The sequence below is a fragment of the Streptomyces spororaveus genome (genome assembly GCF_016755875.1).
Lineage (GTDB): Bacteria > Actinomycetota > Actinomycetes > Streptomycetales > Streptomycetaceae > Streptomyces > Streptomyces spororaveus.
Window position 1 is genome coordinate 2,502,683 of sequence record NZ_BNED01000005.1, and the last position, 57,671, is coordinate 2,560,353.

General features: G+C 71.7%; 27 protein-coding genes and 2 pseudogenes (2 of these 29 running past the window's edge). 8 read left to right on the forward strand and 21 right to left on the reverse strand.

From position 1 onward, the window contains the following. From Sspor_RS13515 to Sspor_RS13525, 3 genes are all read right to left on the reverse strand, one after another. Positions 1-9,701 carry the 5' portion of a type I polyketide synthase gene (locus Sspor_RS13515; RefSeq protein ID WP_202199367.1) on the reverse strand. It extends 5,875 nt beyond the left edge of the window, so only the first 9,701 of its 15,576 coding nucleotides appear in the window; its start codon is at positions 9,699-9,701; its stop codon lies off the left edge, out of view. A 320-nt stretch (positions 9,702-10,021) separates the two neighbouring features. After that, positions 10,022-14,989 (reverse strand): type I polyketide synthase, encoded by a 4,968-nt coding sequence (locus tag Sspor_RS13520; RefSeq protein WP_202199368.1) that lies wholly within the window; start codon positions 14,987-14,989, stop codon positions 10,022-10,024. A 129-nt stretch (positions 14,990-15,118) separates the two neighbouring features. Further along, a complete protein-coding gene (locus Sspor_RS13525; protein ID WP_444546261.1) occupies positions 15,119-25,816 on the reverse strand; it encodes a type I polyketide synthase in 10,698 nt (3,565 codons plus the stop codon). A 238-nt stretch (positions 25,817-26,054) separates the two neighbouring features. Between Sspor_RS13525 and Sspor_RS13530 the strand changes: the two genes are divergently transcribed. Further along, complete coding sequence (locus tag Sspor_RS13530; protein ID WP_202199370.1) at positions 26,055-27,176, forward strand: nucleotide disphospho-sugar-binding domain-containing protein; 1,122 nt, start codon at positions 26,055-26,057, stop codon at positions 27,174-27,176. A 146-nt stretch (positions 27,177-27,322) separates the two neighbouring features. Here Sspor_RS13530 and Sspor_RS13535 read toward each other — a convergent pair whose 3' ends face one another. The 3 genes from Sspor_RS13535 to Sspor_RS13545 all read right to left on the reverse strand — a co-directional run bounded on the left by Sspor_RS13535 (position 27,323) and on the right by Sspor_RS13545 (position 30,053). After that, the gene (locus Sspor_RS13535; protein ID WP_202199371.1) at positions 27,323-28,867 is read right to left on the reverse strand and encodes a PH domain-containing protein; all 1,545 of its coding nucleotides are present in this window, start codon (positions 28,865-28,867) and stop codon (positions 27,323-27,325) included. Beyond that, a complete protein-coding gene (locus Sspor_RS13540) occupies positions 28,864-29,355 on the reverse strand; it encodes a PH domain-containing protein (RefSeq protein WP_202199372.1) in 492 nt (163 codons plus the stop codon). The genes Sspor_RS13535 and Sspor_RS13540 overlap by 4 nt, the downstream gene beginning before the upstream one ends. Positions 29,356-29,423: 68 nt before the next feature. Continuing rightward, positions 29,424-30,053 carry a hypothetical protein gene (locus Sspor_RS13545; protein WP_237403854.1) on the reverse strand — a complete coding sequence of 210 codons (630 nt, stop codon included), beginning with the start codon at positions 30,051-30,053 and terminating at the stop codon, positions 29,424-29,426. A gap of 136 nt (positions 30,054-30,189) precedes the next feature. Here Sspor_RS13545 and Sspor_RS13550 point away from each other — a divergent pair, with 136 nt between their 5' ends. Together Sspor_RS13550 and Sspor_RS13555 are read left to right on the forward strand one after the other, a co-directional pair. Next, complete coding sequence (locus tag Sspor_RS13550; RefSeq protein ID WP_237403855.1) at positions 30,190-31,440, forward strand: sensor histidine kinase; 1,251 nt, start codon at positions 30,190-30,192, stop codon at positions 31,438-31,440. Further along, positions 31,430-32,062 carry a response regulator gene (locus Sspor_RS13555; protein WP_202199373.1) on the forward strand — a complete coding sequence of 211 codons (633 nt, stop codon included), beginning with the start codon at positions 31,430-31,432 and terminating at the stop codon, positions 32,060-32,062. The genes Sspor_RS13550 and Sspor_RS13555 overlap by 11 nt, the downstream gene beginning before the upstream one ends. Positions 32,063-32,110: 48 nt before the next feature. Here the strand turns inward: Sspor_RS13555 and Sspor_RS13560 are convergent, their stop codons facing one another. The 3 genes from Sspor_RS13560 to Sspor_RS13570 all read right to left on the reverse strand — a co-directional run bounded on the left by Sspor_RS13560 (position 32,111) and on the right by Sspor_RS13570 (position 38,635). Next, on the reverse strand, positions 32,111-34,981 hold the full coding sequence (locus Sspor_RS13560; RefSeq protein WP_237403856.1) for a helix-turn-helix transcriptional regulator: 2,871 nt from the start codon (positions 34,979-34,981) through the stop codon (positions 32,111-32,113). A gap of 257 nt (positions 34,982-35,238) precedes the next feature. Continuing rightward, a complete protein-coding gene (locus tag Sspor_RS13565; RefSeq protein WP_202199374.1) occupies positions 35,239-35,991 on the reverse strand; it encodes a thioesterase II family protein in 753 nt (250 codons plus the stop codon). Positions 35,992-36,475: 484 nt separating this feature from the next. Next, positions 36,476-38,635 carry a RecQ family ATP-dependent DNA helicase gene (locus Sspor_RS13570; protein WP_202199375.1) on the reverse strand — a complete coding sequence of 720 codons (2,160 nt, stop codon included), beginning with the start codon at positions 38,633-38,635 and terminating at the stop codon, positions 36,476-36,478. Between the two features lie 474 nt (positions 38,636-39,109). Between Sspor_RS13570 and Sspor_RS13575 the strand changes: the two genes are divergently transcribed. Then, entirely contained in the window at positions 39,110-39,739 is a 630-nt protein-coding gene (locus Sspor_RS13575; protein WP_202199376.1) for a hypothetical protein, read from the forward strand. Between the two features lie 221 nt (positions 39,740-39,960). On the opposite strand, the gene Sspor_RS13580 is transcribed toward Sspor_RS13575, so the two are convergent. The 3 genes from Sspor_RS13580 to Sspor_RS13590 form a co-directional block, all read right to left on the reverse strand. Beyond that, complete coding sequence (locus Sspor_RS13580) at positions 39,961-40,593, reverse strand: hypothetical protein (RefSeq protein ID WP_202199377.1); 633 nt, start codon at positions 40,591-40,593, stop codon at positions 39,961-39,963. Positions 40,594-40,652: 59 nt separating this feature from the next. Then, entirely contained in the window at positions 40,653-41,363 is a 711-nt protein-coding gene (rnhB, locus tag Sspor_RS13585) for a ribonuclease HII (RefSeq protein WP_202199378.1), read from the reverse strand. A gap of 115 nt (positions 41,364-41,478) precedes the next feature. Further along, complete coding sequence (locus tag Sspor_RS13590) at positions 41,479-42,102, reverse strand: TetR/AcrR family transcriptional regulator (RefSeq protein ID WP_373318902.1); 624 nt, start codon at positions 42,100-42,102, stop codon at positions 41,479-41,481. A 121-nt stretch (positions 42,103-42,223) separates the two neighbouring features. On the opposite strand from Sspor_RS13590, the gene Sspor_RS13595 reads away from it, so the two are divergent. After that, on the forward strand, positions 42,224-43,777 hold the full coding sequence (locus tag Sspor_RS13595) for an MFS transporter (protein ID WP_202199380.1): 1,554 nt from the start codon (positions 42,224-42,226) through the stop codon (positions 43,775-43,777). Between the two features lie 78 nt (positions 43,778-43,855). Here Sspor_RS13595 and Sspor_RS13600 read toward each other — a convergent pair whose 3' ends face one another. The 5 genes from Sspor_RS13600 to Sspor_RS13620 all read right to left on the reverse strand — a co-directional run bounded on the left by Sspor_RS13600 (position 43,856) and on the right by Sspor_RS13620 (position 48,950). Then, on the reverse strand, positions 43,856-45,532 hold the full coding sequence (locus tag Sspor_RS13600) for a DUF4153 domain-containing protein (protein ID WP_202199381.1): 1,677 nt from the start codon (positions 45,530-45,532) through the stop codon (positions 43,856-43,858). A gap of 277 nt (positions 45,533-45,809) precedes the next feature. Continuing rightward, positions 45,810-46,727 carry an ADP-ribosylglycohydrolase family protein gene (locus Sspor_RS13605; protein WP_202199382.1) on the reverse strand — a complete coding sequence of 306 codons (918 nt, stop codon included), beginning with the start codon at positions 46,725-46,727 and terminating at the stop codon, positions 45,810-45,812. Positions 46,728-46,738: 11 nt separating this feature from the next. Next, positions 46,739-47,398: a histidine phosphatase family protein gene (locus tag Sspor_RS13610; RefSeq protein ID WP_202199383.1), complete on the reverse strand. Its 660-nt coding sequence runs from the start codon at positions 47,396-47,398 to the stop codon at positions 46,739-46,741. A 74-nt stretch (positions 47,399-47,472) separates the two neighbouring features. Next, positions 47,473-48,078 carry a YdbC family protein gene (locus tag Sspor_RS13615; RefSeq protein WP_030008846.1) on the reverse strand — a complete coding sequence of 202 codons (606 nt, stop codon included), beginning with the start codon at positions 48,076-48,078 and terminating at the stop codon, positions 47,473-47,475. Between the two features lie 32 nt (positions 48,079-48,110). Next, a complete protein-coding gene (locus Sspor_RS13620; protein WP_202199384.1) occupies positions 48,111-48,950 on the reverse strand; it encodes an arylamine N-acetyltransferase family protein in 840 nt (279 codons plus the stop codon). A 152-nt stretch (positions 48,951-49,102) separates the two neighbouring features. Between Sspor_RS13620 and Sspor_RS13625 the strand changes: the two are divergent. Further along, a pseudogene (locus tag Sspor_RS13625) lies at positions 49,103-49,726 on the forward strand (DUF1152 domain-containing protein); the annotation flags it as partial. 135 nt (positions 49,727-49,861) lie between these two features. On the opposite strand, the pseudogene Sspor_RS13630 reads toward Sspor_RS13625, so the two are convergent. Then, positions 49,862-50,422: pseudogene (locus tag Sspor_RS13630) on the reverse strand (nitroreductase family protein); the annotation flags it as partial. 67 nt (positions 50,423-50,489) lie between these two features. Here Sspor_RS13630 and Sspor_RS13635 point away from each other — a divergent pair. Then, entirely contained in the window at positions 50,490-50,885 is a 396-nt protein-coding gene (locus Sspor_RS13635; RefSeq protein ID WP_202199385.1) for a winged helix-turn-helix transcriptional regulator, read from the forward strand. 102 nt (positions 50,886-50,987) lie between these two features. On the opposite strand, the gene Sspor_RS13640 is transcribed toward Sspor_RS13635, so the two are convergent. Next, on the reverse strand, positions 50,988-53,876 hold the full coding sequence (locus tag Sspor_RS13640) for a vitamin B12-dependent ribonucleotide reductase (protein WP_202199386.1): 2,889 nt from the start codon (positions 53,874-53,876) through the stop codon (positions 50,988-50,990). A 144-nt stretch (positions 53,877-54,020) separates the two neighbouring features. Further along, positions 54,021-54,533: a transcriptional regulator NrdR gene (gene nrdR, locus Sspor_RS13645; protein ID WP_202199387.1), complete on the reverse strand. Its 513-nt coding sequence runs from the start codon at positions 54,531-54,533 to the stop codon at positions 54,021-54,023. A 469-nt stretch (positions 54,534-55,002) separates the two neighbouring features. Here nrdR and lexA point away from each other — a divergent pair, with 469 nt between their 5' ends. Beyond that, positions 55,003-55,797, forward strand: a complete 795-nt coding sequence (lexA, locus tag Sspor_RS13650) for a transcriptional repressor LexA (RefSeq protein WP_202199388.1) — start codon at positions 55,003-55,005, stop codon at positions 55,795-55,797. 92 nt (positions 55,798-55,889) lie between these two features. Here the strand turns inward: lexA and Sspor_RS13655 are convergent, their stop codons facing one another. Further along, a protein-coding gene (locus Sspor_RS13655; RefSeq protein WP_202199389.1) for an ATP-dependent DNA helicase crosses the window boundary here: on the reverse strand, positions 55,890-57,671 show its 3' portion. 189 nt of this gene lie beyond the right edge of the window; only the last 1,782 of its 1,971 coding nucleotides appear in the window; its start codon lies beyond the right edge, outside the window; it ends in the stop codon at positions 55,890-55,892.

A 57,671-nucleotide genomic window follows, 5' to 3' on the forward strand; every position in this document is an offset into this window, starting at 1 on the left:
CCGGCACCGGCCGACGCGTCGACCGACCGGCGGGCCACGCCCCGTACGAGACCGCGCAGCAGCGGCGCGACGGTGCCGGCCGCGGCCTGGGTGCGCAGGGCTTCGGTGTCCACCCGCATGAGGGCCACGCAGGCGTCGTCGAGGGAGACCGCCGTGTCGAACAGGCCGAGGCCGTCGGCGGCCGTCAGCGGCGGCAGTCCGGCCCGGCGCATGCGGTTGACGTCGGCCGCGTCCAGGGCGCCGGCCATGCCGTCGGCGACGGACCACAGGCCCCAGGCCGTCGAGGTCGCGGGGAGCCCGTGGGCGCGGCGGTGCTGGGCGAGGGCGTCCAGGAAGGAGTTCGCGGCTGCGTAGTTGCCCTGCCCGGGGCCGCCGAAGAGGCCGGAGGTGGAGGAGAAGAGTACGAACGCGGAGAGATCGAGGCCGCGGGTCAGCTCGTGCAGGTTCCAGGCCGCGTCCACCTTGGGCCGCAGCACGGCCGACAGCCGGTCGGGCGTCAGCGAGGTGATGACACCGTCGTCGAGGACTCCGGCCGTGTGGACGACCGCGGTCAGCGGGTGCTCGGCGGGAACGTCGGCGAGCAGCGCCGCGAGCGCGTCCCGGTCGGCGACATCGCACGCCGCCCAGGTGGCCCGGGTACCCGACTCGGCCAGTTCGGCGACGAGTTCGGCCGCACCGGGGGCGTCGGCCCCGCGCCTGCCGACGAGGAGGAGCCGCTCCACACCGTGCTCGGCGGCGAGGTGCCGGGCGACGAGACCGCCCAGCGCTCCGGTGGCTCCGGTGATCAGCACCGTGCCGCCGGGCACGAAGGCCGGTGTCCGGGCGGAGTCGTCCTGCTGGGCCTCGACCCGGGCGAGCCGGGGCACGAGGACCGTTCCGGCGCGCAGCGCGAACCGCTCCTCGTCGGAGGTGAGCGCTGCCCGCAAGGCCTGGTCGCTCCGGTCGTGGCCGTCGGTGTCGGCGAGGGCGATCCTGCCGGGGTTCTCCGTCTGCGCGGACCGCAGCAGGCCCCACACGGTGGCGGCGGCGAGGTCGGTCACGTCGTCGGCCGGGTCGGCGGCCACCGCGCCACGGGTGACGAACACCAGGCGTGCGGCGGCGAACCGCTCGTCCGAGAGCCAGCTCTGGGCGAGTGCCAGAGCGTCGTGGGCGGCGCTGTGCACGGCCGGGGCCGAAAGGGCCCCGGGCGCGGGTGCGAGTTCGACGACCACCTCGTCCGGTACGGGCCCTCCGGCGTCGACCGCGGCGGCGAGCGCCGCCAGGTCCTGGTAGCGGTCCGCGGTGGCTACGCCGTCGCCGCCGAGGAAGGCGTACCGGACGGCGGTCGCCGCGGCCGGAGCGCCGAGACCCGGCAGCTCGCTCCACTGCTGACGGAACACGGACTCGTGGTACGTGGCACGAGCGGCACGGAGCTGATCGGCCGTCACCGGACGCAGCCCGAGCGACTCGACGGCCGCGACCGGTGCGCCCGAGGCGTCCGCGATCTCCAGCCGGACGCCCTCGGCACCCGCCGGAGCGAGGTGGACCCGCAGGGCGGCAGCCCCGCCCGCGTGCAGCGACACCCCGGTCCAGGCGAAGGGAAGCCGCCCCTGGCCGTCGTCGGCGCCGAGGCCGCCCAGCCCGATGGCGTGCAGTGCCGCATCGAGCAGTGCCGGGTGCAGGCCGAACCGGCCCGCCACGTCCTCGGCGCCCTCGGGCAGCCTGACCTCGGCGTAGATCTCACCGTCGAGCTGCCAGGCCGTACGCAGGCCACGGAAGGTGGGGCCGTAGGCGAAACCGATGCCGTCGAGCTCGTCGTAGCGCCCGTCGAGCTCCACCTCGACGGCACCGGCCGGGGGCCAGGCCGAAAGGTCGAAGGAGGCCGGGGGCCGCCCGCCTTCGGCGAGTACACCGCCGGCGTGCCGCGTCCACGGCTCCTCCACCGGCAGGCCTTCGGCCCGGGAGTGCAGGGCGAAGGGCCGTCGGCCCGCCTCGTCGGCGGCGCCGACCCATACGCGCAGCTGGACGCCGCCGTGTTCGGGCAGGACGAGGGGCGCTTCGAGGGTCAGTTCTTCCAGGTAGTCGCAGCCGACCTGGTCGCCGGCGCGGGTGGCGAGCTCGACGAAGGCCGTACCGGGCAGCAGGACGCTGCCGAGGATGGTGTGGTCGGCGAGCCAGGGGTGGGTGGAGAGCGCGAGTCGCCCGGCGAACACCATGCCGCCGGACTCGGGCAGGGCGACACCCGCGCTGAGCAGCGGGTGCGCGGTGTCGTCGAGCCCGATCGCCTCGACGTCGCCGAGGTAGAGGGAGGAGACGGCCGGCCAGTAGCGCTGGCGCTGGAAGGCGTAGGTGGGCAGGTCCACGCGCTGGGCGCCGGTACCGGCGAAGAAGGCCTGCCAGTCGACCGGGACGCCGTGGGCATGGGCCGTCGCGAGAGCCGTGGTGACCGTCTCGGGCTCGGGGCGGGCCTTGCGGAGGACGGGGACGAAGACGGAGTCCTCGCCGGTCACGCACTCCTGCGCGAGAGCCGACAGGACGCCGTCGGGGCCGAGCTCGACGTACGTGGTGACACCCGCAGCCTCCAGGGCCCGGATCCCGTCCAGGAAGCGGACGGCCTCACGGACGTGCCGGACCCAGAAGTCCGCCGAGCCCATCTCGTCGGTGACGAGGGCGCCGGTGAGGTTCGAGACGACCGGGATGCGCGGAGCCTCGTAGGACAGACCTTCGACGATCTCGCGGAAGGCGTCGAGCATGCCGTCCATGTGAGGCGAGTGGAAGGCGTGACTGACCGTGAGTCGCTTGGACTTCCGGTCGGTGAAGGACTCGGCGATCGCCACCGCGTCCGACTCGTCACCCGCGATCACGACCGACTGGGGGCCATTGATCGCGGCGATACTCGCGCGCTCGGTCAGCAGCGGAAGAACCTCGTCCTCCGACGCCTGCACCGCGATCATCACGCCACCGCCCGGCAGCGCCTGCATCAAACGCCCACGAGCCGCCACCAGAGCACAGGCGTCCTCCAGCGAGAAGACACCCGCCACATGCGCGGCAGCGATCTCGCCGATGGAATGACCGGCCAGGAAGTCCGGCTTCACACCCCACGACTCGACCAGCCGGAACAGCGCCACCTCAACCGCGAAGAGAGCCGGCTGCGTCAGCGCCGTCTCATCCAGCGCCGCAGCATCCGCACCGAACAGCACATCCTTCAGCGGAACTTCGAGGTGCGCGTCCACATGCGCGCAGACCGCGTCGAGCGCGTCCGCGAACGCCGGGTACGTGTCGTACAGCTCACGGCCCATCCCCAGCCGCTGACTCCCCTGCCCCGTGAACAGGAACGCCAGCTTCCCGGCGACCGGTGAGCCCGCCACCAGCCCTGCGGCCGAGCCGCCGTCCGCCAGCGTCGCGAGGCCGGCCAGCAGCCCCTCGCGGTCGGCGGCGACCACAGCCGCGCGCCGCTCGAACGCCGAGCGGCCGACCGCCAGGGAGAGTCCGAGGTCGGCGGGGCTCAGTTCGGGGTGCAGGTCCACGTGCGCGTGCAGGCGGCGCGCCTGGTCGTGCAGTGCGTCCTGGCTCTTCGCCGAGAGGAGCCACGGCAGCGGGCCGTCGGCCCGTGCAGGCGTGGCCGGTACGGGCGGAACGGACGCCGCGGTGTCCGGTGCCTGTTCGATGATGGTGTGGGCGTTGGTGCCGCTGATGCCGAACGACGAGACGCCCGCCCGGCGCGGACGCCCGGTCTCGGGCCACTCCATGGCATCGGCCAGCAGGGCGACATCGCCCGCCGACCAGTCCACGTGCGGGGTCGGCTCGTCCACGTGCAGGGTCTGCGGCAGCACTCCGTGCTGCATGGCGAGGACCATCTTCATGATGCCCGCGACACCGGCGGCGGCCTGCGTGTGGCCGAGGTTCGACTTGATCGAGCCGAGGAGCAGCGGCCGGTCGGCCGGGCGGTCCTGGCCGTACGTGGCGAGGAGTGCCTGCGCCTCGATCGGGTCGCCGAGCTTCGTACCGGTGCCGTGCGCCTCGACCGCGTCCACGTCGGCGGCGGAGAGGCCCGCGCTCGCCAGCGCCGCACGGATGACGCGCTGCTGCGAGGGGCCGTTCGGCGCGGTCAGGCCGTTGCTGGCGCCGTCCTGGTTGATCGCCGAACCCCGCACGATCGCCAGGACCGGGTGACCGTTCCTGCGGGCGTCCGAGAGCCGCTCCACGAGGAGCATGCCGACGCCCTCACCCCAGCCGGTACCGTCCGCGGCCGCCGCGAACGCCTTGATACGGCCGTCCTCCGCCAGCCCACGCTGACGGCTGAAGTCGACGAAGGAGGCAGGTGTGGACATGACGGTCACACCGCCCGCCAGGGCCATGCTGCACTCGCCCTGGCGCAGGGCCTGGATCGCCCAGTGCAGGGCGACCAGCGACGACGAGCACGCCGTGTCGACCGTGACCGCCGGGCCCTCCAGGCCGAGGACGTAGGAGATGCGGCCGGAGACCACGCTCGCCGCGTTGCCCGTACCGAGGAAGCCCTCGACACCGTCGGGTGCGGCCAGGATGACGTTGAGGTAGTCCTGTCCGTTGGTGCCGGTGAAGACGCCGATCTGTTCGCCGCGCACGGTGGCGGGGTCGATTCCGGCACGCTCGAAGGCCTCCCACGAGGTTTCGAGCAGCAGGCGCTGCTGCGGGTCCATGGCGAGGGCCTCGCGCGGCGAGATCCCGAAGAATCCGGGGTCGAAGTCGGTGGCACCGGCGAGGAACCCGCCCTCGCGGACGTAGCTGGTGTTCTCGGCGGCGGACTCGGGGTCGTACAGCCCGTCGAGGTCCCAGCCGCGGTCGCCGGGGAAGCCCGAGATCGCGTCACGGCCCGTGGCGAGGAGCTGCCAGAGGTCTTCCGGGGTCTGTACGCCGCCGGGGAAGCGGCAGCTCATCGCGACGATCGCGATGGGGTCGTCGTCGGTGGCGGTACCCGCGCCCGCAGGGGTGCGGCGGGCGGGGTCCGTCACCTGCGAGCCGAGCAGTTCGGCGTGCAGGAAGGCGGCCAGGGAGAGGGAGTTGGGGTAGTCGAAGATCAGCGTCGCCGGCAGGCGCAGGCCCGTCCGGGAGGTGAGGAGGTTGCGGATCTCGACCGCGGTGAGCGAGTCGAAGCCGAGGTCCCGGAAGGCGCTGCCCGGGTCGACGGATTCGGGTCCGGCGTAGCCGAGTACGGCCGCGACCTGGGTGCGTACGAACTCCAGCGCGAGCTGATCGCGTTCACCGGCGGGGGCGTCGGCCAGCTGCCGCGCGAAGGTGTCGGCGCCGCCGCCGGACCCGCCGGACCCGGCGGACGCCTCGGCTCCGGCGAGGGCGCGCACGGCCTCGGGGAGGTCGGCGATCAGCGGGCAGGGGCGTACGGCGGTGAGGCCGGGGGCCAGACGCTCCCAGTCGATGTCGGCGACGAGGGACGCGGTCTCGTCCAGGGAGAGCGCCATGTGCAGCGCGGACAGGGCCAGTTCGGGGGCGAGGGCGGGCAGTCCGGCGAGCCGCAGGCGCTCGGCGACGAGTTCGTCGGTGGCCATGCCGCCTTCGGCCCAGGCACCCCAGGCCAGCACGGTGGCGGGCAGGCCGTCGGCGCGGCGCTGCTCGGCGAGGGCGTCCAGGGCCGCGTTCGCGGCGGCGTAGTTGGCCTGTCCGGCGGCACCGAAGGCGGAGGCGACGGAGGAGAAGAGGACGAACGCGGAGAGGTCCAGGTCGCGGGTCAGCTCGTGCAGGACCTGTGCCGCGTGGGCCTTGGGGCGCAGGACTCCCGCGAGGCGCTGCGGTGTCTGGGCGTCCAGGACTCCGTCGTCGAGTACGCCGGCGGCGTGGACGACGGTGGTCAGCGGGTGCTCGGCCGGGAGACCGGCGAGCAGGGCCGAGACGGCGTCGCGGTCGGCGACGTCGCAGGCGGCGATGGTGACCTCGGCGCCCAGTGCGCGCAGTTCGGCGGCGAGTGCGTCGGCTCCCTCGGCTTCCGGGCCGCGCCTGCTGACCAGGAGCAGATGCTCCGCCCCGGCTCGGGCGAGCCAGCGGGCGACATGGCGGCCGAGCGCGCCCGTGCCGCCGGTGACGAGTGCCGTGCCGGTGGTGGCCCATGCGGTGACGGGGCGTTCGTCCCGGGTGGCGCGGGCCAGCCTGCGGACGAAGACGCCGGTCGAGCGCACGGCGAGGTGGTCCTCGGTGCCGCGTCCGTCGAGTCCGCCGAGTCCGCCGAGGACGTCGGCGAGCCGGCCCGCGGCCCGCTCGTCGGGGGTCCGGGGCAGGTCGACGAGGCCGCCCCAGCGCAGGGGAAGTTCGAGGGAGGCGGTGCGGCCGAGGCCCCAGACCTGCGCCTGGGCGACGCTGGAGAGCCGGTCGGTGCGGCCGGTGGAGACCGCGCCGCAGGTGGCGGCCCACAGCGGGGCTTCCACGCCCGCGTCGCCGAGCGCCTGTACGAGGGCGGCCGTTGCGGCCAGCCCTGCGGGCAGTGCCGGGTCCGTGGGGTGCGGCCGCTCGTCCAGGGCGAGCAGCGAGAGCACGCCTGCGAGCGGTTCGGTGGCGGCGGGCACGGCGAGGGCCTCGCCGATCCGGCGGGCGGTGGCGGCACGGTCGTCGAGGGTCGCGTCGAGCACGACGGTGCTCACGGTGACGCCGCGCGCTGTCAGGGCCTGCTCGGCGGCGACGGCCCAGGGGTCGTCGGCGTGCTCGGCGGGTACGACCAGCAGCCAGTGCCCGGAGGGGGGCGTGGGCGTGGCGTCCGTCAGCGGCTTCCAGGTCAGGCGGTAGCGCCAGCCGTCCACGGTGTCGCGGTCGCGGTGGCGGCGGTGCCAGGCGGAGAGCGCGGGCAGCACGCTGCTGAGGGGCTCGTCGCCGTCGACCCCGAGGGTGTCGGCGAGCGCGGCGAGGTCCTCGCTGTCGACGACTTCCCAGAACTTGGCGTCGGTAGCGCCCAGTTCACCGCCGCCGACCGGTTCGGCCAGGTCGGTGAAGGGGTCGCGGGGCCAGTACAGCTCGCGCTGGAAGGCGTACGTGGGCAGCTCGACGCGGTGTGCGCCGATGCCGGAGAAGCGGGCGGCCCAGTCCGGGGAGAGGCCGCGTACGTGGGCGCCTGCCACGGCCGCGGTCAGCGAGGCCGCCTCGGGGCGGCCGGTACGCAGCGCGGGAAGGAAGGCCGCCGCGCGGGGGCCGGTCGCGGTCTGGCAGTCCTGGCCGAGGGCGGACAGGACGCCGCCGGGGCCCAGTTCGATGTAGGTGGTGACGCCGCGGCTCTCCAGCCAGCGGATTCCGTCGAGGAACCGGACGGCTTCGCGGACGTGCCGGACCCAGAAGTCGGGTGAGCTCATCTCGTCGGAGACGAGGCCTCCGGTGAGGTTGGAGACGACGGGGATACGCGGAGACTCGTACGAGAGCCCCTCGACGATCTCGCGGAAGGCGTCGAGCATGCCGTCCATGTGCGGCGAATGGAAGGCGTGGCTGACGGCCAGCTTCTTGGTCTTGCGACCCTGGGCTTCGAAGGCCTCCGCGACGGAGACCGCGTCGGCCTCGTCACCGGCGACGACGACCGACCGGGGCCCGTTGACGGCGGCGATGCTCACCCGGTCGGTGAGCAGCGGCAGGACCTCGTCCTCCGACGCCTCGACGGCGATCATCACGCCACCGGCCGGCAGCGCCTGCATCAGTCGGCCACGCGCCTCGACCAGGGTGCAGGCGTCCTCCAGCGAGAACACTCCGGCCACGTGCGCGGCGGCGATCTCACCGATCGAGTGACCGGCCAGGAAGTCGGGCTTCAGGCCCCAGCTCTCCACGAGCCGGAAGAGCGCCACCTCGACCGCGAACAGCGCGGGCTGGGTGTAGGCGGTCTCGTCGAGCACGGCGCCGTCGGTCCCGAACAGTACGTCCTTGAGCGGCAGTTCCAGCCGCTCGCACACGGCGTCCAGGGCCCCGGCGAAGACGGGGTACGTCTCGTACAGCTCGCGGCCCATGCCGAGCCGCTGGCTCCCCTGCCCGGTGAAGAGGAACGCCAGCTTGCCGTCGGTGGCGCTTCCTTCGACCACGTCGGCGCCGGGGCGCCCTTCCGCCAGGGCCGCGAGCCCCGACAGCAGACTGTCGCGGTCCTCGGCGACGACGGCCGCGCGACGGTCCAGCGCTGCCCGGGTGAGGGCCTGGGAGAAGGCGAGGTCGGCGATGCCGAGGCCGGGGTGGGCCGTGAGGTGGGCGTGCAGCGCGGCGGCCTGGGCGCGCAGGGCGGGCTCGGTCCGGCCGGACAGGACGACCGGAAGGACGCCGGGCAGGTTCGCCCGGCCGGCGGCCGGTTCGTCCGGCGTCTTGTCGGCGTCGGGCTGCTGGTCGGCGGCGGACTCCGCGCTCTCCAGGATGATGTGGGCGTTGGTGCCGCTCATGCCGAACGACGAGACGCCGATCCGGCGCGGCTGGTCGTTCCGGGGCCAGGGCCGTGCCTCGGTGAGCAGGGACACCTCGCCCGCCGACCAGTCGACGTGGGGGGTCGGCTCGTCCACGTGCAGGGTGCGCGGCAGCACGCCGTGGCGCATCGCCATGACGCTCTTGATGACGCCCGCGACACCGGCCGCGGCCTGTGCGTGACCGATGTTGGTCTTGAGCGAACCCAGCCACAGCGGACGCCCGGCGGGGCGGTCCTGGCCGTAGGTGGCGATGAGCGCCTGCGCCTCGATCGGGTCGCCGAGGCCGGTGCCCGTGCCGTGGGCCTCGACCGCGTCGACCTGGTCGGGGGTGAGCCTGGCGTTGGACAGCGCCTGGAGGATGACGCGCTGCTGGGACGGGCCGTTGGGCGCGGTCAGGCCGTTGCTGGCGCCGTCCTGGTTGACGGCGGAGCCACGGATCACGGCCAGGACGGGATGCCCCTTGCGGCGCGCGTCGGAAAGCCGCTCGACCAGCAGGATGCCCACGCCCTCGGCGAGGCTGAATCCGTCGGCGTCGGGCGAGAACGCCTTGCAGCGTCCGTCGGTGGCGAGTCCGCGCTGCTTGCTGTAGTCGATGAAGGTGCCGGGAGCCGACATCAGCGTCGCACCGCCGGCGAGGGCGAGCGAGCACTCGCCGTTGCGCAGCGACTGTACGGCGAGGTGCAGGGCGACCGAGGAAGACGAGCAGGCGGTGTCGACGGTGACGGCCGGGCCTTCGAGGCCGAAGGTGTACGAAAGCCGGCCCGAGGCGACACTCGCCGCGTTGCCGGTACCGAGGTAGCCCTCCACGTTCTCGGACGAGCTCAGCAGCGCCGTCAGATAGTCGTGGTTGCTGGTGCCGACGAAGACGCCGACCTGCTTGCCGCGCATCGACGTCGGATCGACCCCGGCCCGCTCGAACGCCTCCCACGAGGTCTCCAGCAGCAGCCGCTGCTGCGGGTCCATGGCGAGGGCCTCGCGCGGCGATATGCCGAAGAGCGACGGGTCGAAGCGGGCGAAGTCCCGGACGAAACCACCCTGGTTGGCGTAGCTGGTGCCGGGGTGCTCGGGATCCGGGTGGTAGACCGTCTCCATGTCCCAGCCACGGTCGGCGGGGAAGCCGGAGATGGCGTCCCCGCCGTCGACGACGAGCTGCCACAGCTCCTCGGGCGAGGTCACACCGCCGGGGTAGCGGCAGCCCATGCCGACGATGGCGATGGGGTCCTGATTCTTCGCCTCGACGTCGCGCAGCCGCTGACGCGTCTGATGCAGATCCGCTGTCACCAGCTTCAGGTAGTCCCGCAGCGTCTCTTCATTCGCCATTTAACGCAACCACCCATTTGCAGCAGACGGCATCGGAAAACTGTGCACATAAAGCCGAGAATTACATCGGGTATACAGCCGATTCTCTTCTTGACCGAATCGACTGATCAGCGGCAGGCTATTCGCCGCTCAATCCTCCCGACAACCCCTAACTGCCCCCTACGCACCCCTGGGTGAGGGGGTGCGACAGGGGGCAGTGGGCCCTTGCGCGAATTATCGAGGGGGCTGACCATCCTGGCCAATTACCGGGAGGTCGTCAATATCCCTATCCATTCGATGCCCGGTTCTGATCACCCGGACGCTGTGGGAACCGTCTGCGCTCAGGCGCGGCCGAGTCCCTTGTTGATGAAGGCGAACAGTTCTTCGTCGCTCGCCTCCTGGAGCTGCTCGACGTCGTCCAGCACGCCGTCCGCCGGCCCCGCGCCGACCCCTGTGCCGAAGCTGTCGGTCGTGGCCGGCCGCGCCGTCGCGCCCGACCGGTCCTCGCTCTCGTTCCACTTCGCCAGGAGCGACTGGAGCCGCATGGTCACCCGGGCCCGTACGACGTTGTCGGCGGTGCCCCGTTCCAGTACGGCTTCCAGCTTGTCGAGTTCCTCCAGCAGCGGCGCGCCGCCCGCGGCCGCGTCGGGCACGATCCCGGCGCGCAGGAACGCGGCGACGGCGGCGGGGGTCGGGTGGTCGAAGACCAGGCTGGCGGGCAGCTTCAGCCCGCTCACGGCGCCGAGCCGGTTGCGCAGTTCGACCGAGGTGAGCGAGTCGAAGCCCAGCTCCTTGAACGCCCGGCCCGCCTCGACGGCGGCCAGGTCGGCGTGGCCGAGGACGGCGGCGACAGCGGTGCGGACCAGGTCGAGGAGCAGCCGCTCCTGTTCGACCTCGGGCAGCCCGGCGAGCTGCTGCGTGAGCGGTACTCCCCCGGCCAGGTCGTCGGCGGACTCCCGCTCGGCGCTCTCGATGATGGACCGGGCCTGGGGAAGCTCCAGGAGCAGCGGCCGGTCCCGGTCCGCGGTGAAGGCGAGGGTGAACCGCTTCCAGTCCATGTCGGCGACGGTCAGGGTCGTTTCGTCACGGTCCAGCGCGTGCTGGAGCGAGGCGAGCGTCCGCTCGGGCGACATCGCGACGATGCCGTGGCGGCGCATCCGGTCGCCCGCCGCACTGTCGTCGCCGTCCGCACTGCCCCAGGGGCCCCAGGCGATGGAGGTGGCGGGCAGCCCTGCCGCCCGGCGGTACTCGGCGAAGGCGTCCAGGAACGCGTTTCCGGGTGCCTGGTTGCCCTGGCCGGGGGCACCGAAGGTGGCCGCGAAGGACGAGAAGAGGACGAACGCCGACAGGTCGAGGTCACGGGTGAGCTCGTGCAGGTTGAGCGTCGCGTCGGTCTTGACCCGCAGAACGGCCTCCACCTGCTCCGGTGTCAGCGTCTCGATGACCCCGTCGTCCACGACCGCCGCGGCATGGACCACCGCGGTGAGGGGCTGGTCGGTGGGGACGGTGGCGAGGAGGGCGGTGACGGCGTCCCGGTCGGCCATGTCGCAGGCCGTGATGGTGACCTGCGCGCCGAGGGCGGTGAGTTCGTCGCGGAGTTCGGCGGCGCCGGGTGCGTCGGGGCCCCGGCGGCTGGCGAGGAGGAGGTGCTCGGCGCCGTTCCCGGCGAGCCAGCGGGCCACGTGCGCGCCCAGCGCGCCCGTACCGCCGGTGACGAGGGTCGTCCCCCGCGGACGCCATTCCCGTACAGGGGCGGTGTCCGCGAGGGGTGCGTGGACCAGACGCCGCCCGAAGAGACCCGAAGCGCGCAGCGCCACCTGGTCCTCGGAGCCGTCACCGGCCAGAACACCCACGAGCCGGCCCAGCGTCCGGCCGTCGAGATCGGCGGGAAGGTCGAGCAGGCCGCCCCAACGGCCGCCCTGCTCCATGGAGGCGACCCGCCCGAGACCCCAGACGAGCGCCTGAGCGGGATCGGCCACCTGCTCGGAGCGGCCGGTGGCGACAGCGCCGCGCGTGACACACCACAGGGGTGCGGCCACATCGGCGTCACCGAGCGCCTGGGACAGGGCGAGCTCGGCGGTGAAGGCACCCTCACCGGCGAGGGCGAGGAGGGACAGGACACCGGTCGGCGCGGTCTCGGCCGCGGCGGCCCCGAGCGTGGCGGCGAGCCCGTCACGGTCGGCCGCGCCGGCGGAGACGGTCACCGTACGGACGTCGGCGCCGTGCTCGGCGAGCGTACGCAGGACAGCACCCGTCCAGTCATCGGCCGCACCCCCGGAACGGGACTCGGGGACGACAGCCAGCCACGTGCCGGACAGGGTGGCCGGGGACGGCTCGGCAATCCGCTTCCAGGTGACGCGGTAACGCCAGCCGTCCACGGTGGACTGCTCACGGCTGTGGCGGCGCCACGACGACAGGCCGGGAAGGACCGTCCCCAAGGAGCCGATCGCGTCGGGGCTGTCGAGGGAGAGAGTGTCGGCCAGCGCTTCGAGGTCTTCGCGTTCGACGGCCTCCCAGAACCGGGCATCGACCGCACTCTCCGCGGACACCGCCACAGCCTCGACAGGCGCCGCCTCCGGCCAGAACCGCTGCGACTGGAAGGCGTAGGTGGGCAGATCCACCCGCCGGGCACCCGTCCCCGCGAACACCGCGTCCCAGTCCACCGTCACACCACGCACATACGCGGCACCCAACGACAGCCAGAAACGCTCCAGACCACCCTCACCACGCCGCAGAGAACCCAGCACCGCAGCCTCACGGCCCGCATCCTCGACCGTCTCCTGCATACCCACCGTCAACACCGGATGCGGACTCGACTCCACGAACACCCCGAAACCCTGCTCCAGCAGCGTCCGCGTCGCCTCCTCCAACTCCACCGTCCGACGCAGATTCCGGAACCAGTAACCCGCATCCAACTCCGGACCACTGACCCACTCACCCGTCACCGTCGACAAGAACGGCACCTCAGCCGGCCGCGGAACAACCGGCCCCAGCAACTCCGCAAGCTCCTCACGAAGAAGGTCCACCTGAGCCGAATGCGACGCATAGTCCACCGCGATCCGCTTCGCACGGATCCCGTCCGCCTCACACGAGGCCAGCAGCTCCTCCAGAGCCTGCACCTCGCCCGAAACCACCACCGAGGACGGCCCGTTGACGGCGGCGACGGAGATCCTCTCCTCACCCCACGGCGCGATCAGCTCCCGCACGGCCTTCGCCGGCAACGGCACCGAGACCATGCCGCCCAGACCCGCCAGCACCCGCCCGATCGCCTGACTCCGCAGAGCCACCACCCGCGCCGCATCCTCCAGCGACAGAATCCCCGCCACACACGCGGCCGCGATCTCACCCTGCGAATGACCGATCACCGCACCCGGACGCACACCAGCAGCCCGCCACACCTCCGCCAACGACACCATCACCGCGAACAACGCAGGCTGCACCACATCCACCCGGTCAAGCGAAGGCGAACCCTCCACACCCCGCAGCACATCCACCAACGACCAGCCCGTGAACGGATCCAGCGCCCCCGCACACTCCTCCACCCGCGCAGCGAACACCGGTGAAGCGTCCAACAGCGCTTCCGCCATACCCACCCACTGCGAGCCCTGCCCCGGGAACACGAACACCGTCTTCCCACCAACAGCAGACCCGGTCACCACACCCGCAGCCATCGCACCCGACGCCACCGCCGCCACACCAGCCGCATGATCACCCAGCACCACCGCCCGGTGATCCAACCCCGCACGCGACGACGCCAACGACCAGCCCACGTCCAGCGGATCCACACCCGGCACAGCCGCCAGCCAGCCCGACAACCGCTCCGCCTGCCCCCGCAGCGCCCCCGCACTCTTGCCCGACAGCACCCACGGCACCACCGGCATCCCCGACCGGCCAACCGTCTCAGCCGTCTCGGACGTCTCGGCCTCCGGAGCCTGCTCCACGATCACGTGCGCGTTCGTCCCGCTGAACCCGAACGACGACACACCCGCACGACGCGGATGCGTGGTCTCGGGCCACGCCGTCTGCTCCGTGAGCAGCGAGACGGCACCCGCCGCCCAGTCCACGTGGGGCGACGGCTCGTCGATGTGAAGGCTCTGCGGCAGTACGCCGTGCTGCATCGCCAGCACCATCTTGATCACGCCGGCCACACCGGCGGCCGCCTGCGTGTGACCGATGTTGGACTTGACCGACCCGAGCAGCAGCGGCTGATCGGCCGGGCGGTCCTGTCCGTACGTGGCGATGAGCGCCTGGGCCTCGATGGGGTCGCCGAGGCTGGTGCCGGTGCCGTGCGCCTCCACGACGTCGACCTGGTCGGTGGAGAGCCGTGCGTTCGCGAGGGCCTGTCGGATGACGCGCTGCTGCGACGGACCGTTCGGAGCCGTCAGACCATTGCTCGCACCGTCCTGGTTGATCGCCGAACCACGGACCACCGCAAGCACCGGATGCCCGTTGCGCTGGGCGTCCGACAGCCGCTCCAGCAACAGGACGCCCACACCCTCCGCCGGGCCGAATCCGTCGGCGTCTGCCGCGAAGGCCTTGCAGCGGCCGTCCGTGGACAGCCCGCGCTGCTTGCTGAACTCGACGAACAGTCCGGGCGTGGACATCACATGCACCCCACCGGCAACGGCCAGCGAGCATTCCCCGGCCCGCAGCGCCTGCACGGCCAGGTGCAGGGCGACCAGCGACGCGGAGCATGCCGTGTCGACCGTGACAGCCGGACCCTCCAGGCCGAAGGTGTACGACAGCCTGCCCGAGATCACGCTGGAGGCGTTGCCGGTCCCCAGGTGGCCCGCGTAGTCCTCGGCCGCTTCCAGCAGCGGGGTCAGATAGTCCGAGCCGTTGATCCCGACGAACACACCGGACTGGCTGCCACGCAGCGCCTGCGGGTCGATCCCGGCCCGCTCGAACGCCTCCCACGACGTTTCCAGCAGCAGCCGCTGCTGCGGGTCCATCGCCATGGCCTCGCGCGGCGAGATCCCGAAGAACCCCGCGTCGAACGAGGAGGCCTCGCCGAGGAATCCGCCCTCGCGGGTGACCGACGTGCCGTGGTCGTCGGGGTCGTCCGAGAACAGGTTGTCGAGGTCCCAGCCGCGGTCCGTGGGAAATGCGGTGAGCGCGTCCCCACCGGTACGGAGCAATTCCCACAGTTCTTCGGGAGAGCGTACGCCTCCCGGGAATCGGCAGCTCATCGCCGTGATGGCAATGGGCTCATGGGCCTGGCTCTCGATTTCCCGCAGGCGTCCGTATGCCTCGTCGAGATCCGTCGTGACCTTCTTGAGGTATTCGCGGAGCTTTGCTTCGTTCGCCACTGGCGCTTCACCTATTCGCGTGGTCGAGATCGTGGAGGTGTTCGCACGTACTCGGAATGTCTCGGGTCTCGTTCAAGGGGTGGGCGCACCGCCGGGGACGGTCCCGGCGGCGCACCCTGTGGGTGAGGTTCAGCCCTGGCCGAACTTCTTGTCGATGAGAGCGAACAGCTCGTCGTCGCTCGCCTCTTCGATCTCGTTGGCCCCGGTCTCGCCCTCCACCTGACGGGCGTCGTTCCACTGGGCCAGCAGGGTCTGAAGGCGTACCGCGACCCGCGCGTGGGCCGCCTCGTCACCGGCGGCCGCGGACAGCTCCGCCGGAGCCAGCGAGGAGAAGGTGCTCTCCAGCCGGTCGAGTTCCTCCAGCACGGAGAGCTTGCGCTCCGCCGTTTCCGGGGCCACCTCGCTCAGCAGGTGCTGGGCGAGCGCGGCCGGGTTCGGGTAGTCGTAGATCAGCGTGGCCGGCAGCCGCAGACCGCCGGCCGCCCCGAGCCGGTTGCGCAGCTCGACCGCGGTCAGCGAGTCGAAGCCGAGCTCCTTGAAGGCCTGCTCGCCGCCGATGTGCTCGGCCGACCTGTACCCGAGTACGGCGGCCACCTGGCCGCGTACCAGGTCCAGTACGGTCCGCTCCCGCTCGGCGGGGGACAGCTCGGCCAGCCGCTGGGCGAGCGTCCGCTCCCCGGTACCGTCCGTGGGCACGGCGTCCGCCGCACCGCCGGCGCTCTGCGCCGACCTGCGCACCGGAGTCCGCACCAGTCCGCGGAACATCGGCAGGATCCCGCCGTCCGCTGCTCGGGCCCGCAGCGTCGGGATGTCGATCCCGACCGGTACGAGCACGGCCTCGTCCGCCGCGAGGGCCGCGTCGAAGAGGGCGAGCCCTTCCGTCGCCGGGAGCGGTGTGACACCGCCGCGTCCCGCCCGGCCCAGTTCCGCCTCCGTCAGCCGGCCGGCCATGCCCCGTTCCTCGGCCCACATGCCCCAGACCAGGGACAGCGCGGTGAGCCCGCGGGCCGTGCGGTGCCGGGCCAGGGCGTCGAGGAAGACGTTCGCCGCAGCGTAGTTGGCCTGCCCCGCGCCACCGAGCGTACCGGCGGCGGCGGAGAAGAGGACGAACGCCGACAGATCGAGGTCCCGGGTCAGCTCGTGGAGGTGGAGCGCCGCCTCGGCCTTGGGCCGCAGTACCCGGTCCACGCGCTCGGGCGTGAGCAGGTCCACGACGCCGTCGTCCAGGACGGCCGCGGTGTGCACGACGGCCGTCAGCGGGCGTTCGGCCGGTACGGAAGCGAGGAGCGCGGCCAGCGCGTCCCGGTCGGCCACGTCACATGCCGCCCAGGTGACCTGCGCACCCAACGCGGCGAGCTGTGCCGTGAGTTCGGCGGCGCTGTCGGCTTCGGCGCCCCGGCGGCTGGTGAGCAGCAGGTGGCGTACGCCGTGCTCCGTCACCAGGTGCCGGGCGAAGAGCCCGGCGAGTCCGCCACTCGCCCCGGTGATCAGGACCGTGCCCTGCGGGTCGATCCGGCGACCGCCGGTGCCGTTGTCGCCCGCGGCCTCCTCCGCACCGACCCTGACCAGGCGTGGTGCGTACGACACCCCTTCGCGCACGGCCACTTCGGGCTCGTGGCATGCGACGGCGCCCGGCAGGGCCCGGTAGGAGGCGTCCGCCCCGTCGAGGTCGACGAGGACGAACCGGTCCGGGTGCTCGGTCTGCGCGGCGCGCAGGAGACCCCACACCGGGGCGTGGGCGAGGTCGTCGACCTCGGTGTCCCCGCCCGTGGCCACCGCGCCGCGGGTGACGACGACCAGACGTGCGCCGGCGAACCGGCCGTTGTCCAGCCAGCTCTGTACTGTCGCGAGCGCCCGGTGCGTCGCCTCGCGCACCGCCTGAGTGAGCCGCGCGACCTCCTCCGCCGAGTCGGCGGAAGCCACCGGGTCCGGGGCCGCGCCGAACGGCACCACCACCGTCTCGGGCATCGCCCGCCCGGCCGCGACGGCCGCGTCGAGCGCCGCGAGATCGTCGTACGCCTCGGCGGTCAGACCCGCACGCTGCAACGCGCCGACGAGGAGACCCTCATCGCTGTCGGTGCCACTGGTGACACCGGTGCCGCGGGTGCCGCTGCCGGGGGTACCGAGCACCGCGAAGTCCGCGGGGATCGGCCGCCCCGGAGCCGTCGTCCGCACCCAGTCGAGGCGGAACAGCGACTCGTGGCTTCCGTCCGGGGCCGCCGCGAACCGCTCGACGTCGACCGCTTCCGTGACCAGCGCCCCGACCGTTGCGACCGGCACGCCCTGCGCGTCGGCAAGAGCGACGGAGACGGCGTCCTCGCCGCCCGCCGTGATCCGCAGGCGCAGTGCGTCCGCTCCGACCGCGTGCAGTCGCACCCCGCGCCAGGCGAGGGGCATCCGTCCCGCACCACCGACGCCGGGGTCGACGGCCGCCAGTGCCTGCGAGGCCACGTCGAGCAGAGCCGGGTGCAGGGCGAACCGTCCTGCGGTCGACTGCAGTTCGTCGCTGAGCCGCGCCTCCGCGAACACCTCCTCGCCGCGCACCCACACCTGGGTCAGCGTCCGGAAGGCCGGCCCGTGGTAGAGCCCTGCGCCCGTCAGCCGTTCGCGTACCGCGTCCACGGACACCTCATCGGCCCCGGTGGGCGGCCACTCGCCGGTGCCCGTACCGGCTTCACCGGCACTGCCACCGCTGCCACTGCCACCCCCGAGGAGACCCGTGGCGTTACGGGACCACGCCCCGCCCCCGTCTGCCGCTTCGACGCGGCTGTGCACCTGCACGGAACGGCGCCCGTGGTCGTCCGCCCCGCTCACGGTGAGCCGTAGCTGTACGGCCCCCGTCTCGGGCAGTACGAGCGGTGCTTCCAGGGTCAGCTCCTCCACTTCCTCGCAGCCGACCTCGTCCCCTGCGCGCACGGCCAGCTCGACGAAGGCCGCGCCGGGCACCACGACGGTGTCCGCCACCACGTGATCGGCGAGCCAGGGGTGCGTGCGGAGGGAGAGCCGCCCGGTGAACAGGAACCCGTCCGAGTCCGGCAGCTCGACCGCCGCACCCAGCAACGGATGGCCGGCCGATCCGATCCCGACCGAGGTGACGTCCTCGAACTCGGCGAAGGAGTCCACCCAGTAACGCTCACGCTGGAAGGCGTAGGTGGGGAGGTCGACGCGCCGGGCGCCGGTACCGGAGTGGTACGCCCGCCAGTCGACGGCGATGCCGTGGGTGTAGGCCGTGGCGAGGGCGGTGGTGACGGCCTCGGCCTCGGGCCGCCCCTTGCGCAGGGCGGGCACGAAGACGGGGCCGTCCTCGCTGGTGACGCAGTCCTGGGCGAGAGCGGAGAGGATGCCGTCGGGGCCGAGCTCGATGTAGGACGTGACCCCGGCGGCCTCCAGCGTCCGAATCCCGTCGAGGAAGCGAACGGCCTCGCGGACGTGCCGGACCCAGAAGTCGGCCGAGCCCATCTCGTCGCTGACGAGGGCGCCGGTGAGGTTCGAGACGACCGGAATGCGCGGGCTCCCGTACGACAGGCCCTCGGCGACCTTGCGGAAGTCGGCGAGCATGCCGTCCATGTGCGGCGAGTGGAACGCGTGACTGACCGTGAGCCGCTTCGTCTTACGCCCGGTGAAGGACCCGGCGATCGCGACCGCGTCGGCCTCGTCGCCCGCGATCACGACCGACTTGGGCCCGTTGATCGCGGCGATGCTCACGCGCTCGGTCAGCAGCGGCAGGACCTCGTCCTCCGACGCCTGCACCGCGATCATCACGCCACCGGCCGGCAGTGCCTGCATCAACCGCCCGCGAGCGGCGACCAGCTCGCACGCGTCCTGGAGCGAGAACACCCCGGCGACATGCGCGGCGGCGATCTCACCGATCGAATGCCCCGCCAGGAAGTCCGGCTTCAGACCCCAGCTCTCCACGAGCCGGAAGAGCGCCACCTCAACCGCGAACAACGCCGGCTGCGTGTACGCGGTCTCGTCCAGGAGGCCCGCATCCGTACCGAACAGCACATCCTTCAGCGGCACTTCGAGATCCAGCCGGGCCGACACCGCGTCCAGCGCATCGGCGAACACCGGATACGCCTCGTACAGCTCACGGCCCATCCCCAGCCGCTGGCTCCCCTGCCCCGTGAACAGGAACGCCATCTGCTGGTCCGGACGTGCGATGCCCCGTACCGCATGCGCGGTGGACTCTCCCGACGCCAGCGCCGTGAGCGCGTGCCGGAACTCCTCCCGATCCCCCGCCACGAGCACGGCACGGTGGTCGAGCGCCGCCCGGCCGGTCGCGAGCGAGTGGCCGACATCCACCGGCCGCAACTCGGAGTGGGTGTCGACGTGTGCGAGCAGCCGTTCCGCCTGCTCACGCAGGGCAGGCTCGGTCCTGCCCGCGAGGGTCCACGCCGAGACGGCGGGCCCGGTCGCAGGAGTATCGACGTCGGCCTCGTCCGACTCCGGGAGCGGCGGTGCCTGCTCCAGGATGGTGTGCGCGTTCGTACCGCTCACACCGAACGACGAGACGCCCGCCCGGCGCGGTCGCCCGGTCTCGGGCCACTCCACGGCGTCGGTCAGCAGGGCGATGTCGCCGGCCGACCAGTCGACGTGCGGGGTCGGCTCGTCCACGTGCAGGGTCTGCGGGAGCACGCCGTGCTGCATCGCCAGCACCATCTTCATCAGACCCGCGACACCGGCCGCGGCCTGCGTGTGCCCGATGTTCGACTTGATGGAACCGAGCTGCAGCGGCCGATCGGCCGGGCGGTCCTGGCCGTACGTGGCGAGCAGCGCCTGCGCCTCGATCGGGTCACCGAGCTTGGTACCGGTCCCATGTGCCTCGACCGCGTCGATGTCGGCGGCCGACAGGCCCGCGCTCGCGAGAGCGGCACGGATGACGCGCTGCTGGGAAGGACCGTTCGGAGCCGTGAGACCGTTGCTCGCACCGTCCTGGTTGACGGCGGAACCCCGAACCAGGGCCAGGACCGGGTGACCGTTCCTGCGCGCGTCGGACAGCCGCTCCACGAGCAGCATGCCGACGCCCTCGCCCCAGCCCGTACCGTCCGCGGCCGCCGCGAACGCCTTGATACGGCCATTCGCGGCGAGGCCGCGCTGACGGCTGAACTCCACGAATGCGCCCGGCGTCGACATCACCGTCACACCACCGGCGAGCGCCAGCGAGCATTCACCGTTGCGCAGCGCCTGCACCGCGAGATGCAGGGCGACCAGGGACGCCGAGCACGCCGTGTCGACCGTGACCGCCGGCCCCTCCAGGCCGAACACGTAGGAAAGCCGGCCGGACACGACGCTCGCCGAGTTGCCGGTGCTCATGAAGCCGTCGCCGCTGTCAGCGGAGTTCAGCACGAGCGAGAGGTAGTCCTGGCCGTTGGTGCCGACGAAGACGCCGGCCTGGCTGCCGCGCACCGAGGAGGGATCGATCCCGGCCCGCTCGAAGGCTTCCCAGGAGGTTTCGAGCAGCAGTCGCTGCTGCGGGTCCATGGCGAGGGCCTCGCGCGGCGAGATCCCGAAGAAGGCGGGGTCGAAGTCCGCCGCGTCGTAGAGGAACCCGCCCTCACGCGCATACGGGACATCCTGCTCGGACTGGGGCCCGAACAGTGACTCCGCGTCCCAGCCACGGTCCGCCGGAAACTCCCCGATGGCGTCGCTGCCCGTCGCGAGCAGCTGCCACAGGTCTTCCGGGGTCCGTACGCCACCGGGGAACCGGCAGCTCATCGCCACGATCGCGATCGGATCGTCGTCGACGGCCTTGGCCACCGGGCCGGACACGACGACCTGCGTACCGAGCAACTCGGCCCGCAGGTAGCCCGCCAGGGCGGCGGACGTCGGGTAGTCGTAGATCAGGGTGGCCGGGAGCCTCAGCTCGGTGGCCGCGCCGAGCCGGTTGCGCAGCTCGACGGCCGTGAGCGAGTCGAAGCCGAGCTCCTTGAACGCCCGCTCCGCGCCGACGCTCTCCACCCCGGCGTGCCCCAGTACTGCGGCGACCTCCTTGCGTACGAGATCGAGCAGCAGCCGGTCGCCCTCGGCGGCCGACAGCCCGGCAAGTCGCTCTGCGAGCGAGTGCCGGCCACGGACAGCCCCGCCGTCCTGGCCCTCGTCGCCCTCCTGCGCGGCAAGCGCCCGCTGCGCCTCGGGCAGCTCGGCGAAGAGTTTCGTTGCCCGTGCGGCGGTGAAGCCGGGTGCGAACCGCTCCCAGTCCACGTCCACGACGGTGACGACCGTGTCGTTCGCGTTCAGCGCCCGCTGAAGGGCATTGACAGCCGCGTCACCACTCATGGGCGGTACTCCGCCACGGCGCATGCGGGTTTCGAGCGCCTCATCGGCGGCCATGCCGCCTTCGGCCCACGGACCCCAGGCGAGCGACGTAGCGGCGAGACCGTCGGCGCGACGCTGCTCGGCCAGAGCATCCAGGAAGGCGTTCGCGGCCGCGTAGTTGGCCTGACCAGCGGTACCCCAGGTACCGGTGACGGACGAGAAGAGGACGAAGGCGGAAAGCTCGATCCCGAGCTCGGCCGTGACCTCGTGCAGATTGCGTGCCGAGACCGCCTTCGCCCGCAGGACACCGTCGATCCGGTCCGGGGTCAGTGCATCGAGCACGCCGTCGTCCAGGACGCCGGCCGTGTGCACCACAGCCGACAGCGACTCCGCCTCAGCGGCGAGCAGGGCACTCAGGGCGTCACGGTCAGCCACATCACAAGCCACGACCGAAACCTCAACACCCGCCCCGGTCAGCTCGGCCACCAGCTCGGCCGCACCAGGAGCCTCCGGCCCACGGCGGCTGGTCAGAACGAGACGCTCAGCGCCCGCCCCCGCCAGCCAACGCGCCACCCGACCACCCAACGCACCCGTACCGCCAGTGACCAGGACCGTCCCCGCCGGAGCCCACGCCGCAGCACCCTCGGCACGCGGCGCACGCACCAGACGGCGGCCGAACACACCCGACGAGCGAACCGCAACCTGATCCTCACCCGAACCCGCAAGCACCCCGACCAGACGGGACAGGGCCCGCTCGTCCAGCACCTCAGGCAGATCAACAAGCCCACCCCAGCGCTCGGGAACCTCAAGCGCGGCAACCCGGCCAAGACCCCACACCTGCGCCTGAACCGGCGACACCAACCGATCCGAACGACCCACCGACACAGCACCACGCGTCACACACCACAGCGGCGCCTCCACCCCGGCATCACCCAAGGCCTGCACCAGACCAACGGTCGCCAGCAGTCCTTCGGACTCATCCAGCCCGAGAAGAGACACCACACCCGCAGCAGAACCGGCATCCGCCAGCAACCCAGCCAGAGCAACCCGGTCCGCACCGGCCTCAACCACAACCCGGCGAACCTCAGCACCACGCCCGACCAGACCCTCGACCACTACCGAGTCGTCCACGCCCTCAGCCGGCGTCACCACCAGCCAGGAACCCGACAACCTCGACGCCCCGGAAACCTCAGCACACGGCTTCCACGACACCCGGTAGCGCCAGCCGTCCACCTCCGACTCCGTACGGCGTCGGCGGCGCCATGCCGACAGCGCCGGAACGACCTCGCTGAGCGGCTGTTCGCCGTCGAGGTCCAGTTCGAGGGCGGCGGCGAGGGTGGCCACGTCCTCGTGCTCGACGGCGTCCCAGAACACGCTGTCGACCGGGTCGGAACCGCCAACCGTGCGCGCGGCGGCGGACTCCGCGTGCGGGGTGCGGGAGTCCATCCAGTAGCGCTGCCGCTGGAAGGCGTACGTCGGAAGCTCGACCCGTCGGGCACCGGTGCCGGCGAAGAGCGCGGCCCAGTCCGTCTCCGCACCCCGGACGTGGGCGCGCGCGACGGCGTTGAGCAGGGTGGTCGTCTCCGGGCGGCCGGAGCGCAGTGCGGAGGCGAAGGCGGTGCCCTGCGGGTCGACGCAGTCCTGTGCCATGGCGGTGAGCACCGCGTCCGGTCCGAGTTCCAGGAAGGTGCGGGCGCCCCGCTGCTGGAGGGTGCGTACGCCGTCGAGGAACCGTACGGCGTCCCGGACGTGGCGTACCCAGTACTCGGGGGTGGCCAGTTCGGCGGCGGTCGCGGTGGTGCCGGTGAGGAGGGAGACGACAGGGAGGGTGGGCCTGCCGTAGTCCAGCACCTGGGCGACGCGGAGGAACTCCGCCAGCATGCCGTCCATGTGCGGCGAGTGGAACGCGTGGCTGACCGTCAACCGCTTGGTCTTGCGGCCCTGGGCTTCGAAGCTCTCGGCGATCGCGACCGCCGCGTCCTCGTCCCCCGCGATCACGACCGACTGCGGGCCGTTGATCGCGGCGATGCTCACCCGCTCGGTCAGCAGCGGCAGGACCTCGTCCTCCGACGCCTGCACCGCGATCATCACGCCACCGCCCGGCAGCGCCTGCATCAGGCGACCGCGTGCGGCGACGAGCGTGCAGGCGTCCTCCAGGGAGAACACGCCCGCCACGTGCGCGGCCGCGATCTCGCCGATCGAGTGGCCCGCCACGAAGTCGGGCTTGAGTCCCCAGCTGTCGACCAGCCGGAACAGTGCGACCTCGACCGCGAACAGCGCCGGCTGGGTGTAGGCGGTCTGGTGCAGGAGTGCGGCCTCGGGGCTGCCCGTTTCGGCGAACAGCACGTCGAGGAGCGGGAGTTCGAGCTGGTCGTCCAGGTACCAGCAGGCGTCGTCGAGGGCGTCGGCGAACACCGGGTAGGTCTCGTACAGTTCGCGGCCCATGCCCAGCCGCTGGCTCCCCTGGCCGGTGAAGAGGAAGGCGAGCTTTCCGGGTGCGGGGGCGTCCTGGACGACGGAGGGTGCGTCGGTGCCCGCGGCGAGGGCGTCGAGTGCGTTCGTGAGCGACTCGCGGTCCTCGCCGAGCACGACGGCGCGCTGCTCGAAGCGGCCTCGGGTGGTCGCGAGGGAGTGGCCGATGTCGAGGGGGGTGACGTGCGGCTGCGCCGCGATCAGGGTGCTCAGTCGGCGTGCCTGGGCGCGCAGGGCCTCAGGGGTCTTGGCGGAGAGCGCCCACGGCAGGAGACCCGCGGCCGCGGGTGCGTCCTTCGCCGGGGCGGACGTGTCCGGCGTCGGGCTGGGGCCGGAGTCGGGTGCCTGGGCGTCGTCGGCCGGGGGCGTGCCGTCGCGGTCCTCGGCCGCCGGCTCTTCGATGATGACGTGGGCGTTGGTGCCGCTCATGCCGAAAGAGGACACACCCGCTCGGCGCGGGCGGTCCGACTCCGGCCACTCCACGGCTTCGGTCAGCAGGGTGACCGCTCCTGCCTCCCAGTCGACGTGCGGGGTCGGCTCGTCGACGTGCAGCGTCCGGGGCAGGACGCCGTGCCGCATCGCCATGATCATCTTGATGACGCCCGCGACACCGGCGGCGGCCTGCGTGTGGCCGATGTTCGACTTCAGGGAGCCGAGCCACAGCGGCTGGTCGTCGGTGTGCTCCTGGCCGTACGTGGCGAGGAGCGCCTGGGCCTCGATCGGGTCGCCGAGCCGGGTGCCGGTGCCGTGCGCCTCGACGACGTCGACCTCGGCGGCGGCCAGGCCGGCGTTGGCGAGGGCCTGGCGGATGACGCGCTGCTGGGACGGGCCGCTGGGAGCGGTGAGGCCGTTGCTGGCGCCGTCCTGGTTGATGGCCGAGCCGCGGACGACCGCGAGGATCCGGTGGCCGTTCGCGCGCGCGTCGGAGAGCCGTTCGACGAGCAGCATGCCGACGCCCTCGCCCCACGCCGTGCCGTCGGCGGCGGCCGCGAACGGCTTGCAGCGGCCGTCGGGGGCCAGGCCGCGCTGGCGGCTGAAGGAGACGAACGAGCCGGGGCTCGCCATGACCGCCACGCCGCCGGCGAGAGCGAGGGAGCATTCGCCGCTGCGCAGCGCCTGGACGGCGAGGTGCAGGGCGGCGAGCGAGGAGGAGCAGGCCGTGTCGACGGTGACCGTCGGGCCTTCGAATCCGAAGGCGTAGGCGATACGGCCGGAGGCGACGCTGGCCGCGTTTCCGGTGACGAGGTAGCCCTCGAATCCGTCGGTGGCGTCCTGGAGCCGGGGACCGTATTCCTGGGTCTCGGCGCCGACGAATACGCCTACCTGGCCGCCGCGCAGTTCGGCGGGGTCGACTCCGGCGCGGTCGAATGCCTCCCAGGACGTTTCGAGGAGGAGTCGCTGCTGCGGGTCCATGGCGAGTGCTTCGCGCGGGGATATCCCGAAGAATGCCGCGTCGAATGCGTCGGCGTCGTGCAGGAATCCGCCCTCGCGGGCATAACTGGTACCGGCCCGGTCGGGGTCCGGGTCGTACAGCGTGTCGAGATCCCAGCCGCGCCCAGTGGGAAATGCGGAAATGGCGTCGGTGCCGTTCTCGACGAGGTCCCACAGTGCCTCGGGGGACTGTACGTCGCCGGGGAAATGACAGCCGATGCCGACGATGGCGATGGGTTCGTCGCTGCCGATCGCGGCGGTGACGGGCGTCCGGGCGGGCCCGGTCAGTCCGAGGATCGCGGCGTGCAGGTGGCGGGCGAGGTGCGCCGGGGTGGGGTGGTCGAAGGCCAGGGTGACCGGCAGCCGCAGGCCGGTTCCGGCGACGAGTCGGGCGTGCAGGTCGACGGCGGCGAGTGAGTCGAAGCCCAGGTCCAGGAAGGGGCGGTGGGGGTCGAGGCTGCTGGGGGCCGCGTCCCGCAGCGCGGCGGACGCCAGCGAGGACACCCACTCCAGCAGTGCGGTGTGCTGCTCGGTCTCGGTGAGGCCGGTCAGGCGCTGCTGCCACGATGTCGTGCCTTCAGGACTTTCGCCCTGGGTTCCATCGGCTTCGGAGGCGGCATTGATTTCGGGCGTGAAATCCTCGGACTCATTCAACATCGCGCGCTCCACTACCCCCGAATAAAGAATCCAAGACCGGGAGTCACTCTTGCATGCGCGAGAAGTGGGAGAAACCCCTAACAAGCCCCTACGGACCCCTAACCCGGGCCTGCGGCCATCATCTTGACTCCGCGTGCGCGACTGCATCAGGATGCGCTGGCAAGGCTGGTAATTGCAAGAATAGCCACGCTATTCGATCGCCGACCCGCCGGCCTGGAACATACGGAGCTACCCAAGGGGGCGCGTTTCCTTGCGCGTACTGTTCGTCTCGTATCCGGCCATTGGCCATGTTTTTCCCACTGTTCCGCTGGCCTGGGCGTTGCGCGCGGCCGGCCACGAGGTACTGGTCGCCAGCGCGGGCGACGCGCTGGAGGTCGCCAACGCAGGTCTGCATGTGGCGGATGTCTCCCCGGGCTTCGAGCTGGAACCCTTCCTCCAGTCGACGGTCAGTGAGCTGATGGCCCGCCTGCGCACTCCGGGCGACATCGACCCCGTCGACGGGCTGACGCTCTTCGCCCACCTCAACGACCACCTGGCGGACGGCATCGTTCGGACCGCCGACGCCTTCAGGCCCGATCTGATCGTCTTCGAGCAGATCTTCGTGTCCGGTCTGATCGCGGCGGCCCGGCTGGGCGTGCCGGCCGTGCAGCACAACTTCGGTTTCGCGCGGGGTACGCAGCTGCGTGAGCTGACGGTGTCGATGCTCGCCGAGACGATGGCGCGGCACGGCGTGGACCGGGTGCCGGACCGGGTGCCGACGATCGACATCGCGCCGCCGAGCATGGTGGAGCCCGAGCGGGACGGCTGGTCGATGCGGCCGGTCCCGTACAACAGCGGTGCGGTGCTGCCGGACTGGCTGCTGGAGGAGCCCAAGCGCCGCCGCCGGGTCGGGGTGACACTGGGCACGGCCACGGTGCACATCAACGGTCTGGGCCCGGTGCAGCGGCTCGCGGCGGCGGCGGCCGAGGTGGACGCGGAGTTCGTGCTGGCGCTGGGCGAGGTGGACACGACGGCGCTGGGTGAACTGCCCTCCAACGTACGGGTTGTGGGCTGGGTGCCGCTGACGGCGCTGCTGCAGACCTGCGACGCGGCGGTCCACCACGGTGGTGCGGGGACGACGCTGGCGGCGCTGAACGCGGGCGTGCCGCAGCTCGTCCTTCCGGACGGAGCGGACCGTCACATCAACGCGGAGGCCGTGCGGGACCGGGGTGCGGGTCTGCTCGGCACGGCCGACGACCTCGGCGCGGAGGTGCTGGGACAGCTGCTGTGGGACGAGAAGATGTCGGCGGTCGCGCGCGAGGTGCGTGAGGAGATCCGGACGATGCCCTCTCCCGTGTCGCTGGTGGCGAGGCTGGAGGAGCTGGCGCTCTGAGCGTGCGCAGGACAGGCCGCAGGGGCCGTACCCGGAGGTTTCCGGGTACGGCCCCTGCGGTGTACGGGCGATGGGTGGGAGGTGGAGGGACGGCACGGGGGTTGCCGCCCCTCCACCGCTCGGGGGATCGCCAGTTGGTTCGGGGGTCAGCCGCGCGGGACGCGTTCGATGAACGGGGCGAGCAGCTGGGGTACGGCCTCTTCGGCGTAGGCGAGGCCGACGCCGACGGACACGTCGCGCACCTTGTAGCAGCCGACGCCCGCGGTGGTGGCGCCGATGGTGAGCAGTCCGTTGCGCCGCTGGAAGTAGGAGCGGGAGATGTTCCAGCCGATGACGCCGTCCCGCTGGAGGGCGACGGTGCGGCGGGTGAAGGTGCCGGCACGGACGACGAGATAGCGGTCGCGGACTCCGTGGCCGAGTGCGCGGTAGGCGTCGTTGGCGAAGGCGATGACGACCGGCAGGCCGACGAGCGCCGTGATCCAGGCGGTGTGCACCAGGACGGGGGTGAGCCACAGCCCCAGGCCCAGCAGGAGCGCCACGACGGGTGCGAGGACCATCAGGCCGCGGTTGATGCGGCGGCGCAGGGCGGCGCGGGTGTGCGGGACGAGCTTCATCTGCGTCGGGGACTGTTCCTCGGCGAGGACGTCCGAGGCGACGCGCAGGGCCTCGTCCCGGGGCACGGGCGGGGTGAGGGAGCAGCGGCTCCGGTTCTCGTCGGTGTTGCTGAGGCCGCTGGCTATGGCGCTCAGGCTGGCGCCGCCCGCCCAGCGCAGCAGCATCGGCTCGGCGAGCTCGACGCCGCGCAGCCGGCGCTCCTCGATGCTGACGGAGCGGGAGATGAGCAGTCCGCGGCGGATTCGGAAGCCGCCGTCCTGCTCGCGCTCCAGGCGGTAGTTGGTCCAGGCGTCCACGAAGGTGGCGGTGGAGATCGCGGCACCCAGGAGGGCGGTGATCACGACGGTGACGAGGATGCCGAACCACAGGGGTACGGAACCGAAGCGGTCCTCGACGTCCTTGACGATGCCCAGTTCGAGCGGGTCGACCTTCATCTCGTGCAGGATGCGGTAGACGGTGCCGACGCCGGCGAAGACGCTGCCGACGCCCCAGACGGTGAGCGGCGCGTACCGCAGCCAGGCCCAGTCCATCTCGGCGATGGTGACGTCCGCGTCCTGGCCCGTGACGCGGCCGCTGCCGCGGCGGTCGATGAGGAGCCTGCGCAGTTGGCGCGCGTCGCGCCTGGTGATGCCGTCGAGGGAGAGCTTGCGGCTGGAGGCCGCCGTCTGTTCGCCGGTGCCGATGCGCAGCGAGGTCAGGCCGAAGAGGCGGTGCATCGGCTTGGCTTCGATGTCGACGTTGCGGATCCGGTCGAACGGGACCGAGCGGCGGCTGCGGAAGAGCAGGCCGGAGCGCAGTTCGACGCGCTCGTCGGTGACGCGGAAGCGGGTGGTCAGCAGCCGCATCGTGCTGATCCCGGTGATGACCAGGAAGGTGATCACCAGTGAGCCGAGCGAGATGACGGCCTGGAGGTTGGCGCCGGTCAGGGCGACCGTGACGGCGAACAGTGCGAGCGGTCCCGCGAGCATGCTGAGGTTGACCCACAGCAGTCTGGGGCTGAGCCTGCTCCACCTGGGGCCGTCGGCGGCGCCGTCGGAGGTCCCGGCGGCCGGCCGCTGTTCGGTGTCGTTGCTCATGTCGCGTCTCCCGGCGTGGCCTGGGTCGACCTGGTGAGGTGCTCGACCACGTCCCGGGCGGTCCGGTGGTCGATTCCCTTGATCTTCACGGCACCGGAGTAGGAGGCGGTGGTGACGGTGATGCCGGAGAGGCCGAAGAGCTGCTGGAGGGGCCCGCGCAGGGTGTCCACGGTCTGGATGCGGGACACCGGTACGACCCGCCAGCGCTGCCAGAGCCAGCCGGAGGCCGCGTAGACGGCTTCGTCGGTGGTCTCCCAGCGGTGTACCCGGTAGCGCCAGACGGGCATGACGGCCATGTAGGCGAGGCCCGGTACGAGCGAGATCACGAAGGCCCAGCCGAAGAACGGCCTGGCGGGCGGGATGCAGAGATACAGCACGCCGAAGACGATCGGCAGGGGCAGGGCGAACATGGCGGACTGAAGCATCCACCAGCCCATCGCCCGGGCTTCGACACGATTGCGCGGGGGCCTGAGCCTGACATCATCCATGTGTTTCACTGCTTCACCCTAGTTCGGAGACGATCTTGCACCGAAGCCGGATCTGACGACCCGTCATGTCAATGCGTGTTGGCGGAACCCGCCTGGTGTGCTGCCGTGTTGCCGGCCGCAGGAGTCTGTCCGCCGCGCAGCTGGCGGCGCTTGTTCAGCAGGACGGCGGCCCGCGTCAGCACCACGGCCAGGGCCATGAAGGCGAAGGCGTTGGAGTAGACGGCCTGTCCGCTGAGCTTGTAGTCGATACTGAACCGGGCGATGCCCTCGCTGAACCAGTGCTGTGAACCGTAGGCGAAGAGCACATGCACGGCGGACAGTGCGGTCCACACCAGCGCGTAGCCGATACCGCCCTTGGTGAAGACCTCACCGGAGGCGTCCCGGTGGGCGGGGAGCAGTGCCGCGGCGACCAGTCCGCAGATGATACCGGCGCCGATGCCCGCCAGTTGGAGCGAGGGGGCGTTGCCGTCGAGCGGCAGCGTGTGCACGAAGAAGGCGAAGGTCACGGCGACCGCGAGGATCGAGGGCAGCACCCGCATGAGGGTGACCCGGCGGGTGCCGAGGTCGGCCGACAGGATGACGGCCAGGATCGTCCCGCCGACGATCAGTGCGTTCGAGATCGGGCTCAGGGGGTGTACCTCCTCCTCATGCTTCGGCAGTGCCGGTCGTCCGGCATGCGGTGACTGCGTGCCTCTCACCTGCAACGTTAGGAGCCGAGCGAGGGGCGCGAGGACAACCGACCAGTGGGTTCGGCTGTCAACCGACCGGTGGACACGGTGGACGTCGCCGGGCCGCCCTCGTACCGCGCCCGGCCGGGGTGATAGGACTTGTCGGGTGAGCACTGAACACCGGGCGGAACGAGCGACCGACGGCCCGGATCACGCGCCGGAGGCGGAAACCCGGTGGTTCGGCCTGTGGGACGCGCTCTTCGCGGTCTCGTACGCCGTCACCACCATGCTGCTGTTCACCTCCGCGGGTGAGCAGGTCCACCGTGCCGTGGCCATGGCCGCGCTGACCGTGGCCGTGCCCTGGTACGCGGCCCTGGGACGCAGCACGATGATCCATGAGAGCCAGGGGAACGACCGGCGCCGCATCGTCTTCTCCGTCGGCCTGTTCGTGCTGTTCGCGGTGGCCGTGATCTTCGACCTCGCGGCCTCGTTCGCCCTGTTCGCCGTGGTCCCGATGCTGATGATGAGCCTGACGACCTCGCCGGCGATCGCCGTGGTCACGCTGGCCAATCTGACTCCGGTCATCGTGGTGTGGCTGCGCGGCGGCACCCTGAGCCGCGACATCCTGGCCGTCCTGCCCACCTCGCTCCTCGGCATCGCCCTGTCGGTCATGCTCGGGTTGTGGATCACCCGCGTGACCCGGCAGAGCCGGGGACGGGCCGCCCTCATCGAGGAGCTGCACCGCAACCGCGAGAAAGTCGCCCGGCTGTCGCGCAAGGCGGGGGTCTCCGCCGAGCGCGAGCGGCTCGCACGGGAAATCCACGACACCCTCGCCCAGGGCCTCACCAGCATCATCAGCCTCGTGCAGGCCGCCGAGACCGACTTCACGGCCGACCCGCAACTGGCCAGGTCGCATCTGGCACTGGCGGGGCGGGTGGCCCGCGAAAGCCTGGCGGAGGCCCGCGAGTTCGTCACCGAGCTCACCCCGCCCGCGCTGCAGGAGTCCTCGCTCGTGCAAGCGACACGGCGGCAGGCCGAAGGCCTGACCGCGCAGACCGGCATGCGGGCGCACGTCACCGTCGAGGGAGACGAGCGGGAGCTGCCGATGGCGGTCAGCGTGGTCCTGCTGCGTTCCCTCCAGGAGGCCATCGCGAACATCCGCAAGCACGCGGGCGAGGCACGCACGGCCGAGATCCGGCTCGTGTACCGGCGGGACACGGTGCGGCTCCTCGTACGCGACGACGGACCCGGGTTCACCGTCACCGGGGACCAGCGGGGAAACGGGCTGCGCGGCATGCAGACCCGCGCACACGAGATCAGCGGGGTGGCGACCGTCGTCAGCAGCCCCGGACAGGGCACCACCATCGAGGTGACGGTTCCCGTGCCGGCGAGTGGAGAGGAAGCCGATGAGCACTGACCAGACGATCGGCGTGATGCTGGTCGACGACCATCCGGTCGTCCGGGAGGGTCTGAGCTCGATGCTGCAGTCCGCCGACGGCGTGAGCGTCGTCGGGCAGGCCGGCTCGGGCGAGGAGGCGATCGCGATGGTCGCCAGGCTGGCTCCCGACATCGTCCTGCTCGACCTGCAGATGGGCGGCATGGACGGGGTGGAGACCACCGGCCACCTGCTGCGCGCCGCTCCGGCCACCAAGGTGGTGATCGTGACGACGTACGAGAGCGACACCGACATCCTGCGGGCCGTGGAGGCGGGCGCGGCGGGCTACCTGCTCAAGGGCAGCACGCGCGACGACCTGGTGCAGGCGGTGAAGGCGGCGGCCCGCGGCGAGACGGTCCTGACGCCGTCGCTGGCCCCCAAACTGTTCCGGGCCCGGGTGGTGGAACGGCCCGTGCTGTCGGACCGTGAACGCGAGGTGCTCCAGCTGGTCAGCCTCGGGCTGACCAACGCGGACATCGGCCGCCGCCTGTTCATCAGCGAGGCGACGGTGAAGACGCATCTGCTGCGGTCGTTCAAGAAGCTGTCGGTCTCGGACCGGACCGCAGCGGTGATCACGGCACTGGAGCGCGGCCTGCTGTCCTGACGGCACGGGCCCGGGGGCGGCGGGTGCCGCGCCCGGCGCCCGGGTCGGTCAGGCGGTACTCGGCAGGCTCATGTCCGAGAGCCGGGCGGGCAGATCGCGGCGCCGCTTCACCTTCAGCTTGCGGTAGATGCGCGTCAGATGCTGCTCGACCGTCGACACCGTGACATAGAGCTTGGTCGCTATCTCGCGGTTGGTGTGGCCGCGCGCCGCCAGCAGCGCGACCCGCGCCTCGGCCTCGGACAGGACCTCGACCTCGCTGAGGGGCTCCGTCTCCCGGCCGCCCTGCGTGCCGGCCTCGCCGTCGACCTGGCCCGGCATGAACTGCTGGCACAGCGGTTCGGCGCCGCAGGACTTGGCGACGTGCCAGGCCTTGCGCACCAGCATCCGGGCCCGGTTGAAATCACCCAGCGCACGGTAGCCGCGGCCCAGCTCCCCCAGTGCCACGGCCAGTTGGACCCGGTTCCCGCCCTCCTCCAGGGTCTCGACGGCCTCGATGAGCCGCTTGAGCCGGAACGTGAGGTCGCCGCCGGTGTGGGCGAGCGTGAGCAGCAGGAAGCCACGCGTCCGGCTGCCCACGGGCCCCGTCTCGCGCTGCTTCTGCTGCTCGGTGTACTCCTTCGCGCGCGCGAGGTTGCCGAGGGCCAGCCACGCCTCGGCGGCGTCCAGCCGCCACGGCACCAGCTCCGCCGCGTCCACGCCCCAGGCCTGCATCAGCTCGCCGCAGTTCAGGAAGTCCCGCACGGCGGCGTGGTAGCGGCCGGTGGCCAGGTGGCAGCGCCCCCGGGCCCTGAGGTAGTGCAGGCCGGCGAGGGTGTCGAACATGGCCTCGGGCACGGGCTGTTCGAGCAGGCTCATCGCCTCCTCGTGGTGGCCCATCTGGATCTCGGACTCGACGAGGATGGCCAGCGGCCACGCGATGCCCACGCCCCAGCTCTGCACGGAGATGCGGGACATGGCGTGGCGGGCCTGGGCGGCCGCGCCGGGCAGATCGCCCTGGCGCAGCAGTATCTCGGCCCGGACCACGCCGAGTGCGGCCTGCCAGGTCGGGGCGTTGCGGGCGGAGCACTCGCCGAGCAGGCGCTCGCACCAGGCGAACGCGAGGTCGAGGCGTCCCGCGTAGACGACGGCCAGGAGGGCGAAGACGAGGGGCTGGAGGGTGCGGTCGCTGAGGTGGTAGCGCTGGAGCACCCGGGTGGCCTTGGCGACGGCGGCGTCGGCCTGGGTCCCGGCGCGGAGGGCGGTGCGGACGGCTTCCGCAGCCTGGACGTAGGCGTTGTCGGGCATGTCGTACGGGACGGCCTCGATCCCGGCGGGCAGCGCCCCCGGCATGCCTGACAGCGTTGTCGTCCGCCGCGGTTCCACGGCGTCGAAGAGGTCGCGGGCCGGCGGGCTGACCATCGAGAGCCAGCTCTGGGCTGCGGCGAGCGTGCTCGGGTCGTACGCGGGCGCCCGTCCGGCCGCCTCGGCCTCGCGGTCGGTCCTCTGCAGCTCCAGTACCGCCTCGCCGGCTCCCTGGGCCTCCCCCATCCACGCCAGGAGCGACACGGCCTGGACGAGATCGCGATCGGCGAGCCGGCCGGCGGCGAGCTCGCGGGACAGCTGCCGCAGATGCCCCTCGGCCGCGGCCGGGCTGCTGCGCCAGACGATGCTGGCCAGCCGGGACTTGAGGGCGGCGTGCCGGGGGCCCTCGGCGCAGGAGGCGACCGCCAGTTCCCCGCAGCGCAGGGCGAGTTCGTGCTCGTCCTCGACGAGGGCGTACTCGACCGCCTCCTGGAGGACGGGGATCGCCCAGTCCTCGACGTTCTTGCGGGCGGCGAGGAGGTGGCGGGCGACGTCGAGCGCCGTCGCACCCTCCTGGTGCAGGAGTCTCGCGGCGCGCAGGTGCAGGGCGGACAGCGCGGCGGGCGGGGTGGCTTCCAGGACGGCGGTGCGGGCCGCGGGCTCACGGAAGGCACCGTTGTGCAGCACGGCGCACCGGCTGAGGTCCTGCAGAGCCTGTTCGGTGGGCTTGACGTGCAGGTCGACGATCCGGTTGAGCTGGACCGCGGAGCAGGCACCACCGAGTACGGCGACGCCCCGGGCGACGGTCAGCAGTTCGGGGTCGCCGCGGTGCAGGCAGTCGAGCACGGCGCGCTCGAAGGACTCGGCGGGGGCGAGCCGCTGGAAGGGCTCGCTGTCCCCGAGCGCCGTGAGGCCGTCGTCGACCAGCGCCCTGACCAGCAGCGGATTGCCACCGGTGGTCTCCTGGCACTCGGCGGACAGCCGTTGCGCCGTCGAGGGGGAGAAGTGCTCGGCGAGGATGCGCGCGGTGCCGGCCGTGGTGAGCAGGGGAAGCCGCAGGCTGGTGCAGTTGGGCTGGCGCTGCAGCTCGGCGTGGAAGGCGAGTTGCGCGGACCGCAGCCGTACGGCTTCGGTGAGCACGATCAGGACACCGGCCTGCCGCACGCGGCGAGCGAGGCACAGCAGGAAGGCGAGAGAGAGTTCGTCGCCGTGGTGGACGTCGTCGACGGCGATGACGACGGTCCGGTCCCGGGCGATCCGCAGCAGCGCGGTGGCGACATGGGGCAGGACCCGCATACCGGCCTCGACGGCGCCTTCGGCATCCGTCGTCCCGGCGGACACCTGGTCCAGCAGTTCGGTGGCGTAGGCGTGGACCTCGGGCGACAGGGGTGCCGCACTGTCGAGGATTCTGCGCAGAATCCCGAAGGGCAGATAGCGCTCCGCCCGGGAGCCCGCGGCCTCCAGCACCAGCGCGTCCGCGGAGATCGCCTCTTCGGTGAAGGTTTCCAGCAGACTCGTTTTCCCGCCGGCGACCGGTCCGCTGATGACGGCGATGCGTCCCCGGCCGCGCATCGCGCTGCCGAGCAATTCCTTCAGCGTCTCCAGCTGGTTCTCGCGCTCGACGAGTCTGACCGCCACTGACTTTCCTTCCCCCGAACTGCACGGCTTGCGAAGAATTCGCAACGGGCCCGGTGGGCGCCCCACGAAGGCGCCACCGCACCGCTTGGTGTGCCGGTGCACGGTAGGCACCGGCGGCCGTCACCGCGGCCCGCCCCTTTCGGTCGCCATCGGTCGGCCGTTAGTCATGCGGCTTCCCGGCTCCGCCACTGGGGCGGAGGTGGCACGGGGCGTGCCGGGTTTCCCCGGCCTGGTCCACAGCGCTCAGCTCATTCCTTTCACGTTGCTGCGGCGAGTTCCTCCGAAACGATTTTCACGATCTGTTCCTGATGATTCGCCAAGAAGAAATGACCACCCGGGAAACGATGTATGTTGAATCCGCCGGTGGTGTGCGTCTTCCAGGCGTCGGCCTCTTCCCGGCTGGTCCTCGGGTCCGCGTCACCGGTCAGTACCGTGACGGGAGTACGCACGACGTCTTCCGGCGCGGCCCGGTAGTTTTCGATGGCGGTGTAGTCGCTGCGGATCGCGGGGAGCACCATGCGAAGGATTTCCTCGTTGCCCAGTATCTTCGCGTCGGTTCCGCTGAGTTCCCGCATCTCCGCCACGATTCCGTCGTCGTCGCGCAGGTGCACGGCCTCGTGGCGGAAGCTGGAGGGCGAGCGCCGGCCGGAAGCGAAGATCCGCACCGGAGTGACGCCGTGGTCGCGCTCCAGCCTGCGCGTCACCTCGAAGGCCAGAATCGCGCCCATGCTGTGGCCGAAGAATGCCAGGGGGCGATCCAGCCACGGTACGAGTTGGCCGGTGAGGGCGTCCGCGTAGGCGCCGATGTCGACGATCCCGGGCTCGTCCCTGCGGTCCTGCCTCCCGGGGTACTGCACCGAGAGCACGTCCGCCGCCGGCGCCAGCGCCTGGGACATGGGGAAGTAGAAGGAGGCCGAGCCGCCGGCGTGCGGCAGACAGACCAATTGGATCGGGCTTTCGTCCGAAGCGTGGTAGCGGCGAACCCAGAGGCTGGTTTCTTGCTTTTTCAACGAACTGAAACTCCCTGTTCAAGCCCCGGATGCAGCGCGCTCGTCCGACGGCTCGAACTCTTCCGCCACTTCCGTACGCGCGTTTCGATAGAGTCATGTCTAGCAGAGCGTTCTAGGCGGGGAGTACCCCTACTCCGGACCCCTACGCTGGCTGGAATCACCCGGTCCGGAACCCTGGTCCGGCATTCGATCTCCCTGCACAACGGCAGGATCCTCCGGCTCAACAGGAAGCGCGGGTAGCCCGTTCGGCGGTTCCGCGCCGAATGCACCCCCAGGGATCCCGGCAGGCGCGACTACCGTCGCGTGGCTCAAAATCGGCGCATCCGCATCGCACCCCGGAACCCATAACTTTACCTTTGCTTTATGGACATGGCGGGTGCTCAACTAACGGTTGTCCGGTAATCCCCTGCGGATCAGCGCACGGTCTCGGACACCGCGCCTCGCGTTCGAGACGGGGTCCGAGGCCGAGGCCGACAGGGTTCGCCTACCCGGCCAGCGCGAGGACGAGCGGGAGCACCTCGCCCGCTCCGGCCTGGCGCAGGAGGCGTGCCCCTACGGCCAGGGTCCAGCCGGAGTCGGTGTAGTCGTCGACGAGCAGGACCGGGCCGGGGGACGCGGCCAGGGCCGCGGAGAGTTCGCCGGGCACGGTGAACGAGGCGGCCAGGGCGCGCAGCCGCTGGGCGGAGTTGCTGCGGTGCGCCGGATGGGCGTCGGCCTCCGGGGTGTAGGCGAGGCTGCCCAGCACGGGGAGCCGGCCGACCCGGGCCACGCCGGCGGCCAGTGAGCCGACCAGCTGCGGGCGGGTACGGGACGGCATGGCGACGACGCCTACCGGCCGCGCCATCGCGTCAGGGGCACCGCCGGCCCAGCCGCCCGGTGAGCGGGCCCAGTCGGCCAGCACCGTCACGACCGCCGCCAGCACATCGTCCGGGACGGGGCCGTCCGCGGCCTGCGCCGACAGCAGGGGGCGCAGCCGGTTGCCCCAGCCGATGTCCGACAGCCTGCCCAACGCGCGCCCGGTGGCCGCCTGCTGGCTCGCGGGGATCCGGCCCTTCAGGTCCATGCCGACCGCGGCGAGCCCGGTCGGCCACATCTTGCGGGGCTCGACCTCTGCTCCCGGGCGCTCCAGTTCGCCGGCCGCCGACGCGAGGGCCGTGTCGGACACGGCCGCGTCCAGCCAGGGCCCGGCGCAGTTGTCGCAGCGGCCGCACGGGACCGCCTTCTCGTCGTCCAGCTGCCGCTGCAGGAACTCCATCCGGCACCCCGTGGCCGCCACGTAGTCGCGCATGGCCTGCTGCTCCGCCGCCCGCTGCCGCGCGACCCAGGCGTACCGCTGGGCGTCGTACGCCCACGGCTGCCCGGTGGCGGTCCAGCCGCCCTTCACGCGCTTGACCGCGCCGTCCACGTCCAGGACCTTCAGCATCGTCTCCAGGCGCGAGCGCCGAAGATCCACCAGCGGCTCCAGCGCCGGAAGGGACAGCGGACGGCCGGCCTCCGCCAATACCGACAGGGTGCGCCGGACCTGCTCCTCGGGCGGGAAGCCCACCGAGGCGAAGTACGCCCAGATCGCCTCGTCCTCCCGCCCCGGCAGCAGCAGCACATCCGCGTGATCCACACCACGCCCCGCTCGCCCTACCTGCTGGTAGTACGCGATCGGCGACGAGGGCGACCCCAGGTGCACCACGAAGCCCAGGTCCGGCTTGTCGAAGCCCATCCCCAGCGCGGAGGTCGCCACCAGCGCCTTGACGCGGTTGGCGAGCAGATCCTCTTCCGCCTGCAGCCGGTCGGCGTTCTCCGTCTTCCCGGTGTAGGAAGCCACCGGATACCCGCGCTGGCGCAGGAACGCCGCGACCTCCTCCGCCGCCGCCACCGTCAGCGTGTAGATGATCCCCGAGCCCGGCAGATCCCCCAGCCGGTCCCCCAGCCACGCCAGCCGGTGCGCCGCGTCGGGCAGCTCCAGCACCCCGAGCCGCAGGCTCTCCCGGTCGAGCGGTCCGCGCAGCACCAGCGCGTCCCCGCTCCCCGTGCCCAGCTGCTCGGCCACGTCCGCGGTCACCCGGGAGTTGGCGGTCGCCGTGGTGGCCAGGACCGGCACCCCCTCCGGCAGCTCCGCCAGCATCGTGCGCAGCCTGCGGTAGTCCGGCCGGAAGTCGTGGCCCCAGTCCGAGATGCAGTGCGCCTCGTCGACCACGAGCAGGCCGGTCGTGGCCGCGAGCTTGGGCAGCACCTGATCACGGAAGTCCACGGAATTGAGGCGCTCCGGGCTGACGAGGAGGACGTCGGTCTCGCCGCGCTCGACCTCCCCGTAGACGGTGTCCCACTCCTCCGGGTTGGCCGAGTTGATCGTCCGCGCCTGGATCCCGGCTCGCTTCGCCGCCTCGACCTGGTTGCGCATCAGCGCCAGCAACGGCGAGATGATCACGGTCGGGCCGGAGCCGCGCCTGCGCAGCAATGCGGTGGCCACGAAGTACACCGCCGATTTGCCCCAGCCGGTGCGCTGCACCACCAGCGCCCGCCGCCGCTCCTCGACCAGGGCCGCCACCGCCTGCCACTGGTCCTCCCGCAGCCGGGCCGAACCCCCGGGATCTCCGACGAGCTCGGCGAGGATGGCGTCGGCTTCGGCACGGAGCTCCGGGTTGTCCATGCCCCCATGCAACCCGATGGCACCGACAATCGGCGAATCCACCCAGCGTGGCGGGCGCCTCACGCACGGTTCACCGGGGCGCCGCACGCACGGCGCCCGGGCGCGGGCCAGCCGGCCCGCGCCCGGTGCCGGCCCCACACGCTCCGGACCGGCCGGTTCCGGACGACGCGACGCGGGCCGTGGCCGCGATGGTGGCCCGACTGCCGCCGCGGGCGGGCGCGAAAGAGGTGTTCCGGCCGGTGCCGACGCTTCAGGGCGGGTCGAATGCGTCATCTTCGGCGTGGCGGGGCAAGGATATGAACGGCATACCGGCGAATTCCGGTCGACGGCGTCAATTGCTCGTTGCCGCACGCTCAGAAGCCACGCGAGAATTGAGGTGCTCCCGCTCGGCTCCTCGGCACCCTCCTGGGCCGCGCTGCGGCGCGCCCCGACTCCACCGTGCCCGTCCGCGGGCGTGTACCCGAAGGGAGGACCGTGACCTTCGGATTCGCGCCGCCCCCGACCACATCCCTGGCGTCGGCCATCGGCGGCACGAGCCGGCACGGCAGGCTGCTGGAACCCGCGGAATGGACGGCGGCGGGCATTCCACTGCTCCGCAATCCGCGCGAGGTCGTCAGCGGACTGCACTCCCGGCACAGCCCCGTGACCTCGACCGCGGTCATCGCCGTCCTCGGCCCGGAGGAGCAGCTCGTGGCGAGCGCCTCCTTCGTGCAGCGGTCGGCCTCGGCCGACGGCTGGGAGTACCGCAACGCCCTGCTGTCCCGGCTGCGCCGGGTCCTCCCGCACGACCTGCGGCGCCGGACCCCGGTACGGACGGCCGTACTGCTCTACTGCCGCGAGGGCGACGAGCGGTGGACCGAGGAGGACGGGGCGTGGATGTGGGGGCTGCGGGACGCCTGCACCCTGCACGGCCTGCGCTGCGGCGCGTACATCACGCTGACCCACGGGGGCTGGCAGGTGCTCGGCGACGGCCGTGGCGGCCGGCGCCCGAGCTCCGACTCGCGGCCGCAGCGCCTGGGTGACGCCGTGGCCGAGTTCTCTCCGCTGGCCCTGCACACCGGGGGCGGCGCGGTCGAGGCCCTGCGGCGGACCGCCGCCCGCTGACCCCCGTCCCGCCGCCCCACCCGTACGGACCACGGGGCCGTACGGCTGCCACTCGCGCGGCGGCGCGGTCGGCCTGCCCACGGGCATGCCTCAAGGCCGTACACCCGGGCGCGGGCGTACGGCGGATCAGGCCCCGGGCTCCGACCCGGGCCCCGGCGCGGGCTTCAGCGGGGCCGGCCGAAGGCCCGCCCCGCCCCTCGCCCGTGCCGGGGTACAGGGCGTCAGACGCCCGCACCCAGCACGGAGTTGATCTGCTGCGGGTCACCGCACACGATCAGCAGCGCACCCGCCCGGGTGAGCGCGACCGGCAGGGCGCCCGCGATCGCGTCGACCGTTCCGCCGTTGGCCGCGAAGACCACGACGGGACGGCCGGCGGCGCGCTGGACCTGCGCCGCGTCCGCGTAGAAGACGTCGTCCCCGGCATCGTGCAGGGCCCAGTACGCGGCCTCGCCGAAGGACAGCTCGTGCGCGGCCCACGGGTGCGGGTCGCCACTGGTGAGCACCAGGATGTCACCGGGCGCGCGCCCGGTGTCGAGCAGCAGGTCGACGGCCTCTTCGGCCGCGGCCAGCGCACCCTCGGCCGAGGCCGGGATCAGCTGGACCTGCGGCACCGCCGCGGAGACGGACGGTGCGGTGGGGGCTGCGGGAACGGGTCCGGGGGTGGCCTGCGGCGCGCGCTGCGCGGGCGGTGCGGGCCTGGCAGGACCGGGGCGGCCGGGCCGCGGTACGGCGGCGGGACGCGGACCAGGTACGGGGCGGGGGGTCTGCGCGGTGCGGCTCGCGGCCGGCGTGACGCGGGGACCCTGGGCACTCTCGTGAATCTGAGGCTCCTCGATGGCGGGGGTGAGAGGCATGAGTTGACATCTTTCAAACACCGGTACGAAACGTACCGGTCGGTGGCACACGCGTGCGATCAGAATTCGAAGCCGAGTTGGCCTCCGTTTTCCAGCTCCACCGACTCCTCGCTGCGGCGCACCTTCTTGAGGTGGCGCCACCGGGGCAGCGCGTCGAGGTACGACCACGAGAGCCGGTGGTAAGGGGTGGGCCCCAGCTCCTCCAGCGCCGCCCGGTGTACGGGCGAGGGGTATCCGGCGTTGGCCGCGAAGGCGAAGTCCTCGATGCCACCGCCCTGCTCCCCGAGTTCGGCCATCATGCGGTCGCGGCGGACCTTGGCGATGACCGAGGCCGCGGCGACGGCGATACAGGACTGGTCGCCCTTGATCACCGTACGGACCCGCCAGGGCGGGCCGAGATAGTCGTGCTTACCGTCGAGTATCACCGCGTCGGGCCGCACCGGCAGCGCCTCCAGCGCGCGCTCCGCCGCCAGCCGGAGGGCGGCGGTCATCCCCAGTTCGTCGATCTCCTCGGGCGAGGAGTGCCCGAGCGCGTACGCGGTGACCCAGCCCTCCAGGACATCGAGCAGGGCGTCGCGCCGCTTGGGGGTGAGCAGTTTGGAGTCGGTGAGCCCGGCGGGCGGCCGGCGCAGGCCGGTGATCGCCGCACACACGGTGACGGGTCCGGCCCAGGCCCCTCGTCCGACTTCGTCGACCCCGGCGATGACCTTGGCGCCGGTGGTTGCACGGAGGGAGCGTTCGACGGTGTGGGTGGGTGCTTCGTACGGCATGGCGCCAGCAAGGTTACGCCGCCCCGGGCCGACTGCACACCCCCGCCCCGGTCCGACCCGCCCGTGATCGCACGCGCACCCCGCCCCGCGCCCCCCGGGCCGCCCCCGCCGCATCTCACACCTTGAGCAGCGGGACCATCACCTCGTCGATCAGCGCCGTGACGTCCGCGTCCTCCCATTCACTTCCGCACACCTTGGCGCGGTACATCAGCATCGCCGGAATGACATCCACGACAAACGGACTCGTCGCGTCCGACCGCACGTCACCCCGCGCGATTCCCCGCTCCACAAGCTCTCTGATCAAGCGCTGAGCCGGTTCGTGCAGACCGGACCAGATGACTCCGCGGAACCGGTCGGCATGAATGTGATCGCATTCGTGAAGGACTGATCGCAGAGCCTGTCCGGCGCGCGAGTGCATGACGTCCCGCGTCCGCGCACACAGCAGACGGAGATCCTCACGGATCGAACCACAGTCGGGAATGTCACCGATCCGCGGCAGGGCGATCCGCAGCGCATCGGCGACCAGGTCCGCCTTCGACGGCCAGCGGCGGTAGAGGGCGGCCTTGCCCGTGTGCGCGCCGGAGGCGACGCCCTCCATGGTGAGCGCGTTCCAGCCGACCGTGCTCAGCTGCTCCAACGCGGCGTCGAGGATCGCCCGTTCGAGCTCCGGACCCCGCCTGCGCCCCGGCGAAGCCGCTGACCAGCGTGAACCCACCGTCTCCCCACCTCCGACCGGCACATCCGTTCGTCGCACGTGTTTTCCGCCTTAGTGAACGCTTGCGTTCACTAAGGCGCGACTCCTACCGTGGACGCGCGGTGAACGAATGCGTTCACTATTTCACTTTGGGGGGGGATCCTCAGTGACAAGCTCTCAACTCGCCACACCCCGGATACCCGGCGCGGCGCGCCGGGAGGGGCGCCCGGGAGTGGCGCTCGCCGTCATCGCCGCGTGCCAGCTCATGGTCGTCCTGGACGCGACGATCGTGAACATCGCGCTTCCGCACATCCAGAGCGCCCTCGACTTCACCACCACCGACCTCTCGTGGGTGCTCAGCGCCTACACCCTCACCTTCGGCGGCCTGCTGCTGCTCGGCGGCCGGGCGGGCGACATCCTGGGCCGCCGCCGCGTGTTCCTGACCGGCATCCTGCTCTTCACCCTGGCCTCCCTCCTCGGCGGCTTCGCCCAGGAGCCCTGGCAACTCCTCGCAGCCCGCGCCCTGCAGGGGGTCGGCGGCGCGATCGCTTCGCCGACCTCGCTCGCCCTGATCACCACGACGTTCCCCGAAGGCCCTGAGAGGAACCGGGCGTTCGGGGTGTTCGCCGCCGTCTCCGCGGGTGGCGGCGCGATCGGTCTGCTGGCCGGCGGCATGCTGACCGAGTGGCTCGACTGGCGCTGGGTCCTCTTCGTCAACGTGCCCATCGGCGTACTGATCGCGGTCCTCACACCGCTCTACATCACCGAGTCCGAGCGCCACCCCGGCCGCTTCGACATCGCCGGAGCCCTCACCTCCACCGGCGGCATGGCCACGCTCGTCTACGGGTTCATCAGCGCCGCCGAGAAGGGCTGGCGCGACGGGATCACCCTCGGCTCCTTCGCCGCGGCCCTCGTCCTGCTCGCGCTCTTCGTCGTCATCGAGTCGCGGGCCCGCGAGCCGATCATCCCGCTGCGCATGTTCGCCGACCGCAACCGCACCGGCACCTACGTGATCATGCTCGGCCTGGCCGCCGCGATGTTCGGCATGTTCTTCTTCATCGTCCAGTTCGTGCAGAACGTGCTGGGCTTCTCCCCGATCCAGTCGGGCCTCGGCTTCCTCCCCGTGACGGTCGCCATCATCACCGCCGCCGGCCTCTCACAGCGCTTCCTGCCGCGCTTCGGGCCCAAGCCCTTCATGGTCCTCGGTTCCACGCTCACCGGAACCGGGCTGGCCTGGCTGACCTTCATCCGGACCGACAGCTCCTACGTCTCCGGGGTGCTCGGGCCGATGCTGCTGTTCGGCTTCGGCATGGGCCTCAACTTCGTGACCCTCACCCTCACCGCCGTCTCCGGCGTGGCCCCCAAGGAGGCGGGCGCGGCCTCCGGGCTGCTCAACGCCAGCCAGCAGGTCGGCGGCTCGCTCGGCCTGTCCATCCTGGTCACCGTCTTCGGCACGGCCAGTCGTGACGAGGCCACGAAGCAGGTCCCGGCCTTCATGGCGCAGGCGGACCCCCAGCAGATCGCCGCCTTCAAGGAGACCGGCTTCCTGCCCGACCCCTGGGGTGACCTGGTTCTCGCCCACGGCATCTCCACCGCGTTCTACGCCGCCGTCGCCATGGCCGGCCTGGCCCTGGCCACCGCCCTGCTGGTGATCCGGGTGCGCAGGAGCGACCTGGAGGCCCTGGCCGGCGCCGCCGCGAAGGCCGGTCCGGCCGCCTGAGCACCGTCCGCCGTACGGAGCCGGGGCCGGGCGCGGGGAACGGTCCCCGCGCCCGGCCCCGTACCGGCCCGGAACGCCCTAGTACTCGACGCGGCCGCTGAAGACACCCAGGCGCGAGCAGACCTCGTACGAGGCGGTCACCGGACGTTTCCGCAGGATCTCCCGGGCCCGGTACTCGCCCAGGCTCATCGCGTACCAGGGGACGTCCCCGGCCTCGGCCATCTCGTCGTTGATCCCGCGCAGGGCGCAGGACCGCTGCGGCTCGGGCAGCCGGTCGAGGGCCGGAACGGCGTCCGCCGACAGGGACTGGAAATAGGCGAGGTCGATCTTCGCGTCCTGCTCGAAGCGGGCCACGTTCCGCTCGGCGACCATCCCGTCCGGCGAAAGCAGGCCGAAGGCCAGGACGGCCGCGGCCGCACTCGCCGCGAACGCGCGCGCCAGCCAGCGCCCGCCGAACAGCCCGGCCGCCATGATCAGGACGATGACCAGCCCGAGCCACAGCTCCATCGCGGCCACCGACACCCGCAGCGTGGTCAGCCCGTACGCGTCCACGTACAGGTCCATCCTGCGCAGCGCGGCGGCGACGACGACGAGCGTCAGCGCGCACAGCACCCCGAGGACGGCCCGGACGAAGCGGCGGTCGCCCTCTCCGGAGCGCGGGGCCCAGCGCAGCGCGAGCGCGATCACGGCGAGGGTCAGCAGGGTGGCCCAGAGCAGCTGCCAGAAGCCCTGGCGGGCGTACTCGGCGTAGGTGAGGCCGGTGCTCTCCAGGACCTTGTCGTAGCCGCCGAACAGGACGGCCAGCTGAACGGCGTTGAAGCCGGCGAAGAGCAGGTTGAGCACGATGAGCGGAAGGGCCCATTCGACGCGGGAGCGCGGCTTGCCGGGGGCCACCTTGATCCGGTCCCAGCGCAGCGGGGCCGCGGCGGTGCGCGCCGCCGCGAGCGCGAGGACCGAGCCGAGGAGGAAGAGCATGAACCGGACGGGCCCGTCCTCGACCGACACGTCGGGCATCAGGTCGCCCAGCAGATCGGCGAAGGCCGCGTCCGCGGAGGCGAAGAGCGCGCCGAAGAGCAGGAGCAGGACGGCGGCCACGACGGTCGCCTTGACGACGGGCAGCCAGCGCTCCTTGCTCCCCCCGCCGCGTGAGCGCACCCCGGTCAGCATCCACGCGATCCCGGACACGGCGGCGTCGAGGAAGCCGAACGGGCTGAGCAGGACGCCGGGCCAGGTGCGGCCGCCGTGCAGGGCCAGCGCGCCCAGCAGCACGGCGGACAGGATCGCCAGGGTGGCGGGCCAGGCGGAGTCGCGCAGCGCCGGTACGGCGAGCAGGGCGAGACAGCCGATCGCCCAGGCCACCGTCCAGGGGCGGGCGCCGCGGCCGGCCGCGCGGGCGGCGACGTAGGCCGCGACGACGGCGGGTACGACCGCGAGCAGCAGGCCGGGCCCCATGCCGTCGCCGAGCAGCAGCGCGGTGGTGACGCCGGAGGCGAGGACGGCGACGAGGGTCGCGGTCCGGATGGGGGCGGCCTCGGCGGGGCGCACGCGTACGGCCCAGGAAGGCGCGGCCGAACTCGGCGGCGGCTGCCAGGGGGTGGCGACCCTGCCGCCGTACACCCCCGGTGACGGGCCGCCCGCGCCGGTGTGTCTGCCGCCGGCCGGGTTCGGCCCGGCGGGCGGATCCCCGGCCGTCTTCTTCGCGTCGGCCGCGTCCTCGGTCCGGGCGTCGTCCGCCCCGCCGGTGTTCTCTGACATCGGGTTCCCTCCCCTTTCGGCCGCCCCGTAGTTCAGGTCGGGGCGGCGCTGCGGACAGGTTAGGCCGGTGCGATGCGGTTTTGAACAGGATCAAAAGAGTGCTGTGGCAGGACCGTGACAATCGGAGCGGGATATCTCACCCCGCGCCGGACTCCCGCCGCGGCACGGCACGCCCCGCGACACGGCGCGCCCCGCGGCACCGGACGCGCCGATGCACCGGACGCCGCCGTCTCTCCGGCGTCCGGTGGACTGAGGGGGTGTCAGCCCGCCGCGGGTGTCAGCCCGCCGCGACTTCCGGCAGCCAGGCCGGCAGGGCCTCGGTACGCGCCAGCCACGCGGCCGGCAGCACCGCGTCCCCGCGTGCGCCCAGCACCCCGCCGACGATCGCGCAGGTCGTGTCGACGTCCCCGCCCACCTGCGCGGTGGTCCAGAACGCCCGCTCGTAGTCGTCCAGCGCGCGCGCCGCCGACCACAGGGCGAACGGCACGGTGTCGTGCGCGCTCGTGCGCCGCCCGCAGCCCAGGACCGCCGCGACCGTGGTGGCGTCGCCGTAGTCCAGCATGTCCCGCGCGCGCCGCAGCCCGGCGCCCACCGCACTGCGCGGCACCAGCGCGATCACCCCGTCCAGCAGGTCGGAGGCCTTCGGCGGGCCGCTTTCGCTCGCGGCCAGGGCGGCCGCCGCGGCCACGGCCATCGCCCCGCACACGGCCTCGCGGTGCTGGTGGGTGGTGTAGGCGGAGATCTCCGCCTGGTGGGTGGCCTGCTCAGGGTCGTCGGCGTACCAGGCTCCCAGCGGCGCGATCCGCATCGCGGCGCCGTTGCCCCACGAGCCCTGCCCGTTGAAGAGTTCGGCGGCCAGGGTGCGCCAGTCCTGCCCCTCGCGCACCAGGCGCAGCATCCGGTTCACCGCGGGACCGTACCCGCGGTCGAAGTCGTGGTGGTGGGCGAAGGAACTGGCGAGCGCGTCCTGGTCGATCCGCCCGTGCTCGGCCAGCACGGCCACCACGGAGCTGGCCATCTCGGTGTCGTCGGTCCACTGCCACGCGTCGGCGCCGGTGGGCAGCTCGCGCCGCTTGAGCAGGGGGTAGTTCACGGGGACGAAGTACTGGGAGCCCAGGGCGTCACCCAGCGCCAGCCCTCGGAGGCTGGCCATGGCGCGCGCGTAGCGCCGTTCGGGAGTGGAGTCAGGCGTCATCGCGGGCCACTCTAGCCGTCCAGGTCGTAAGGCTCGGGTGTGGTCCACCGCTCAAACGGGCGGTCCAACCGGTACCGGCCGTCCGGGCCGAGCAGGAGGACCCGGAATTCGCCGTTGTCCGGATTGGACAGGGACTCGAATTCGGCCACGGACCAGTGGAACCAGCGCATGCAGAACAGCCGCATCGTCAGCCCGTGCGTCACCAGCAGCACGTTCTCGGGATGGTCGGGGGCCTCGAAGCTCCGGTAGAGGCTTTCCAGGAAGGACCCGACCCTGTCGTACACGTCGGCCCCCGACTCTCCCTGCGCGAACCGGTAGAAGAAGTGTCCGTACGCGTCCCGGTACGCCTTCTGCAGCCGTACGTCGCTCCGGTCCTGCCAGTTCCCCCAGTCCTGCTCGCGCAGGCGCGGCTCCTCGCGCATCCGCACCCGCGTCGGGTCCAGCCGGAGCTCCCGGAAGGTCTGCAGGGTGCGGCGGTACGGGGACACGTACGCGCTGATCGTCCCGGTGCCGAAGAGCTCCCGCAGCCGGCCCCCCGCGGCCGCCGCCTGTTCTCGTCCGGCGGGGGTCAGCCGCAGGGCGTGGTCGGGCTCCCTCTCGTACACCGAGTCGTCGGCGTTCCCCTCCGATTCCCCGTGTCGGACAAGGACGATGCGCCGTGGTCGAACCATCCCCCGACCCTATTCGGCGGCCGGGCGCCCGGCCGGACGGGCACGCCGATCGAGTCCGGCCGGTCATCGTACGGTCATACCGTCCAGGAGGGTTCGAGGTCGACGACATCCCCGGTGAGGGCCTCGACGTCGGCCTGGATCTGGGCGCGCAGGGAGAGCCGCTCGACCCGCTCCTGGCGGTACTTGCCGTGCTCGGCGGCGGCATGCCACATCGAGAGCACCAGGAACTCCCGGCCCGGCGCCTCCCCGAAGAGGCCGCGGACCATCCCGGGCGAGCCCGCCATCGCCGGATTCCACACCTTCTCCTGCATGAGGGCGAAGTGGTCGACCCGGCCCTCCCGGACCCGCGTGTGCGCGACCCGTACGACGTCCGCATCGGTGAAGCGCGGCTCGAAACCGGTCTTCACGTCGAAGCGGTGGTCGAAGAGGGTGACCCGCAGATCGGTGTAGGTGCCGTTCTGGGAGGCGGCCAGCCGGTCGTGCGAGCGCGCCATGAAGGAGTCGTAGAAGGACCGGCTCTCCCAGAACGCGAAGACATGCGCGACCCCCTGCCGGCCCCGGCTCCAGCCGCCGCCCTGCCCCCGGAATCCCGGCTCACCCGGCAGCCCCGCCCATTTTCGCTGCCCGCGCTCGAACCCGCGTCGGTCCGTCACCGTGCAGCGAATCCACTTGACCAGCACGGCGCCATCGTACGGGCCAGGCGCGGCCCCGGTCAGTCCTCGGCGCGGTGGATCCGCACCAGTTCCGCCGCATCCCGATCGGGCAGCCGAAGCCCGAACTCCCGGTCGAGCACGCCGAGCAGCCCGTCCGGGCCGACGATTTCCGGCTCGGCCCGGCCGTCGGGGTGCAGCCGGGTGAGTTCCCGTCCGACGAGCGCCCGGCGGACGCCGTCGCCCGGGAGGTGGACGATGAGCCGCCCGGCGAAGGAGGAGGCGGGATGGGTGGAGCTGTAGTGGTTGAGCACGACGTAGTCGACGGGGAGATAGGGCTGCGGGGAGAAGGCGTACAGGTCCCGCCAGTCGTCGCCGCGCAGCATGCACAGCGTGAGGACGCCGTCCTCATCCTCGCGGACGCGGTACGACCACTCGCCCTGCCGCACCTCGGCTCCCGGGCGTCCCAGCGGCACCGGCTCGCGGGGACCCTGGAAGCCGAACCCCGTGTCGCACAGCCACGGTTCACCCTCGACGGTGACGACGAGGACGGCGTGCGTCACCGCGAGGACGGCGTCCCCGCGGGTGCGGTTGCGGGCACCGCGCCCGGAGACCTCGAAGCCGATCCGCTCCAGGGCGGCGGCCAGCAGCGAGTTCTGCTCGTAGCAGTAGCCGCCGCGGCGGCCGTGCACGAGCTTGTCCTCGATCGACTTGAGGTCCAGCGCGACGGGGCGGCCGAGCAGGACGTCCAGGCTCTCGAAGGGGATGGCGGCGGTGTGGGCGCGTTGCACTGCTTTCAACGTACTCAGGTCCGGACGGAGTTCCCCGCCGGGACCGCGTTCACCCTGATATCCGATCCGCGCCAGGTACGCGTCCAGGTCCAGCTCGTCACCGCTCCACATGACTGACCATCTCCCCGTTCTCCCCGCCTCGTCGGCCGTATCGCGGCCGTGGAAATCCGCGGGCGCGCGGTCACACGCGCCCAGCACAATGATCACCATGACGGCCCTGCACTCCAACCCCCCTTTTCCACCGCCTCGCCGACGCCGAGAGCGTCCGTGCCGCCTACCGCGAGCTGGTCGACCTCCACGGCATCGACGCGATCGTCCTGGTGGACGGCGGCACGGACATCCTGATGCGCGGTGACGAAGCGGGCCTCGGCACACCCGAGGAGGACCTCACCAGCGTCGCGGCACTGGCCGCCCTGGACGACGTGCCGGAGCGCCTCGTCGTGTCGGTGGGCTCCGGGGTGGACGCCTACCACGGGGTCAGCCACGGCCTGGTGCTGGAGAACATCGCGGCGCTGGAGCGCGCGGGCGCCTACCTCGGCGCGTTCTCCCTACCTCGAGCCACCAGGGAGGGCGCGCTCTTCCTGGACGCCGTGGCGGATGCCCAGGAGCAGACCCCGGACCGGCCCAGCATCGTGAACGGGTCGATCGCCGCGGCCGTCCGGGGATCCTTCGGCGACGTGCAGTTCACCAGCCGCACGCGGGGCAGCGAGCTCTTCGTGAACCCGCTGATGTCACTGTGCTTCGCCTTCGACCTGCCGGGCCTGGCCGCGCGCTGCCTCTACCTGGACCGCATCGAGGACACCCACCTGATGCGCCAGGTCCATTCCCGGATCGCCGAATTCCGCGAGGAGCTCATCACCCGACCGGCCCGCCGCATCCCCCACTGACGCACCCGCTCCCGTACCCGCCCCGGGGGTGCCCGCGCGGTGCGGCCCGTGCGGCCCGTGCGATCCGTGGAAGACGTTGCGCTCCGTGGCACGCCGGCCCGGGTGGCGCCGTTCCTCCGCCGGGTAGCCGACCGAAACCAACAGAGCGATGGCCAGATCGTCACGGCCGTCGATCCCGAGCACCTGCTTCACCCTGGCCTCGTCCCAACCGTTCATGGGCGAGGTCGCCAGACCCATCTCCGTGGCGGCGAGCATCAGGAACGAGGCCGCGATCATGGCGTCCTTGACCGCGTACTCCCGAAGCAGACCTCGCCGGTCGAGATCCTCCTGGAAGGCCGTCGACGCGGCCGAGAACATCGCGATGAACTCGTCGGTCCATGCTCCGCTGCGCCGCGCCTGCTCATGGACGTCGCTGTGGTCGTCGCGCCAGGACTGCGGCTCGGCGACGAAGACCAGTACGACCGGGGCCTCTTGGGGCTGGGGCTGGCCTCCGGTGGCCCATGCCAGCCCCGCGAGGCCCTCCTCTCCGGAGACCACGACGATCGACCGGTCCTGCAGGTTCCAGCTGGTGGGGGCCTCGACCGCGAGGTCGAGGAGCGCTTCGAGCATGCCCGGAGGAATCGGGTCGGGCCGGTAGTGGCGGACGGTACGGCGGGTGCGGATCGCTTCTGCGACAGACATCGTGTGGCTCGTCATGCACTCACTATTGGAGAGTGACTCTCCAACGGGAAGTAGGCACTTTTTTGTGCGCTACTCTCCCGGCATGAAGACCATGGTGGAAGCATCCGGACTACCCGCCGACGTCTACTCCGCGAAGTGCCCGACGCGCCAGGTCCTCGACCACATCTCCGGCAAGTGGACGATCCTCGTCGTGGACGCCCTCCTCGAAGGGACCCTGCGGTACACCGGCTTGATGCGGCGCATCGAGGGTGTCTCACAGAAGATGCTCACCCAGACGCTGCGCGGCCTGGAGGCCGACGGGTTCGTCACCCGCACCGTGTACCCCACCATCCCGCCCCGGGTCGAATACGACCTGACGGAGCTCGGACGGAGCCTGGCGGAGCCGATCACCGCGCTCCGCCAGTGGACCGAAACCCATATCAACGAGATCGAGCGGGCCCGGGCCCGGAGCACCTCGGAGGCGGCGGAAGCCACCTGAGCGGTGGCATCGGACGCAACGGGCCAAGACGCCGACGGGGAGCCGGCATGGCGCCGACTCCCCGCTTCGGCCAGGCGCATCACGCCCGGCGGGTGCCTATTTTCAGCTGCAGCCGCTCGTCGAGCCGCAGCCCTCGCAGATGTAGCAGGAGCCGGCGCGCTGCATCTTCGTACCGCAGGAGAAGCAGAGCGGGGCGTCGGCGGAGACGCCGAGCTGCATCTCGACCAGTTCGGCGTTGCTGTGCGCCGTCTTCGGGGTCGGGAGGGACACGGCCGCGACCGGCTTCGGGGCCGCCGGGACCGCGGCCAGCGGGGTCGCCTGCATCAGGGACTCGGTGTCCAGCTCGTCCTCAAGAGGCTCGTAGGAACCGGTGTCCAGGTGACGCTGGCGCTCCTCGGCCGTGTGGATGCCGAGGGCCGAGCGGGTCTCGAAGGGCAGGAAGTCCAGCGCCAGGCGGCGGAAGATGTAGTCGACGATCGACTGCGCCATCCGCACGTCCGGGTCGTCCGTCATACCGGCCGGCTCGAAGCGCATGTTCGTGAACTTCGAGACGTAGGTCTCCAGCGGAACGCCGTACTGCAGACCGACGGAGACGGCGATCGAGAAGGCGTCCATCATGCCCGCGAGGGTCGAACCCTGCTTGGACATCTTCAGGAAGACCTCGCCCAGACCGTCGTCCGGGTAGGAGTTCGCCGTCATATAGCCCTCGGCGCCACCGACCGTGAAGGAGGTGGTGATGCCCGGGCGGCCCTTGGGGAGGCGCTTGCGGACGGGACGGTACTCGATGACCTTCTCGACGGCGGCGCGGATGGTCTCCTCCGTCTTGGCGGTGACCTCCTCCTTCTCCTCCTCCTTCTTCTTGGCGGAGAGGGGCTGGCCGACCTTGCAGTTGTCGCGGTAGATCGCGAGCGCCTTGACGCCCAGCTTCCACGCCTCGAAGTAGATCTCCTCGATCTCCTCGACGGTCGCGGTCTCCGGCATGTTGACCGTCTTCGAGATCGCGCCGGAGATCCAGGGCTGGATCGCGGCCATCATCCGGACGTGGCCCATGGCGGAGATGGAGCGCTCGCCCATGGCGCAGTCGAAGACCTCGTAGTGCTCGGTCTTCAGGCCCGGGGCGTCGACGACCACGCCGTGCTCGGCGATGTGGGAGACGATCGCCTCGATCTGCTCCTCCTGGTAGCCCAGGCGGCGCAGGGCCTGCGGGACGGTGCCGTTGACGATCTGCATCGAGCCGCCGCCGACGAGCTTCTTGAACTTGACCAGGGCCAGGTCCGGCTCGACACCGGTGGTGTCGCAGGACATCGCGAGACCGATGGTGCCGGTCGGCGCGAGGACGGAGGCCTGGGAGTTGCGGAAGCCGTTCTTCTCGCCGAGGCGCAGGACGTCCTGCCAGGCCTCGGTGGCCGCGGCCCAGATGCTGTTGTCCAGGTCGTCGGTGCGCGGTGCGACGGTGTTGGCGTCGGCGTGCTGCTTCATGACGCGCTTGTGGGACTCGGCGTTGCGGGCGTAGCCGTCATAGGGGCCGACGATGGCGGCCAGCTCGGCGGAGCGCTTGTACGCGGTACCGGTCATCAGCGAGGTGATCGACGCGGCGAGGGTGCGGCCGCCGTCGGAGTCGTACGCGTGGCCGGTGGCCATGAGCAGGGCGCCGAGGTTGGCGTAGCCGATGCCCAGCTGGCGGAAGGCGCGGGTGTTGTCGCCGATCTTCTGCGTCGGGAAGTCCGCGAAGCAGATGGAGATGTCCATCGCCGTGATGACGAGCTCGACGACCTTGGCGAACCGCTCGGCGTCGAAGGACTGGTTGCCCTTGCCGTCGTCGTTCAGGAACTTCATCAGGTTGAGCGAGGCGAGGTTGCAGGACGTGTTGTCCAGGTGCATGTACTCGCTGCACGGGTTGGACGCGGTGATGCGGCCGGACTCGGGGCAGGTGTGCCAGTTGTTGATCACACCGTCGTACTGGATGCCCGGGTCGGCGCAGGCCCACGCGGCCTCGGCGAGCTTGCGGAAGAGCGCCTTGGCGTCGACCTTCTCGATGACCTCGCCGGTCATGCGGGCGCGCAGACCGAACTCGGTGCCGTTCTCGACGGCCGTCATGAACTCGTCGTTCACGCGGACGGAGTTGTTGGCGTTCTGGTACTGGACGGACGTGATGTCGTCGCCGCCCAGGTCCATGTCGAAGCCCGCGTCGCGCAGGGCGCGGATCTTCTCCTCCTCCTTCACCTTGGTCTCGATGAAAGCCTCGACGTCGGGGTGGTCCACGTCCAGGACGACCATCTTGGCCGCGCGGCGGGTGGCGCCGCCCGACTTGATCGTTCCCGCGGACGCGTCGGCGCCGCGCATGAAGGAGACCGGACCGGAGGCGTTGCCGCCGGAGGAGAGGAGCTCCTTGGAGGAGCGGATGCGGGAGAGGTTCAGGCCGGCGCCGGAGCCGCCCTTGAAGATCATGCCCTCTTCCTTGTACCAGTCGAGGATCGACTCCATGGAGTCGTCGACGGCCAGGATGAAGCAGGCGGAGACCTGCTGCGGCTGGGGCGTACCGACGTTGAACCACACGGGGGAGTTGAAGCTGAAGATCTGGTGCAGGAGGGCGTAGGTCAGCTCGTGCTCGAAGATCTCGGCGTCGGCGGGCGACGAGAAGTAGTCGAAATCCTCGCCGGCCTTCGTGTACGTCTTCACGATCCGGTCGATCAGCTGCTTCAGACCGGTCTCGCGCTGCGGGGTGCCGACGGCGCCGCGGAAGTACTTGCTGGTGACGATGTTGACCGCGTTCACCGACCAGAAGTCGGGGAACTCGACGCCACGCTGCTCGAAGTTGACCGAGCCGTCACGCCAGTTGGTCATGACGACGTCACGGCGCTCCCAGCTCACCTCGTCGTAAGGGTGCACGCCCGGGGTGGTGTGGATGCGCTCGATACGCAGGCCGCCCTTGGCAGCCTTGGTCCCCTTGGCGCGGGAACCACGTGCCGAGCCGCTCGCCGTCTCTGTCATGCCGCTTCCTCCCATATGCGGGCAAAAACGCCCTAAAGTGCCATCGATATTCCGCGGCACAGTGCTGTGTCTTGTATCTACGTCTCTTCGCCTGGCCGACCGGCCGCGTCACGGCGCGTGAGCGCCGCGGCACGGGGGGTCCGGTCAGTCGGCGGCGGAGGCGGGCACGGGGACCTGGACGGCCACCCCGCACTCGCACTCTTCAGGGTGAGGCCGCGGCTCACGGAGTTCCGCGATGGCGGTCTCGAAGTCTTCAAGGGTGTCGAAAGCTTTGTAAACGGAGGCGAACCGCAGGTACGCGACCAGGTCGAGCTCCTGCAAGGGGCCGAGTATGGCCAGACCCACGTCGTGGGTGGTCAGCTCGGCACTCCCGGTGGCGCGCAGCGCCTCCTCGACCCGCTGGCCGAGCTTGGCGAGGGCGTCCTCGGTGACCGGCCGCCCCTGGCACGCCTTGCGCACGCCGGAGATGACCTTGGAGCGACTGAAGGGTTCCGTCACTCCGCTGCGCTTGATCACCATCAGCGAGGCCGTCTCCACCGTCGTGAAGCGACGGGAGCAGTCGGGGCACTGACGGCGCCTGCGGATCGACGTGCCGTCGTCCGTCGTGCGACTGTCGACGACGCGGCTGTCGGGGTGCCTGCAGAAGGGGCAGTGCATGGTTCCCTCACCCTTCGTTTTGGCACGACCGAATCACCCCACGGAGCCCCTGAACGACGGAGGCGGACTCCGTCGGGGGCTCGTGAAGCAGCCACCAGCATATGCGATACCGAGGCCCCCGGAAGACCCGAGGACCACAACCTCTGGGTGGCAGCGCTCATCCAACCACTAGATCTTGGGTTGCGGCGGATTTGCACGGCTCAGCGTGTCGCAGCGTCCGGTGGGCGGACACGGAGCCTCGCGGTGCCACACTGGGCACAGGCCCGGAAGGCGGCGATCCGACCGGGAAGGGTACCGTAAGCGGCGGACGCCGGGCCGAACCCGCGTTCGGCGAACCGATCACCCATACACCCCTCGATATGCCCACGCAGGACGATCTGCGATTTTTCACTCGAACGTGTGTTTGGCGCAACCTTTCGAAAGCTACTACCGTTGTCCAGCTAGGGAGAACATTTCGAGAGGGGCCGACGTGACCACCACCGCAGACAGTGCCGCCATCACTGCCCAGAACCGCTCCCAGAGCCGACTCGATCCGGTGCATGCCATGAACGACGCAAACCTGAACCCGGATGCGGAGCCCGTAGTACGCCCCGCACGCTCGCTGCCAGGTCGACCTCCAGGCATCCGCGCCGACAGCTCCGGGCTCACGGACCGGCAGCGGAGGGTCATTGAGGTCATTCGCGACTCCGTGCAGCGGCGGGGCTACCCGCCGTCGATGCGGGAGATCGGCCAGGCGGTCGGCCTGTCCAGCACCTCGTCGGTCGCGCACCAGCTGATGGCACTCGAACGCAAGGGCTTCCTCCGCCGCGACCCGCACCGCCCCCGGGCCTACGAGGTGCGCGGCTCCGACCAGCCGAGCTCGCAGCCCACGGACACCACCGGCAAGCCCGCCGCCTCCTACGTTCCCCTGGTCGGCCGGATCGCGGCCGGCGGCCCGATCCTCGCCGAGGAGTCGGTCGAGGACGTCTTCCCGCTCCCCCGGCAGCTCGTCGGCGACGGCGAGCTCTTCGTCCTCAAGGTCGTCGGCGACTCGATGATCGAGGCCGCCATCTGCGACGGCGACTGGGTCACGGTCCGTCGCCAGCCGGTCGCGGAGAACGGCGACATCGTCGCCGCGATGCTCGACGGCGAGGCCACCGTCAAGCGCTTCAAGCGCGAGGACGGCCACGTCTGGCTCCTCCCGCACAACGCCGCCTACCAGCCGATCCCCGGCGACGAGGCGACCATCCTCGGCAAGGTCGTCGCGGTACTGCGCCGGGTCTGACCCCGTCGCCCCCATTCAGCCCCCGGGACCCACTGCGCCGGTTCCGGGGGTTGTTCCATGCCCCGAAACCGGCGGACCGGCGGATTCACGGCCTACTTGCCGTCGGCCTTGGCCGTCGCGTCGATCGCCGCCAGGGAACGGCGGGCCTGGTTGCGGTCCGTGGTGTACCAGAAGTCCGGCAGCGTGGCCCGCAGGAAGCTCCCGTACCGGGCCGTCGCCAGCCGGGGGTCCAGGACCGCGACGACACCCCGGTCACCCGAGGCCCGTACGAGACGGCCCGCGCCCTGTGCCATCAGCAGCGCGGCGTGCGTCGCCGCGACGGCCATGAAGCCGTTGCCGCCGTGCTCCTCGACCGACTTCTGGCGGGCGCTCATCAGCGGGTCGTCCGGGCGCGGGAACGGGATCCGGTCCATGACCACGAGCTGACAGCTGGGGCCGGGCACGTCCACGCCCTGCCAGAGCGACAGCGTCCCGAACAGGCAGGTCTTGGGGTCCGCGGCGAAAGCCTTGATCAGCTCACCGAGGGTTTCCTCGCCCTGGAGCAGGATCGGGTTGTCGAGCCGGCCGCGCAGTTCCTCCGCGGCCGCCTTGGCACCGCGCATGGAGGAGAAGAGGCCGAGGGTACGGCCGCCGGCCGCCTCGATCAGCTCGGCGAGCTCGTCCATCATGTCGCCGCGGGTCCCCTCCCGGCCCGGCGTGGCCAGGTGCTTGGCGACGTAGAGGATGCCCTGCTTGGGGTAGTCGAAGGGCGAGCCGACGTCGAGGCCCCGCCATACGGGTACGTCGTCTCCCTCGACGCCCTCGGGGGACAGCCCCAGCGAGCCCGCGACCCCGTTGAAGTCGCCGCCCAGCTTGAGGGTGGCGGAGGTCAGCACCACGGAGCGCTCCGCGAACAGCTTCTCGCGCAGCAGACCGGACACCGACAGGGGGGCGACCCGGAGGGTGGCGCCGAAGCGGTCGTGCCGCTCGTACCAGACGACGTCGTACTCGGAGCCGTTGGTGATCCGCTCCGCCACGCCGTGGATGCTCTCCACGGCGGCCAGCGCCTGCTTGCGCACCGCGTCCTCGTCGTGGACGGACTTGTCCCGGGTCGCTCCGATCGCCGAGATCACGTTGCGCGCGGCGTCCCTCAGGGACATCAGCGCGTAGCCGAGATCCTCGGGGATCTGCTCCAGCCGGCCGGGGAGCGCCAGCTCCATGACCCGCTCGAAGCTTTCCGAGGCGGTCTGCAGGGCGTCCGCGGTCTTCTCGTCGACCAGCTTGGCGGCACGCTTCACGGCCCGGTTGACCTGCCCGGGGGTGAGCTCACCGGTGGCGACCCCGGTCACCCGGGAGACCAGCTCATGGGCCTCGTCGACGATCAGCACCTCGTGCTGCGGCAGCACGGGGGCGCCCTCGATGGCATCGATGGCGAGCAGTGCGTGGTTGGTGACGACCACGTCCGCGAGCTTGGCCCGCTCACGCGCGGCCTCCGCGAAGCACTCGGCGCCGTACGCGCACTTCGTCGCGCCGAGGCACTCGCGGGAGGAGACGGAGATCTGCGACCAGGCCTTGTCCGAGACGCCCGGGGTCAGGTCGTCGCGGTCACCGGTCTCCGTCTCGTCGGCCCAGTCGCGCATGCGCAGCAGGTCCTGGCCGAGCTTGCTGGTGGGCGCGGCCGCCTCGAACTGGTCGAAGAGGCCGTCCTCCTCGTCCTGCGGAGCACCCTCGTGCAGGCGGTGCAGGCACAGGTAGTTGGACCGGCCCTTGAGCATGGCGAACTGGGGGCGGCGGCGCAGCTGCGGGTGCAGTGCCTCCACCGTCCGGGGCAGATCGCGCTCGACGAGCTGCCGCTGCAGGGCGAGCGTCGCCGTGGCGACGACCACGCGCTCGCC

Excerpts from the sequence above, each read along its gene's own strand:
- nrdR (WP_202199387.1), bottom strand. The coding sequence starts at position 54,533 with ATGCACTGCCCCTTCTGCAGGCACCCCGACAGCCGCGTCGTCGACAGT.
- Sspor_RS13540 (WP_202199372.1), bottom strand. The coding sequence starts at position 29,355 with ATGGATGATGTCAGGCTCAGGCCCCCGCGCAATCGTGTCGAAGCCCGG.
- rnhB (WP_202199378.1), bottom strand. The coding sequence starts at position 41,363 with ATGCCGTACGAAGCACCCACCCACACCGTCGAACGCTCCCTCCGTGCA.
- Sspor_RS13570 (WP_202199375.1), bottom strand. The coding sequence starts at position 38,635 with ATGGACAACCCGGAGCTCCGTGCCGAAGCCGACGCCATCCTCGCCGAG.
- Sspor_RS13610 (WP_202199383.1), bottom strand. The coding sequence starts at position 47,398 with ATGGTTCGACCACGGCGCATCGTCCTTGTCCGACACGGGGAATCGGAG.
- Sspor_RS13640 (WP_202199386.1), bottom strand. The coding sequence starts at position 53,876 with ATGACAGAGACGGCGAGCGGCTCGGCACGTGGTTCCCGCGCCAAGGGG.
- Sspor_RS13535 (WP_202199371.1), bottom strand. The coding sequence starts at position 28,867 with ATGAGCAACGACACCGAACAGCGGCCGGCCGCCGGGACCTCCGACGGC.
- Sspor_RS13605 (WP_202199382.1), bottom strand. The coding sequence starts at position 46,727 with ATGACGCCTGACTCCACTCCCGAACGGCGCTACGCGCGCGCCATGGCC.
- Sspor_RS13620 (WP_202199384.1), bottom strand. The coding sequence starts at position 48,950 with ATGTGGAGCGGTGACGAGCTGGACCTGGACGCGTACCTGGCGCGGATC.
- Sspor_RS13635 (WP_202199385.1), top strand. The coding sequence starts at position 50,490 with ATGAAGACCATGGTGGAAGCATCCGGACTACCCGCCGACGTCTACTCC.
- Sspor_RS13555 (WP_202199373.1), top strand. The coding sequence starts at position 31,430 with ATGAGCACTGACCAGACGATCGGCGTGATGCTGGTCGACGACCATCCG.
- Sspor_RS13600 (WP_202199381.1), bottom strand. The coding sequence starts at position 45,532 with ATGTCAGAGAACACCGGCGGGGCGGACGACGCCCGGACCGAGGACGCG.
- Sspor_RS13580 (WP_202199377.1), bottom strand. The coding sequence starts at position 40,593 with ATGCCTCTCACCCCCGCCATCGAGGAGCCTCAGATTCACGAGAGTGCC.